Source organism: Maritalea mediterranea, assembly GCF_021568695.1.
GTDB lineage: Bacteria > Pseudomonadota > Alphaproteobacteria > Rhizobiales > Devosiaceae > Maritalea > Maritalea mediterranea.
In genome coordinates this window covers 319392-377062 of sequence record NZ_JAKGTI010000003.1, presented here as the reverse complement: position 1 = coordinate 377062, position 57671 = coordinate 319392, and the positions used below count along the sequence as shown (strand labels likewise).

The window sequence follows — 57671 nt, the reverse complement described above, 5'->3', positions numbered from 1 at the left end:
ACAAGCCGAAAGCCACGCACTCGACCATTCCTTCAAAAAAGATAATGGTATCAAAATGAAAAAAAGGAAATGGAACGCCAAGAATGATGTGCGCCAATGCCCAGAAGCAAATCAAAGAAGCGGCTAGCAACAGAACAAACAAAAAATAATGTCGAAACTTCATGCTAAATCTCACTCAAAATAGAGTTTCAGCCTGCCGCAATTGCCAATCCACTTCAAGTAAATTTGCCTTTCCCCATCAGGTTTGACGCTCAGGCTTAAACCCGAGCAGTCGCAGCGCATTAAGCGTGACCAACACGGTCGCGCCGGTATCGGCGAGAATGGCGATCCACAGCCCGGTGATGCCCAAAATGGTGGTGACCAGAAACACCGCCTTCAGCCCCAACGCGATGGTGACATTTTGCTTGATATTGGCCATCGCCGCGCGGGCAAGACGGATTTGGCCCGGCACATCCTCCACCTGATCGCGCAGAATGGCACCATCGGCGGTTTCCAGCGCCACATCAGTGCCCGACCCCATGGCCACCCCCACATGCGCCTGCTTGAGTGCCGGGGCATCATTGATGCCATCGCCCACCATCAGCACCCGATCACCCTGGGTAAGGCGTTGGATCGCCTCAAGCTTGTCCTGCGGCAGCATTTCGGCGCGATACTCAATACCGAACTGATCGGCAATAGCGGCAGCCGTGCGCGGGTTGTCGCCGGTGAGCATCACTGCGGAAATGCCCATTTGTTTGAGCTGTGCAATCGCCGCCTGAGCGTCCGTACGCGGCGTATCGCGTAAGGCGATCAAGCCCAGCGGCTGTTTCTCGCGATAAACAGCCACCACGGTTTTGCCCTCGGCTTCAAGCTTCTTCGCCGCGTCCAAATGATCTGGCGCAAGCACCCCCTGTTCGGCGGCATATTTGGGGCTGGTGACAAAGGCGGCAGCACCATCAATGTGCGCCTGCACCCCTTTGCCCGCCAAGGCTTGCTCCTGACTGGACCGCGCAATGACCACGTCCTGCTGTTGCGCACGGGTCACAATCGCCTGCGCCAACGGATGGCTGGAGCTTTGCTCCACCGCCGCGGCCAGGGCCAGCACGTCATTCTCAGCTTGGTCAAACCCGACAATATCCGTTACTTCGGGGCGTCCATGGGTGAGCGTGCCTGTTTTATCAAACCCCACCTTTGTCACCTTGGCAGCGGATTCGATCACCGCGCCGCCTTTCATCAAAAGACCGTGCTTGGCACCAGCCGCCAATGCCGACGCGATGGACGCGGGCACGGAGATCACCAGCGCGCACGGACAACCGATCAACAACAGGGCGAGGCCGCGATAGATCCAGGTGCCCCAATCCTCAGCGAAGGCCAATGGCGGCACCAGCACCACCAGCAGCGCCACGCCGATAATGGCGGGCATATAGAACCGGGAAAACCGATCAATAAACCGCTCAGTCGGCGCACGGGCGCTTTCCGCCTCCTGCACCAGCTGCACAATGCGTGCAATGGTGTTGTCTTCCGGGCCCTTGGTCACTTTCACCCGCAGGCTGGCATCGGTGTTGATGGCCCCGGCAAAAACCTCATCCCCTGGCCCCTTGGCCCGCGGCACGCTTTCACCCGTGACCGGATTTTCATCCATGCCGCTATGGCCCTCCACAATCTGGCCATCGGCTGGCAATCGATCGCCGGGACGCACAATCACCACCTGCCCGATCCGCAAATCAGCGGCGGGCACTTGCTGGGTGCCTTCGTCCGTTTCCAAGAGCGCGGTTTTGGGCACCAGATTGGCGAGAGCCTTGATACCCTCGCGGGCCCGGTTGGCGGCAACGCCTTCCAGCAGCTCGCCCACGGCAAACAGGAAAATCACCAACGCCGCTTCTTCCGCCGCATTGATAAACAGCGCTCCGGTGGCGGCGATACTCATCAGCATTTCAATGGTGAAGAACTGGCCGGTGCGCACCATGGCCAGCGCCCGCCGCGCCACCGGATAAAGCCCCACCAGACAGGCGAGGATGAAGGCCCAATGGCCAATATCACCACCCACACTCAATTCGATCAGCCAGGCCGCCGCGAGCAGCAGACCTGTGCCGATCACTAATTGTCCCTTAGGCGTATAAAACCAACCAGACTTTAGCGATGTCTCGGACGCCCGCGCATCGGGCACCTTGGCTTCGCTGGACCGCTGCACCCCATAGCCGAGCTGCTTGATGGTCTTTTCAATCTCCTGATGGTGCGTTTGGGCGCCATCCAGCGTGAACCGCACCCGCTCATTCATCGGCGCGACGTCTAACACGTCGACGCCCGGCATCCGGTCCAGCGCGGTCCTGACCTTGTTGGCACAAGACCCACAATCCATGCCGATGACTGACCATTCACACACTTCATTTTCAACGCGGTCCATCTGATCTTCCGTCCTTATTCGATGAGTCGGGAGCAAGATAGGACCTCAAGTCACTAGAGCTTCAAGCCCCATTTTTAGATTTTTGCGCCATTTCTGCTTGCGGCAAATCAAAGTGAACTAAAATTATCATATTTAATCTGGACTCCTGTTTTAATATGAGTTATCCGCTCCACTTAAAGGTCGCACCACCCTCTTATCCGTTCTGGAGAAATCAAATGCTACGCTCTTTCCTTGTTGCCGCCACCCTGTTGGCAACGCCCGCATTCGCTGAAACTGTGACCGTTGAAACCTATAAAGGTGAAGCCGAAGTCCCCGCCAACCCTGCCAAAATCGCTGTTTATGATGTGTCGGCCCTCGACACGTTGGATGCCTTGGGCATAAAGCCCACTGGCGTGTTGACCCCGCATTATGTGTCCTACCTGGACGACACTGTCGAAGGCGCGGAGCAAGTCGGGTCTTTCTTCGAGCCAGACTTTGAAGCGCTGGCGGCGCTTGATGTGGATCTGGTGGTGGCCGGTGGCCGCTCCTCCACCCATGTGGACGCGTTCAACAAAATTGCGCCCACCATCGATATGACCATCTGGGAAGACACTGTCGGCCAGGGGCTGGATCGTTTGGCTGCCTATGGCAAGATTTTTGATAAAGAAGCAAGGGCCATCGAACTGGCCGACGCTTTCAATGCCAAATTGGATCAAACCAAAGCCCTGCTCGACGGCAAAGGCAAAGCCCTGATCCTGATGACCAATGGCCCGAAAGTCTCCGCTTATGGCGCGAGCGGCCGTTTTGGTTGGTTGCACACAAATCTCGATCTGGACGAAGCCGCCAAGGATGTGGAGCAATCTACCCATGGCGAAGCGGCCAGCTTTGAATTTATCAAAGACACCAACCCAGACATTTTGATTGTGATCGACCGTTTGGCCGCCATTGGGCAGGATGGGGAAAGCGCCAAAAAGACATTGGACAACCCGCTGGTGCATGAAACCAATGCCTGGAAAAACGGCCAAGTGGTCTATCTCTCCTCCGCCCCGCTTTACATTGCGGGCGGCGGCATCCAGTCCATGAACATCATTCTGGACGATATCCAAGCCACCTTTAAAGGCGAGTAAGCCGATATGAGCCGGGGGGCGACCATAGGGATGGCACTTGTTGTGCTGCTGGTGGTCGCCACCCTTTCGCTTTTTGTTGGGGTGATCGACCTTGACCCGAAAAAGCTGCTGAACCCCGACGAGCTGGAACTGCTGATTGTCAGCCGCCTGCCCCGCACCCTTGCGGTGTTGATCACCGGCAGCGCTTTGGCCGTGTGCGGCACCATCATGCAACTTCTGGTCCGCAACCGCTTTGTGGAGCCCATGACCGCGGGCACGGGCCAAGGGGCCATGCTGGGCATTCTGATCGCCATTCTTTATTTCCCCACCACACCGCTGATCGTCCAAATCTCGATCGCCGCGGCCACGGCGCTGATCTCCAGCATCGGGCTGATGCTGATCGTAACCCGACTGCCCTCCAGCAAACCGCTCTATATTGCACTGGTGGGCCTGATCTATGGCGGCATTATTGGCGCGGGCGTCACCTTTGTCGCCTATCAGGCCGACCTGTTACAATATATTGAGATCTGGACCACAGGCGAATTTTCCGGCGTGTTGCAGGGGCGCTATGAAACCTTGTGGATCGCCGCCATCGTTGCCCTGCTCGCCTATCTGATTGCCGACCAATTTGCCATTGTCGGCATGGGCCGCACCACGGCCATCAGCCTCGGTCTGAACTATAATCAAGTGGTGGTGCTGGGTCTGATCACCATCTCCATCGTCACGGCGCTGACCGTGGTCACCGTCGGCATGATCCCCTTTGTCGGGCTGGTGATCCCCAATATTGTCTCGCGTCTTTATGGCGACAATGCAAGGCGAACCCTGCCGATCACTGCCTTTTTCGGCGCCAGCCTGGTGCTGGTCTGCGATATTATCGGGCGGCTGGTGCGCTATCCGTTTGAAATCCCTGTGGGTACCATTATGGGTGTGGTCGGGGCGCTGATCTTTTTGTGGATTCTTTATGGGCGGGGGCGCCATGCCCGTTAAACGTCTTTCAATTTTGACCCTGTTGCTCGCTCTCGCCATGATCGCCTACATGACCATCGGGTCGCGCGGCAATTGGGACTTTGTGCTCGCCTTCCGTGGGGCAAAATTGCTGGCGATCATCGCCGTGGGCGTGGCCGTTTCCACCTCCACCCTGCTGTTTCAAACCATCGCGCAAAACCGCATCCTAACCCCCTCCATCATGGGCTTTGATGCACTTTATGTGCTGATCATCACCATGATGGTGTTTTTTGTCGGCGGTCAGGGCATGTTATCGCTCGGCCCGTACGGCCTATTTACGCTGAACACTGTGCTGTTATTGCTCGCCTCATTCCTGCTGTTCGGCACGCTGATCTTTGAACATGGGCGCGACCTGACGCGGATGATTTTGACCGGGGTGATTTTGGGCACCCTGTTCCGCTCGCTCACCAGCTTTGCCACCCGCATGATCGACCCGAATGAATATGCCCATATCCAGATCGCCTCCTATGCCAGCTTCAACAGTTTTGACATGGAGCTGCTCTATATTGGCGTCGCGATTATCATCGCCTGCCTGGCCTTTGTCTGGACCATCCGCCACCGGCTGGATGTGATTTCCCTCGGTTACGATGTGGCGATCAATCTGGGCGAGAATGTCCGGGCCGTGCAATTGCTGGCGCTAGGGGTGATCGCCATTCTCGTGTCCGTCTCCACCGCCATTGTTGGCCCGGTGGCCTTTTTGGGACTGCTGGTGGTCTCCATCGCCCATCTGGTCACCCCAAGCCCTTATCATTCGACGCTGTTGCTCAGCTCCGGTCTGATCTCCTGCCTTATTCTGGTGGGCGGGCAAACCCTTATGGAACGGGTGCTGCAGATGAGCACCCCGCTTGCCGTCATCATCGATTTTGTCGGCGGCCTCGTCTTTTTGCTGCTTTTATTGCAAAGGTTGAAAAAATGATTTCAGTGCAGAACCTCACCCATCAATTGGGCCAGCAAACCATTCTGAACGAGTTGAGCCTGTCCATACCCAAGGGAAAAGTAACCGCGCTGGTGGGGGCCAACGGGGCGGGCAAATCCACCCTCTTGTCGCTGATCGCCCGGCTGATGAAACTGCAAAAAGGCCAGATCCTGATCGACAATATGAGCGTGGGCGATACGCCCAATGATGCGCTGGCCAAAAAGCTGTCCATTCTGCCGCAATCCATCCATATGGAACCGCGCCTTACGGTGCGCGAACTGGTGAGCTTTGGCCGCTATCCCCATGCCAAGGGCCGCATGCAGCCAGGGGATCGGGAAAAGGTGGCGGAAGCCATTAAGGTGCTGGACCTTGTAGACCTCGCCGATCGTCAGCTGGACACGCTTTCCGGCGGCCAGCGCCAGCGCGCCTATGTCGCCATGACCTATGCGCAGGACACCGATTATATGCTGCTGGATGAGCCGCTGAACAATATGGATATAGCCGCCTCCCGCGCGCTGATGCGGGTGCTGCGCGATCTGTGCGCTCATCATGGCCGCACCATTGTGATTGTGCTGCACGACATCAATTATGCCAGCGCCTATGCCGACAATGTGGTGGCCCTGGCTGAGGGAAAGATCGACCAACAAGGCACGCCGCTGGATGTGGTCGACAGCGCCTTTCTGCAGCGCATTTATGGCACCGCGGCTAAGGTGCATATTCTGGATGATCGGCCCTTTGTGCAGGTGTGAAAAAGCCGCGCTGTGACGCAACACAGCGCGGCTCACTGCCTGACGATCGTGGGTAAATGCGCGTGGGCTAGGAACCTAAACGCCGGTGATCATCGAGACAATTTCGTTTTTGTCAGTCTTTGCGGTTTCGCGCACCCCGATCTGTTGGCCGCGGCGCAATACGCAAATCCGGTCTGACAACCGAAACACTTGATCGAGGCTATGGCTGATGATCAAGACCGCCAGATTACGTTCCTTCAACGCGGCGACATTCTCTTCCACTTTGGCCGTTTCCGCCACGCCAAGCGCGGCGGTTGGTTCATCCAGCAACACAAGCTTGGTTGCCCAATGGGTGGCACGGGCAATCGCCACCCCTTGTCGCTGACCGCCGGATAGGTTGCGGATCGTGGTTTTGGCTGACGGGATTCGCACATCCAGCTCTTTCACCAGTTGCTCGGTTTCCTGCACCATGCCTTTGCGGTCCAATTGACCAAACGGCCCTTTGGTTTTTTCCCGCCCCAAAAACATGTTCATATAAACCGCCTGCTCGTCGGCCAGCGCCAAATCCTGATAGACCACTTCGATACCGGACGCGCGCGCCTCGGTGGCGTCTTTGAAGCTGGTTTGCTGGCCATCAATGGCAATGGTGCCGGAGGTTGGTGCATGGACCCCTGAGACGATTTTGATCAGCGTCGATTTTCCCGCGCCATTGTCACCGACTAAAGCAACAATTTCACCGGCTTTGAGATTGAGGGAAAAATCCTCAATCGCCACCACGCCGCCAAAAGCCTTGTGAATATTTTTCAGCTGCAACACATCGGCAGCCTGATTGTTTGAAAGATCCATCATGCTACCTCAGATTTGGCCAGTTTTCGGCCTGGCCAAAGATGTTCTCAATGGTCTCGACCTTGGGATTGCCGGTTGAAATGCCGGAGACGCCAACGGTGAAGGCGCGCGTGACAAAAGCTTGTCCGCGGAAGCCGAACACCACGCTATCACCTGACTTGGGTTGAACACTGCCCGTGCAATCGATCATGCCATAATAGTCAATGGCTGTCGCTGGCGGGATGTCGACACTGGCCAGCGCCGCATTATCCGTTGTCGGTGTGCTGCCAACCAGGGCTTTCACATCATAATCCGGAAATACCGGATCAATATAAAGCCCGCCGCCAAAGCAATAGGCCTTGTCTTCATGCAAGTGCGAGACCTCGCTGAGATAAAGCACTGCAGGCAATTCTGGCAAATCCTTGATCGCATGCAGTGGCGTGGTGCCATGCAAGCCATTGCCTGGCTCACATTGGGTTGCGCCCGCTTTGGCCAGAGCCTCTAAAACCACAGATGAGGTTGTGCCCGGTGCGTTGATCTCAATGTCGGTAAATCCTGCATCAATCAACGCCGCCGCTGCGTTTTCCAAGGTGGTCAGGTTCGGGGTGGGCTTCACCTCGTGCGTGTCTTGATCGAACAGGAGCGCCGGGAATGTGGTGATCCCTGCAAAGCGCGCACCTACCATCGCATCTACCTTGCGGGCAAATTCGACAATGTCGCTGGCTTTGATCCCGCCCTCATGTCCCTTATAAAACACATCGCCATCGGACTTGATCCGCACCAGAATGTCCTGCTGACGCCCGGCCTTATGGGCGGCGGCCGCTGCTTCTTGTGCTTTTTCAAGGCTGAACACAGTCCAATATTGCGGCTGCAAATAGCTGGCCACCATGTCGGCTTCAAAATTAGGCACCTGCACCAAATGGCCGATATGGCCGATATCCATGCCTGCCCGCTTGCAGGCCACCGCACAGGCCACATCCACAGCCACGGCTTGATTGACACCACCGCGCATAGACGCTTGGCAAAAGGCCGAATTGCGCCCGACCTGCTTGGTCATCGCAAACACTTTCATGTCCAGCTTGTCACCTTCGGCGCGCAAGATTCTGGCATTGTGCTCAACCGCATCCAAATCCAACACATAAGCGTTGGCGGGGATGTTCCCCTCTTGATGCAACGCCATGGCCGCTTCGATAAATTTGGGGTTACGTCGCCGCAAAAGATCTAAAAACATGGCTTACCTCAATTGTTCACGTCGCGCAGCGAAATCGCCACCGCGATCAAAATAATCACGCCTCTGACAATCATTTGGTCAGATACGGAAAGGCCCATCAAAATCAGGCCATTGTTCAACATGCCCATCATCAAAGAGCCAACCAGCGCCCCAATAATGGTGCCTTTGCCGCCCTTAAGGGCAGTACCGCCAATGATCACCGCCGCAATCACGGTCATCAAATCGCTTTCGCCCAGCGTATAGCGCGCCGCTTGCAACCGTCCGGCATAAAGCAGCCCGGCAAGGCCTGCCAAACCGCCGCATATGGTCAGCACCCACACGCGGATATGGGGCACTTTAATGCCGGTTACCTGCGCCGCGCGGGCATTGTCACCCGTGGCCAAAACATGGGCACCAAATTTTGTTTCGCGGAACACAAAATGCCCCAGCGCCACCGCGCCAATGGTCCAAAGCACCAAAGAGGGCACCCCAAACAAGGCGCCGGAACCAAACATATTGACGAAGCTCTCATTCAGCACGGGAACGGAGCGCAAATTGGTCATGGACCGCGCCACACCGGCGAAAAGCCCCATGGTCGCCAGGGTCACCAGAAAAGATGGCAGGCGCAAATAGGCCACCAAAATGCCATTGAAAAAGCCGATCGCCAGCCCAACGCCAAGACCTGCCAACACACCAACAAACAAGGGATACTCGCCCAAGACAACCGCGCTGCTGAGGGCGGCCACCGCCACGATAGAGCCAAAGGACAGGTCGATTTCCCCCGCGGCCAACACAAACACCAGACCAATCGCCATGATGGTGATGGGGGCGGTTTGCAGAATTATATTGGTCAGATTGCGCTGGGTCAGAAATCCATCATTCCCCAACGTGACCGCAAAGAACAAGAAGATCAGCAAAAAGCCGATATAAACGACATATTGAGACAGGTTCAGCTGTCGTAATTTTTGCATGGTCGATTGCATGATTAAATCCATTTCGCTGGATGCGCGGTCCCTCCCCGCATCGACAAGCTAGAAGCGTGCCGCGCCTTGAAGGCGCGGCACAAGGCGGGTTATTTGGTCAGGCTTTCAGGCGCTTCACGATGCAAAGACTGCATCCAACCTTCAGCCACATTGTCGGCCGTTACTGTCACCGCGGGAGCCACGACAAAAGCGGGACTTTCTTGACCCAAAAGACCACGAGCAGCAGACGCCGCCATGGCACGGCCCAGCTCATAAGCTTCATCCGCAACAATGGCTGTGACATTGCCACCGCGCACCATATCCAGCGCAATCGGTTCAGACAGATCAAGCGTCACCACCTTGGTGGTTTTGTTGCCATTGGCGCGCAAGGCAGACAAAACACCTTCCGCTGGACCAGCCCAGGTCACATAAACACCAGCTAAATCTGGATGTTTGAGCAACATCGCATTGGCGATATCTTCTGCCCGTGCCGGATCGGAAATGCCCGCTTGGGCCACGATTTCCATATTTGGATAATCATTTTCAATCGTGGTTTTGAACGCATTGTCGCGCTGGTTGGTCACATAATAGGTCGCATCGTGATAGATCCAGCCCACTTTGCCGGTTTCACCAAGGTCAGCTGCCAAAGCGTCCGCCGCTTGCTTGCCCATGGCAAACAAATCATCCGTGACGATCGAGGCATATTGCTCACCATGCTTGTAGCCATCTGGCACATTGGACAGAAAAACAAGCTGAACATTATTGTCGACGGCCTCTCTAAAGGCAGCTGCCGAGGCCACCGGATCAAGCGGCAAAGCCAGCACAATATCTGGCTCTTTGGTCAGCACCGTTTCGATGTCAGAACGCTGTTTTGCTGTATCAAAGCTGGCATTGGTGGTGGCGACCACTTCAATGCCCAAACGGGTGAACTCGTCCGTTGCGCCTTCAGTGACCGCGTTCACAAAGTCAGACTGGTCATGCCAGACCAGCGCGGCTGTGTACCCGCCGTTTTTCAGCGCGTCGACGTCGCTGTCCGCCACAACCACTTCGGTTGAAGGGGTCGCTGTTTCTCCATTTGGGCCAATGGTTTGTGCAAACGCACCACTGGTCATGAGCAAAGCGGTCAAGCCGCCTGCCATCATTTTTGTTAGATTTTTCATGGGTTTCCTTCCTCCATAAATTATTCACCCACGCCGCAATAGCGCATGATGAATTCCGCAAAGGCCGTTATGCCGGCCAAATATTCTTTGATTGAAACGCGCTCTTCCAAGGTATGGCAGTTGGCAATATTGCCTGGCGCGCAGTAAACCGTTGGACATCCCAACCGATCGATCAAAAAAGGTGCTTCTGACCAATAGGGCGCACCATTGATGACGCCTCTATCTGGCATGGCGCGGCTTAACGCCTGCGCCAATTGATCAATGGCCGGGTTTGAACGGTCAATATCAGTGGGAGAACCACCGAACTCATGATCCCGCCCGGCGGGATATGAAATCTCATACTGACAGCCCGTGCCTGCGATACCGCCTTGAATTGCAGTCTCCAGCGCCGCAACAGCGTCATCAAGGCTTTGCCCGGGCAGCACCTTGCAGATGAGCGACATCTCGCACTCACCCGGTACCGCGATATAACCGCCGCCTTCGATTTTGGTGATCAGGATAAAGGCCTCGCCCACCAGATCATGACGGGCGGATTTGCCCATTTGATCCGATAGCGCCCAAATTTCCTGCATCACCTGATGGCTGGCCTTGAGCGCATCAATGCCTTGCTCCGGCACACCGAAATAGGCCGTTTTGCCCTTGATGGTGATGTCGGCAATGAAAAAGCCCATTTGTGCCGGAAACACCTGCAATTGAGTCGGCTCAACATAAACAGCGAAATCGGGCTGATGTGCGTTCAAAAATTTTTGAGACTGGGTGAGATGATGGATCCCGGCGCTGATGCCGGTGCCCTCTTCGCCGCTTTCCTCGTCGCCGATAAAGGCGTAACTGACATCGCCTTTAAGCTTAATGCCAGCTTTGTCGAGTAAATCCAGTGCCGCCAAGCTGGTGCAAATGCCGGCCTTCAAATCGCCAGTCCCCCGGCCCCAAATTTCACCATCGACAATGGCACCGCCAAACGGATCTTCGCGATCATCACCTTGCCAATGCGCGCGCCAACCGTCCACATGCACTGTATCTGTGTGCCCGATAAACAAGAGGTTCTGCCCGCCACCACTGCCGTGGCGTTTGCCAAATATATTGGGGCGTCCAGGCAAAAACTCTTCTTGAACCGGCGACAGCTTGCGCGCAGCCATCTGCTCATCCAGATAGCCAACAAAATTCGCTTCATTACCGGTGATGCTCTCGCGTGCTACAGCGCCGCGCAACAGCTCAACCGCTGTGATTTCATCGAGCAAAGCGCCGATATCTGTTCGATGTTCAGCCATTGGTCACCACTCCCAGTTTTGCAAGTTTGGCCGGCGGCAGCGTGATCTCGGCACCCGGCACGCCACCCGCCAGAAGGGTGGCGTGCACATGGCTAAGCCCTAGGGAGGCTGCGCCGATGAGGGCGGCCTTACCGCCCAGTTCACTGATGCGAAGCGATACGGGAGATCGCGTGATCCGGTTAAACTGAGTTTGGATGCGCGAGAATAATTCTTCCCGCCGCCCGATCGACCCGCCAAACACAATCTGTTCAGGATCAATCAACGCGCTGATGGCCGCGACCGCCCGCGCGGTTTCCTGCGCGGTGCGGTCGAGCACTTTTTGGGCCTGCTCATCGTGCGCCAGCCGTTCAAAAATCTCGGGCACTTCCACCCGCTCGCCCGTCAATTCGAAATAATAGTCGCGCATGGCGTCTGTGGCGGTCACCCGTTCCAGTGCCCCTTGGCGCAGGCTTTCGGGAGCAAAAGGGTCCGCGCCAAACGGCAAATAGCCCAGCTCACCCGCGCCACCATGCTTGCCGCGCACCAATTCACCATTCACGATTAAGCCGGCCCCAATACCAGTACCCAGCGCCACATAGGCCAGATCATCAACATGTTGCGCAACGCCGCCCCAATGCTCGCCGAGCACGGCCAGGTTCACATCATTTTCAATCACCACCTCAAACCCGAGGGCCTTGGAGAGTTCGCCGGTGAAATTGATCTGATCCAGTTGCGGGATATTGGGTGCCATCTGCACGGCACCACTGTCGGTATCTGGCACACCGGGCACACCGACCACGCCAAGGCGAAGCCGTTCTTGTTGCAAACCATGCTGATCCATAACGTCGCGACAAAGGCGCGCAATCTGTTTGACCACATCCATCCCACCATTTGGGTGGGTCGGCTCTGTCGCCTCACCAAATATCTGGCAAGCGAGATTAGCTATGGCGACCTTCACCTTGGTGCCGCCCAAATCCACGGCCGCCACAAAGGCCGCATCGGGCACCACCTCAAAATTCATCGCCGCGCGGCCAACATTGCCGCGTTCCAGCCCCACCTGCTGCACCCAGCCTTCGGCTTCGAGCTCTTTGGCCACTTCAGACAAGGTTTGTTTCGACAGGCCCAACCGCTTGGCAATCGCTGCCCGAGAGATTGGCCCTTCATGAGCAATCACTTCAAAAACATTACATTTATTCAGTCTGCGAATATTGTTTGCCGTTTCGGTCATTTAATCACTTCTATTAATTCGTCAACTTTACGAACTAATAGACCCGAATCTTAAATGCGTCAATTGGAATTTGTTTGCCGGGCCACCAAATTACGGATAGGAAACGGAGAATTTATAATGATTACAATGCATTAAGTCTTATATAAGTTTCTACGACGATGTTCAAATCTCATATGACCAAACATCTTAATGTCTACATGCTGATCCTGTTGGCCCAGAGCAACACAATGGGCACTATGGTCAACAGCGCTTGGTTTGGACCCGTTTTCACGCCAGCGCTATTGATGCTGAACATGTTTGGCTTGTGCCTTTTTTATTATCTGACGACGCGACGCGAACCAAAATAACTAATCTTCCACCTTGCCGCGCATTTTCTTCACCTCACCGCGGGCCTTTTTGGCGTCAATGCGGCGCCGGATGGATGCACGTGTTGGCCGCGTAGGCACGCGACGTTTTGGTTTTTCCGTTGCTTTCTGGATCAGAGCGACCAACCGCTCGCGGGCGATTTCGCGGTTGCGGGCTTGCGAGCGTGTGTCTTGCACAAAGATCACCACCGCCCCCTCCTGCGTCCAGCGTCGCCCGGCCACCCGCTTCAACCGCCGTTTCACCGCGTCCGGCAAATGCGGCGAGCGTTCCGCTTCAAACCGCAGTTCAACGGCCGTGCTGACCTTATTCACATTCTGCCCGCCCGGGCCGCTGGCCCGGGTGAATTGTTCGGACAATTCCCATTCTTCAATGCTGATCTGGTCGTTAATGCGCAATGGGTCGCCTTTAATGTTGCTCTATACCCTTAAGAACAAACATAAATGGGCAACAAAAGAAAGGGCGCGACCAGCGCGCCCTTCCCTAAAGGTCTTTAAGGTAAATCATAAAGCCCCATCCCGTTGCCAAAGGGATCGGTGAACTCACTATAGATAACGATACCGGGCACTTCGATGGCCTCGCCCACATCAATGCCCTTTTCCGCGAATTTGGCCTGGGCCGCGTCCATATCCTCAACAAGGAATCGGATCACCGCGCCGGTTTCGGGCATTTGCTCAGTTTCATAGAGCTGCAACCACATATGTGGCGTCGCCCGCAATTCAACCACACCCGGCGCCGGTTCGATCATTTCGGCATCCGGCCCAAGAAAATCGCCATACCAAGCCTTGGCTTCGTCCAGCGAGGTGACCGGAAGGGCCACTGTAGCTTCACCAAAACCTTGCGCCGATCCCGAGGCGGTCAACGCCAAGCCGAAAAGGATAGAGAATGCAAATTTGCGCATGTGTCCCACCCTAGCTCAAATCTTCGGCCAGCATCAGTGCGTTGCCGTCCGGATCGTAAAAGGTGGCGGTTTTGACCATGCCTTCGACCACATCGGTCTCGCCATCAAATTTAACCCCGGCATTCTCCATCTTGGCGCGGGCCGCATCCAGATCGTCAATGCCAAACACCGGCACGCAGTTGCCCGGCGCTGTCTCCATATGCTCACCCAATCCGATCACAACACCTTTGGTATTGGTTTTCACTTCCGACCAGCCCGCTTCATCCGCATGATACATGGTTTCAAAACCAAGCATGTTTTGATACCAGTCAGCGCTGGCATGGCGGTCTTTAACCGAAAAGGCGATGGTGATGGTGTCGTTTAACGAGATAAGAGACATGAGCTTTTCCTTTGAGCTTTATTGTTGTCTAAAAGTATGGTAACTATAAATAATGGACATTAAGCTGCTTGTCAATATCACTTCGCGGGCTTGGGCCGTGCCAATCTTGGCGGCGCTGCATGCCGGCGTGGCGGGCAGGCAGGCACCGCTCATCACCGCGACGGGCGCTGGGCGCACCGCGTTTGCACAAAGCATGACGCATCTAATTGAGATCGGGCTGGTGGAACGCAATCCCGGCCATGGCCACCCGCTGCGTCCGGAATTTAGACTGACCATCCCCGGCAAGATCGGCGCGGAGATTTCTCATCAGATATGGACCTTGGCGGGAGAGGAAAATCGCGATCTGTTGCGCAAATCCTGGACCCTGCCCGTTCTGGCCATTGTCCATACGCCACACCATTTTAACGACATCCAGCGCGCCCTTGACCCAATCACCGATCGTGCGCTTTCCCAAGCCTTAAAGGCACTCGAAGAGCGCAATTGGGTCCACCGGGAGGTCGACCTTGATGCTCGCCCACCCCGGCCAATTTACAGCGCTGCGAGCACGGGTGCCGAAATCAGCGCCATCATGGCGCCGCATCTCAAACAGAATTAAAACCGCGCCAACTCCGGATGGTGATAGGCGTCGGGGTAAGCCATCGGCTTGAACGGGCCCAGCGGCACCACATTGTTCCACGAGCGGCCAAAATAGCCTTGCCGACAATGGATCAGCGATCCGCTTTCGGCCACCCCATCCAGCGCATAGACCCGACACAGCCATTGCCAGACATAGGGATAATCGAGAATTTTCGCGCCGTTCAATTTCATGCGCACATAATAGACCGGGTCGTGCCGATATAGCGTGGGGAACAGCCGCAAATCGGCTTCGGTGAATTTATCGCCCGTGAGAAAGGGCCGTCCATCCGACAGCAGATCATTAAGCGCGGCCAACGTCTCGAAATAAGCGTCATACGCCTTTTGATAAACCGCCTGATCGGACGAAAACCCGGCCTTATAAGCGCCATTATTGATGTTGGTGTAAATCAGATCATTGAGATCATCAATCTCAGCGCGCAGCGCCTCATCTGCCGGATAAAGTGACGGGCGCTGATCCCCCGCCAACGCACTGCCGAGCGCCTCGGCGTGACGATCCAACATGCGGATAATCTCGGCGCTCTCATTGTTCACAATGCGTTTGGTCTTTTTGTCATAAAGAATGGGCACCGATTGCTCGCTCGCCCCTTCAGCGCGGTAAATATCTTTGGCGATGCGGAAATTTTCGCCGGTCGCGGTCTCGCGCGTGCATTCGGGCAAGGTTTCGCCCGTCAAACTGGCCACGCGGTCAGGGCTGAATTCCCAAAGCCCTGCCCCGGCCGGATCATCCTCGCCCGTGCGATTGGGGAAGGCCACATCCATGGAAATGCTCTCCTGCAACCCCAACAGATTGCGCGCCAAAATCACCCGATGGCACCAAGGACAATTGAGCGCCACAAACAAATGATAGCGCCCCGGCTCCGCCGGAAATTCCGCCTCGCCAATCTGATTGCGAAACCCGCTGCCCCCGCGCACAAACTCACCGCTTTTACGCCGCGCGGCCGCGTTCGTTTGGTCTTCTTCGGTGGAGGTGTTGGTCATGATTTGCCTTTCGGGCTTCGTCTTATTGCACCCAGTTAACATAGAATCCACAATGGGTGGTGAGAAACTATTTTTTACAATTGCTTATCAACTCACAAAGATTCCAAATTGTTACTCACAAACATTGTAAACAACTGACCCAATCAGAGAGGCCCAAATTGTACTTACAAAGGATTGAACTAACTAATGCTGGCCCGATAAAAAAGCTAAACCTAACTTGTAGGTTTTCCGACGATGGCGACCCTCTCCCCATCGCAATTGTTGGTACGAATGGTTCAGGCAAAAGCAACTTATTAGCACATGTCGTAAACGGTCTAATTGGCGCTCAAGCGAGTATTTTCGATGACGCTGATGTTGAACAAGGAAAGGTGTATAAGCTAAGAAGCTCCACCTTTATACAGCATGGCAAACCATACTCAATGGCCGGAGTTGAGTTTACAAATGGAACCAAAATAGCTGAAATTCAACTTACCTCTGTCAAAAAAGACTTCAAGGGCAAGGTCGAAGAATATGAAAAATGGGAACAGATCTCGCCCGACGAATCGTCGCATTACTCTTCAAATCTTCAGCAGATAAAGGAGGAAACCCGGGCAGACCTAAACACAACCTCCAACCTATATTTTCCGCCGAATCGATTTGAGGAGCCTGCATGGCTAAACGAACTCAACTTAAAGAATAGACCGCTATACAATACGGATAAAAAATTCCAGGGAATTTCCAATCGGCCAGTCGTGCAGTATTCCCCGCTGAAGCAAATTCAAGACTGGCTGTTAGATCTGATATACGATAGTCATGCAATCGAAGGACACAAGATCATTATACCTGACCTATCGAACAATGGAGCACTTGTAGAGCAGCAAGTTCGCAATGGTCCAGCGTCAGATATACTGGAACAAATTGAGCGATTTATTAGAGTTTTATTTGAAAAGCCCGATGGTAAGTTCGAATGGAATGTTGGTAGCCGTAACCGGCGCAGCATTGGGGTAATAATCGATGATGATGTGATTATCGGCAATCTTTTTTCGCTTTCGACCGGACAAACAGCCATCTTGGATTTATTCCTGAGTTTAATGCGAGATTTTGATATATCAAATGCAGAGTTTAGGAGCTTATCGGATGTCAAAGGCATGGTGGTGGTGGACGAAATCGACCTCCACCTACATTCAGACTATCAGCATGACTTATTGCCGCAATTAATGAAATTGTTCCCTCGCGTACAATTTATAATAACTACACACTCACCCTTATTCCTTTTGGGAATGAAGGAAACTTATGGGTCAGATGGTTTTCAACTCCTAAATCTCCCCGAAGGCGAGGAGATCGACGTTGAGAGATTTTCTGAATTTGAGAGTGCGTATAAATACCTGAAAGATAGCGCCACATTTCAAGATGAAATTCGTAAAAATTTGGATGAAGCGGTCAAATTCACGCTCTACGTTGAGGGTGATACCGACATAGATTATTTGAATACTGCGGCAAATCTACTAGGAAAAACAGAAGTTTTAGATAGATTTGAACTGATCAATGCCGGAGGACAGTCAAATCTGGACAAGGTTTGGAAGGCTTATAACTCCAAGCTAGCAGAGGCAATACGCACAAAATGGGTATTACTATATGATTGCGACACCCAAAAATCTCATGCTAGCAATAAAAACATTCTATTTCGTAGAGTAGTTCCACAACAAAATCACAAAATTAACAAGGGCATCGAAAACCTGTTCTCTGACAATACAATTATGAAGGCGCGTAAATCCAAACCTGAATTTATAGATATAGTAGGTAAGCACACGATTGTTGATCGAGGAAACGAAACTACTGTGCCCGAGAAGTGGTCAATCAATGTAAATGAGAAACGAAATTTGTGTGATTGGTTTTGCGAGAACGGTGACGTGGATGATTTCAAAAACTTCCTAGCCGTCTTTGATATGCTCGAAGAAATCGTCCAAGCTTGATGGCTATCCGACAAAGAAACAAACGGAGTGTTGGCGCCATTTAATTCCCCTAACGCCAAAAAGGTCGCACAGCTCATGCCGTGCAACCTTGCCCAATCTGGGTAAGATAATTGGTCTTTGGGGCGATCAGGGCCTAGCGGCGCTGTTGCCGCATGATGGCGATTTCGTCCATTTCGGCTTGATCGCGTTTGGTTTCGGCTGCCGCTTCGCGCGCATGTTCGCGCTGGTCGAGCAGTTCCACCTTTTTCAAATCTTCCACCGCTTCGGCCAGCTCGTCCTGCGCGGCTTCAAGCTTTTCGCGCATTTCGTCTGCCGAGGCCATCAGATTGTCGCGGCGGGTTTTGGCCGCCTTGGCAAAGGTGGAATAGGCAAAATGATCCGTATCGGTGATGCCGGTTTTTTGATGTTCGATTTCAATCTGCTGGTCCAATTCCGAGGCCATGCGCTCAAAATCAGCCACCATCATTTCAATCTGCATCACGGTGCGACGCTTTTCGTCCACCTGAAACTTCTTCAACCGAATGAGACTCTCATTCCGTGATTTCATGACTTGTACTCCTTACCCAACCAAGCCGTCATTGTTCACTGCCCCCTACGCGGGCAACAATTTCTTCAAGCGTCTGATACCCTTCCATGAGGCTCACACGCTCGTCCTGACGCTGCGATAAAAACGCATCGAGCGCCGGGGCGATGGAAATGGCGTCATCCACTTTCGGATCTGACCCCGAGCGATATGCCCCCAAGCGGATCAATTCCTCCATATCGGCGTAAACCGACATATATTCCCGCGCCTTGATCAATACCGGTCGATATGACTCCGGCACAGACCCAGGCATGGTCCGTGAAATAGACCTCAAAACGTTCACCGCCGGGTATCGTCCCCGTTCGGCAATCGCCCGTTCCATCACAATGTGCCCATCAAGAATCCCGCGTACGGCATCCGCAATTGGCTCATTGTGATCATCACCTTCCACCAAAACGGTAAAAAGTCCGGTAACAGAACCAGAATTTTTTAACCCTGGTCCCGCCCGTTCCAATAATTTTGGTAATTCTGTGAAAACGGTGGGCGGATAGCCCTTGGCGGTGGGCGGCTCACCGGTGGCCAAACCGATTTCGCGCTGGGCCATGGCAAAACGGGTCAAACTGTCCATCATGCACAAGACCCGCTTGCCCTGATCACGGAAATATTCCGACAAAGTGAGCGTCATAAAGGCGGCCTGTCGCCGCATCAGCGCCGGTTCGTCCGAGGTGGCCACCACAATCACAGCGCGCTTCAGCCCTTCCGGCCCCAAATTGTCCTCAATAAATTCCTGCACCTCGCGGCCCCGCTCGCCAATCAGGCCAATCACCGCCACATCCACATCTGTGTTGCGCGCCAGCATCGACATTAGCACGGACTTACCCACGCCGGACCCGGCAAAAATGCCCATACGCTGCCCGTCGCAACAGGTGGTAAAAGTGTTGAGCACTTTGACGCCCAGATCAATCGGCTCGCCCACCCGCGCGCGATCATGGGCAGCAGGGGGCGAGGCGCGCAGATTATAGGAGGTGGCGCCGCGCATAATCGGCCCATTGCCATCAATCGGCTCACCCTTGGCATTGACCACCCGGCCCAGCCAGCTATCGTCCGGCTGCACTGTGCCGCCGTGAGAATAAAAGATCGCCTTGCACCCCAGCCGCACCCCTTCGAGCGCGCCAAAAGGCAGACAAAGCGCATGATCATCCTGAAACCCCACAATTTCGCACATCACGCGGTCACCGCCGCGCGTTTCAATCGCCACACGCCCGCCCACGCGCAATTCGCGCACCGGGCCGATGATCTCCACCAACAACCCCTGCACGGTTTTCACCCGGCCATAGACCTCTTCGGCATCCATGGCCTCTATGTCGGCAATGAGTGACTTCACGCTGCCCCAATCCTTTTGATTCGGTTAATGCTAACGTTTCCTTAACTCGAATTCACTATTTTACGGCAAAATCGCCAATAAATTGGCATTTTTTTCCGCGCGGAAACTCCTTGGATTCAATGCCAATTCAGCGAGTCGCAAGAGTCGGTTACAACACTTTCTTAAACTAAATTATTAAGTTGATAACCATCAATTTATTTATATTTTTCAATCGCTTAGCCTAAATTTGTGATAAGTGTAAATGCATATTGCAGAACTGAATTAAACTTTGTTAACTATTTCATATTAGGGTTGAATCAATATCCAGTAGGATTTGTTAACGATCAGGGGCACCGGCGGGTGTCGTTGATAAAGGTTCCAAGATGGAACAGGAATAAGGGGAACGACATGCGGGTACTCCTAATTGAGGATGACAGCGCCACGGCGCAGAGTATTGAGCTGATGCTCAAATCAGAAAGTTTCAACGTGTACACCACCGACCTTGGTGAAGAAGGCGTGGATCTGGGTAAGCTTTATGATTATGACATCATTCTGCTTGATCTGAACTTGCCCGACATGAGTGGCTATGAAGTGTTGCGCACCCTGCGGGTGGCAAAGGTTCAAACGCCGATCCTGATCCTGTCTGGTCTTGCCGGCATTGAAGACAAGGTACGTGGCCTTGGTTTTGGCGCCGATGATTATATGACCAAGCCTTTCCACAAGGACGAACTGGTGGCGCGGATTCATGCCGTTGTGCGCCGGTCTAAAGGCCATGCCCAATCTGTTATTCGCACCGGCGATCTGACCGTGAATTTGGACACCAAAACCGTTGAAGTTGGCGGCCAGCGTGTTCACCTCACTGGTAAAGAATATCAAATGCTCGAATTGCTCTCCTTGCGCAAGGGCACGACCCTCACCAAAGAAATGTTCTTGAACCATCTTTATGGTGGCATGGACGAGCCAGAGCTTAAAATTATTGACGTGTTCATCTGTAAGCTGCGCAAAAAGCTTTCAGTGGCCACCGGCGGCAAGAACTATATCGAAACCGTTTGGGGCCGCGGCTATGTGTTGCGCGAACCAGATGAGAACGAACTCTCAGAAAGCGCCTGATCTTAGCATCTGCTTTCAACCCAATAGTTTTAACCCCGCTTCGGCGGGGTTTATTTTTGGGCAAATGTCACTTCCCGCTTCGTTAAGCCTGTGCGATATAGGGCCATATCGTCCCCGCCATTGAGCTTTGCCCCAAATGAACACGCCGCAACCCGTTCGACTGCCTCCAACCAGCCCTCTACTGCCCAGCGTCCTGACTTTAATTCAAGACGCCTTCGCCTATATGGCGCCACGCATCAATCCGCCCTCCTCCATGCGGCACCTGACGGTTCAAAGCATTAGAGATCACTGCGAGATCGGCGAAATCTGGGTGATTGGAGATCGGCCGGATGCGTGCATCTTTTTGCGCCCCAAAAGCGATTGCCTTTATATGGGCAGGCTGGCGGTGCACGAAGATATGCGCGGCAAAGGCCTGGCCAAGGCGCTAATTCAGCTGGCTGAACAACGCGCAATCGCGCTTGGCTTCTCAGCGCTAGAGCTGGAAACCCGCATTGAGCTTACGGAAAATCACCGTGCCTTTGAGCGGATGGGTTTCGTCAAAATCGCAGACGGCACCCACAAAGGGTTTGATCGGCCCACCTACATCATCATGCGCAAACCGATCACACCGCCTATGCCATCAACCGCTTCACCGCACCCTGATCAAAGCCTTTGATCACCAGCAAAAGCCCCATCGCTCAGACCCGCCGGAACACCATCGGCAAATCGGGGTCTGGCCTGAACTGATCCGTCACCCCCACCAATGTTTCTGACGCGCCCAGTACCAGAGCGCCGTCGGGCGGCAATTGCCGGGCCAGATGGGTCAGGATTTGCTGCTTGGTCTCCACATCAAAATAGATCAGCACGTTACGGCAAAGGATCATGTCGAATTGGCCGAGCCGCGCCGGATTGTGCAGCAGATTATGGTGATTAAACTGCACCATCTTGCGCACGTCGTGCGCGATCTGCCATTGGCTGCCCTGTTGCGTGAAAAACTGCACCAGCCGTTGCGCCGAAAGCCCGCGCTGCACCTCAAACTGGGTAAAGAGGCCAGATTCTGCCCGTGCCAGGGCGGTTTGGCTCAGATCGGTGGCGACAATTTCGGCCCCCACATACAGCCATTGGTGCTTTTTCTCGGCCAGCAGCATCGCCAGACTATAAGGTTCCTGCCCGGTGGCGGCGGCGGCGCACCAAATACGCACGGGCCTTTGGTCCAATCGTGCCTGCTCGATGGCTGCGGGCAGCAAAGCCTGTTCAAATGCGTCGAACGGCTTTTGGTCGCGAAAGAAATAACTCTCATTGGTGGCGAGCGCGTCTACCACCGCCTGTTGCACCTCGCCCATGGCGCGCGGCAGGCTGGCGGCCAGCGCGTCAATATGGGCAAAACCAAACCGCTGCACCACCGCTTCCAGCCGTGCCTCGATCATATAAATCTTGTTTGAGGTGAGCTTAATGCCCGCCCGCTGCTGCATGAATGTTGAAATTTGTGAGACGGAATGATCAAGCATGGGGCCGCGCCCTTTCGGCAGGGGCTTGCTGCAACAGGCTGTGCAGGGCCGCGCCCATATCCGCCAACTTGACCTCATGCTGGGCGCTGCCAACGGCCACCGCCGCGCCGGGCATGCCCCAAACGGCAGACGAGGATTGATCCTGCGCCACCACCACGCCGCCCGCCTGCCGCACAGCCAACGCGCCTTCAGCCCCATCCTGCCCCATGCCGGTGAGCACAAACACCGCGCCTTGCGCCCCATAGTGAGCGGCAAAGCTTTTTAAAAACGGGTCGGCGGCTGGGCGGCAAAAATGCTCCGGCGGGCCCTGATCAAGACTGATGCACAACCCGGGCGCCCGCTTGCGCAGCCGCATATGATAGTCCCCTGGCGCCACATAAAGATGTCCGGCCTTTACGGGTTGATCCTGCTGCGCTTCGCCGCCCTCAAACTGGCTGAGGGCGCATAAATCTTTGCCCAGCAACGGCGTGAAATGCGCTGGCATATGCTGCACCACAAACAAGGACAGATGCCGGGCAAAGGGCCGGACATGCAGCATCAGCTCAGACAGGACCGCCGGTCCGCCTGTGGAGGCCACCAGAGCCAAGCCGGTAATGCCTTGGGGGTGCTGAGTCAGATTATTCGGCGTTGCGGGTTTCGCTAGTGGTGTGCTCGATACAGGCACCGGCGCCAATGCCACCAGCTTCGCCAACAGATCCTGCTCAAACTCCGACCGCGTGATCGACCCGCTGCCGGGCTTGGCGACATAATCTGTGGCGCCCAAACTCATGGCTTTCAACGAAATTTTGGCGTTGCAGGTGGATAGGGTGGAGGCAATCAACACTTTGGCTTTAGGGGCGGCTTGGATCAGCTGTGGCAGGGCGGTCAGCCCGTCCATCACTGGCATTTCCACATCCAGCACAATCAGATCAGGCTGCACTCGACGCGCCTGCTCAATGGCTTCTGCCCCGTTGGCCGAGGTGGCCGCAACGCTCAAGGTCGGATGCCCGTCAATCCAACGGCGCATCAAACCGCGCACCACCGCGGAATCGTCAACAAGCATCACCCGTGCTGCCCCCGCACCTTGTGCGGTCAGCTCAAGCTCCATCATCCATGTGCTCCAATAAGGCTTAAGCGCCCTTATTTCTGGTAGAGGCCCAGAAACTTGCCTTCCAATATCTCGCGATCAAAAGGCTTCATCATATATTCATCTGCCCCGGCTTTCAGCGCCATGGCGATGTGGCCAATATCGTTTTCGGTGGTGCAAAACACAATTTTTGGCATCTCACCGCCGACATAGGACCGCAATTTTTTTAAAAATTCCAAGCCCGACATAACCGGCATGTTCCAGTCGAGCAAAATAGTATCCGGCATATTTTGGGTGCATTTTTCAAAGGCTTCTTTGCCGTCTTCTGCCTCATCCACCTCAAAGCCGATTTCTTCCAGAATGCGGCGCGCAACTTTGCGGATAACGGTGCTGTCATCAACAATCAGGCAGGTTTTCATTTCTTCCCCCAACTTACGCGCAATGCATCAAATCATGTGACAACATGCTTTGTAACATGCCATCCACGTTCAATATACTCATCATCCGCCCCTCATGCCGCACCGTGCCCCGGGCAAAACTGGCCAGTTTCGGGTCCACATTGTGCGGGCACGCCTGCACCTGATCCGGCGCGAGCGAAACGACGTCGCTGACACTATCCACCAAAAATCCATACGATTCGTTTAAAAATTGAACATTTATCATCAATTGTGCCGATTTTTCCTTTGGTGCGCCGCCAAGATAACGCGCCAGATTAAGCGCCAGCACAATACGGCCCCGCAAGTTGAGCACCCCCGCCACAATCTCGGGTGCCCTGGGCACGGGCGTCAGCGCATCCAGCTTGTGCACATCGCTCACCCAACCGACCTCCATGCCGAAATGCTGGCCGCACACGTCAAAACATACAATTTGCATTGGCTGTTCTCCCATCAGGCCACATCCCGGTCCATGCGGTTGCGCATCTGGCTCAGTGTATCGTCGAGCCGCGCCCGATCATTCTTGGCAATATAGGCGGACATGCCCAGCGCCTTGGCCTGATCCCGCGCCGCCGGCTCATCATAAGAAGTGAGCGCAATAATCGGTGTTTGCGCCGCATGGGGCGCGTCGGCGATGGACTTGGCCAGCCCGAACCCGTCCAGCCTTGGCATTTCGATGTCGGTGACGATCAAATCATAGGCTTCGCCGCCCTGCACCCGCTCCACGGCTTCCTGCCCATCATGGCACACAGTCACTTCATAACCGGCGCTTTGAAAAATCGGCACCAGCATATTGCGGAAAAAGGCGCTGTCTTCAGCATAGAGCAGCTTTTGCCGCTGCGGCGTGGCGGTTTGCCCCTGCCGCTCAAACAATTTTGGATGCTCTTGCGCCATAAAATGTGCCAGATCGAGAATTTCCGTGGCCTTGCCATCAAGGATGGCTGATCCCAGATAACCCGGCCCGGCGCCGTCCAGATCATAATGCGGTGGCGCTTTGCAGATATCAAGCACCTGATCCACCGCAATGCCCAGCATAAAGCCGTGATCTTCAAACACCAGCAGCGGCTTTTGTCGTGAACGCTGAAGGTCGCTCATTTGCTGATCGCGCAAGAATACGATCGGCATTAACCGCTCGGTATATTGCAGCGTATAGCGGCCACCCACCTGTTCGATCTGGCTCAAATCCACCAGTTCCAGCCGATGGATCAGCGACAGCGGCACCGCCTTTCGGCCCGCCCCCTCGAGTATGAAGCAAAGCAGCTCAACCCGATCCTCGCCCTGTTGGTCCTGCCCCATGTCCTGCTGCGCACCATGATCATTGAGCTCGCTTTGCGTCACCTGCGCCGCCAAGCCCGGCGCATCCAAAATCATGATCACGCTGCCATCCCCCAAAATGGTGGTGCCGGAGAAATGCTTGAGTTCTTTGAGCGCCCCTACCATCGGTTTCACGACAATTTCTTCGGTGTGGAACACCGCATCCACCAACAGGCCGAAGCGGAACGCGCCGATTTCCAGCACCACGACAAAACCGCCATCCACGTTATCGGTTGCGGTTTGCACGCCGAGCGCTTCGTCCAACCGCAATACCGGCAATAATTGATCGCGCAATTGCAAAACCTGCGCGCCATTCACCCATTCCAGCTGCATGTCCTCCTCATTCTGGACAGCGACTTTGCGATTTTGCTTCGGGGCAATGCGCACCAGCTCCCGCACCGCCCGCTGCGGCACGGCAAAGCGTTCCTGATGGCTGGCGACAATCAGGGCGGGCACGATGGCCAGGGTCAGCGGAATATTGAGGCTGACCAAGGTGCCTTCGCCGGGGCTGGACTGCAATTCAATGGTGCCGCCGATCATTTCGACATTGGTGCGCACCACATCCATGCCCACGCCGCGGCCCGACACGCTGGTCACCGCTTCCGCCGTGGAAAAGCCGGGATGAAAAATCAATTGATGCGCCTGACTGTCGGACATGGCGTCCAGCTCCGCCGGATTGGCGAGCCCGCGCTCCTGCGCCTTTTGCTTGAGCTTTTTCGCGTCCAGCCCGCGGCCATCATCGCGGATTTCAATCACGATCTGCCCGCCCTTGTGAAAAGCGTTCATTTCAATTTTGCCCATCTCCGGCTTGCCCGCGGCCACGCGCGCACCCGGCTCCTCCAATCCATGATCCGCCGCATTGCGGATCATATGCGTGAGCGGGTCTTTGATCTGCTCCAATACTTGCCGGTCCAGTTCGGTCTCTTCGCCGCTCATCTCCAAACTGATCTGCTTGCCCAATTCTTTGCCCAAATCGCGCACAATGCGCGGCATTTTCTGCCATAGGGCCGAAATCGGCTGCATCCGGGTTTTCATCACCCCGTCCTGCAACTCTGCCGTGACGGAGCAGAGGCGCTGCAACGGCGTATGATAACGCGCATCTTCAAATTCGCGATTGACCGCCATCAGCTGATTGCGGGTCAGCACCAGTTCCGACACCATGGTCATCAACTGTTCGAGCACCCCCAGCTGCACCCGGATTGCCCCTTGCGGGGGCGTCCCGGCTGTAGGGTCTTTTGCCGGTTTCGCAACGGGAGCGGATGCTGCAGCATCAGGCTCGGCGGGCATTGGCAGGGGATCATCCGGCCCTGGCGCATTGCGGAAGGCTTCTTCCAACGGATCAAGCGGCTGCGGTGCTGCTGTTGTTTCAGTCGCGCCCTCAAAGGGCGCCTGATCACCAAATTGATCTTCTTCCGCAGTGCCTTCTTCAGCCAGCCGGTTCAGCGCATCAATCAAGGCCTGATCATTGCCGTCCGACTCCGCGCCATCATGGGCGCGCATATGATCTAGATGCGCCTTGATCTGATCAATCACCGTGAGAATGGTGTTCACCCCCTCATCGGTGGGGGGCAGTCCATCGCGATAGCGGCCCATCAGATTTTCGGCGGCATGGGTCAGCGCTTCCAGCCGGGTCAGCTCCAAAAACCCGCAGGTGCCCTTGATCGTGTGCACCAGCCGAAACACTTGCCGCAAAATATCCTGATCTTTGGGGTGCTGCTCAAACGCCACCAGTGCGGCGTCGATCTGCTCAAGGCTCTCGCCGGATTCAATAATAAAGTCACTAATCAACTCGTCCATAGGCCTACACACCGGGCAAAATCACACTAAATATGCGATCAGCCTGCGCCAGAACGGTTAAGGAGACATTGAAAAAACGGCCCCTAAGTAGTCGTACTTAGGGGCCGTATCTAATGTTCTATCGGGTGGAATTACTTCGCCGCGTAGGCGTCAAACTCCACCGCTTCATCCACCAGCTCGAGCCTGATTTTCAGGCCGCTTTCACGGGCCAGCAGCCCGGTATAAAAAGGTTGGATCACCTGCGCATCCACGCGTCCATCTTCCGGCACACCATTCAACAAGGCGACATTGCCGCGCGGAATAAAGGTTTTCGGCCCGGTGGCACGGATTTTAAAGCCCTGATCTTCCGGTGCCGCGTCATCCAATGACACCACAATATTGCCGCCCCGGGGCACTGCACCTGCAGCCAACAACACCATATTGAGCAGCAACTTCACCTTGTTTTTCGGCAGCAGAACCGGATCAATATTCCACTCAATATCTGCCTTCTCGCCATCCATATAACCCAGCGCCACTTTTTCAGCGTCGCGTGTATCGATCTCGGTGCCTTGCGTGGATGACGCGCCAAATGCCAAACGGGCAAATTCAAGCTTGGCCCGCGCTTGCTTGGCGGAATTATTGATCAGCTCCTGAGCAAAGTCCGCCATTTCCGCTTGATCCGGGTCGCTCAGCACTTCCAACCCATTGCCAATTGCCCCCACCGGACTAATCAAATCATGGCACACCCGCGAGCACAGCATGGCCGCAAGATCTGGTCCGCTCAATTGCACAATATCCGCCATTTTCATTCCTTAAAGCTGGTTGACCGCGCCACAGACCGTCTGATGCGCGATTCGGTTGCCCCAAGTTTTACCCGCACATGGGTGTGGAGCAACACTCAATGCTGAAAATCCTGTGATTTTTCGCGGAATATAACCCTTAGCGCCGGGCCAAACGCACCTTGAGCCCAGCCCAATTCTGCACTGCGTAATTGAGCATAGCCGCTTTTTCCAACAAGAAAGCTTCCCGATTGCCGGGAGAGTAGAAAAGATAGAGGCGCTGATTATGGATCACATAGATGCGCGGGTTGCCCTTAGACAAATATCCGCGGGCCACGCCAGCCAACCCATAACCGCCAAACTGCGGGGCATAGCTTTCTGGTGAGGCCATAAACACCCTCTTGTTGGCCTCGCTGGCGAAAAACCAGGACACGCCCTGCCACTCATATTCAAATTTTGGGGTGCCGACCAATGGCTCATCTTCGGTGAAGTAACTCACCGGATCCATGCCCTCAATAGCAGAGCCCGAAAGCGGATTTGTCACATAGATATCCAGGATATATCGCTCGGTGTTGGCGGCGGCGGGGGCCACAAGTAAACAGGCACCAAGAACCAAAGAAAAAATGGCCCAAAGCCCTCTAATCGTTAATGTTTGTTTACCAAATTGCCGCATCATTGCCTTGATTTGCATCTATTCTGGTTGCAATCGGTAACACTCTAACCAAAAGGAGTGTCGCCAAGGTTAATGCAATACCACTCTTTTGCTTTAAACCTTCTGCGGGGGAGGCTAAAGCAGCAAAAAAGCCAAAGGACCACGAGTGTAATGGTGAAACGCTTCGCTTTATTGATCTCAATACTTTTAACCCTGACATTGGCCCCCTTAGGTGCTCAGGCCCAGTCTGGAGCGCTCTCTGACAATTATTCCACCGACGAATTGGTGAATGCAGGCGGTCAATTCTTCGGCAAAGTCTCGCAAGGTCTCGCCTCCGTGGTAGAACGTGCTGTTTCTCAATATGGCCTGCCCAACGGTTACATTCTGGGCCAGGAAGGCTCTGCCGCTCTGTTTGGCGGGGTCCGCTATGGCGAGGGTCAGCTCTATACCAAAAACGCAGGCAATCATTCCCTGTTCTGGCAAGGCCCAACCCTAGGCTTCGATATTGGTGCAGATGGCTCCAAAACCATGATGTTGGTTTATAATCTCCCCTCAACAGATGCCATTTACGGCCGTTATCCCGGCGTGGAAGGCTCCGCCTATATGGTGGGCGGCATCGGCATGACGGTGATGAAGTATAAAGACGTCTATATCGTCCCGATCCGCTCCGGCGTAGGGGCCCGGCTGGGCGTGAATGTAGGCTATCTGAAATTCACCCAACAACCCACATGGAACCCGCTCTAAGACCAGCGCAAGATCGGGCCAAAAGCTCGACTTTTCTTAGCATTGTTGCAGGTCACCGCAGTTAACTATTTAGTGATGAAGTGGTGACCTGACCTGTTATTTCTTGTAAACTGCACCATATAGAAATAAGTCAATGACGCCTGCGCAGCCCTATGCGCAGCTTCAAGGAGTGAGTGCATGTTGATCGAGAATTTGATGTTTGCCGCATTGGGCTTTCTTTGCGCATCAATTCTTGCTTTGCTGATCATGCCATCCGTGTGGCGTCGCGCCGTGCGCTTGACCAAGCGGCGGATCGCTGCCGCCACCCCGGTCACCCTTACCGAATTCAAAGCCGAAAAAGACCAGTTGCGCGCCAAATATGCGCTGAACATGCGCAAGCTGGAGCTTCAACTCGACGATTTGCGCAACAAGCGCGCTGCACATTTGAATGAACTCACCGAAATGCGCGAAACGCTGGAGCTTCAAACCCGCGAATATGATGAAGCCATCGCGATTGCCGATGAGTTGGAGGAGCGGAACGAGAGCCTGCGCGATCAGGTGCGCGCCTACGAGGTGGAAACCACCAACCTGTCGCAGCGCCTGCGGGCCCGCGAACGCGATCTCGCCGACAAGATCCAGGAGCTGGACGAAGCCCGCGCCGTGGCCAATATCGCCAACTCCGCCACCATCTCTGCCTTTAACGAGGCCAAGTTGACCGGCGACTATGATCGCGACACCGGCAATCTGCTCAACGCGGTGCAGGTGCAAAAGCAGCGCGCTGACAATTTGGAAAAACGCTTTCAGGCCAGCATTGAACAGATCAAACAGATCAAGGCAAAATATAAGCTTTCAGCTGAGGATTTGCTGGATAAGGGCATTCCCGACCTGATCGACGAGGCCGAAGCGCAAATCCGCATCACTGCCGAGCGCTTCAAACGCCTCAGTGAGGAGGGGCTGAAAGATGATGCCGCTTCAACGTCTGAATCGATGCCGTTTACCGAGCTGGCAGAAGCAGCGCCCCAAAGCTTGGCGCACGAATTGTCGCTGGAAGATGAGCTGGAAGACATTGGGGGTCGCCTCAAAGATATTGAGGAAGACATTCTGGCCAATTTTGATCGCAAAAACGCCGACCATGAGGCCATGCGCCGACGGCTTGAAGACCTCGCTGTAGACGTCAGCCACATTGTTTATGCAAATGATGCCCACGAAACCATCGAACAGGAAGAGAGCCTGTTTGACCGGGTGCGCAAATATGCCGATGGCGGGTTAGAGGAACTGGACACACCTGAGACGGAAACCGAAAGCACCGGACGCGTTTCAGACCGCATGGACGCACTTAAGCGCGTCGCAGGCCACCAATAATCGGCTTAGTCTGCCAATTCCGGCGTAAAGCTAATATCTTGCAACACCGTGCCGGTTTTGGCATCCACAATGCGCACGATGGTTTCGCCATCAACATCCAGCGTCAAGGTGATGGTGCCAGATTGCGCGACCGCATTGCGCACTTCAGCGCCCTGGGGCAAGGCAATGGTTTGCGCCTGATATTGATCGGCACCAGAATTTTGCATCACCCGATAGACAAGCGCGCCCGCAACAGCGATAAAGCCCACCAACATCACCATGATCGACACACCGAAAGACCGACGGGCCCGGTTGATCACCGCCTCGGCTTCGGGTGTAAGCTCTTCTTTGGGCTGATCTTGATTAGGACCAGTATTTGACATGACCGCAAGCTCCTCGGACGCACAAAATATGCTTAACTTTACCGTGCCGCCGGAATGGTCTGGCAAACGGCTGGATGTGGTGGTGGCTCATTTCGCCGAAGAGATCAGCCGCTCACGCTGCCAAGACCTGATCCGGCAAAAGACCCTCACCATTGATGGCGCGACCATAAGCGAGCCGAAATACCGCGTCAAACAAGATCAGCAGATTTGCCTGACTTTACCCCAGCCCATTGATGCTGTCCCTGCGGCACAGCAGATGGAACTGGACGTTTTATTTGAAGATGATGCGCTGATTGTGGTCAATAAGGCAGCGAACATGGTCGTGCACCCGGCCCCGGGCAGCGAAGAAGGCACGCTGGTCAATGCCCTGCTCCATCATTGCGGCGACAGCCTGTCCGGCATCGGCGGCGTCAAGCGCCCCGGCATTGTCCACCGTTTGGATAAGGACACCACCGGCGTGATGGTAGTGGCCAAAACCGAGCAGGCCCACAACCATCTCGCCGCACAATTTGCTGATCATGGCCGCACCGGCCCGCTGGAGCGCGAATATCTGGCGCTGGTGTGGGGCGAGCCGCGCCCGGACAAAGGCAAGATCGAAACACTGATTGGCCGCGATCCGAAAAACCGCATCAAACAGGCCGTGCTGAAATCCGGTGGACGCAACGCCATCACTCATTTCAAGCTCGACCAAGTGTTTGGGGGGCACAAATGGACCGTCTCGCGTGTTAAATGTCGGCTGGAAACCGGGCGCACTCACCAGATCCGCGTGCATATGGCGCATCTGGGGCACCCCTTGTTGGGCGATGCCGCCTATGGCGCCGGGGTAGACAGCAAAAAGCGCAACCTGCCCATGCCAGCCCAAATGGCTCTCAAGGGGTTGAACCGACAAGCGTTGCACGCCGCACTATTGGGCTTTGAACACCCCACCTCTGGCGAGAAAATGCGCTTCACTGCCCCGCTGCCTGAAGATATGCAGGAACTGGAAAATGCACTTTCAGCAGAAAATGAGGGCGATTTTTCACAATAATTACACTCTTGGATGATATTTTTTCAACAATAGGGGATGAAATACCCTATATCGAACCTATATACTGCTCAGAGGAATGATTTGAGCGTGTCCGATCGTCGGAGCGCTACATCGCTATTTGATGCGCAAAGCGTAAATGGTGATTATCATAGGAGTGAGGGTGCTTTATGGCCCAGTCAAATTTGCCGACCTTAACGTCCGATAGCGGACTATCGCGCTATTTGCAGGAAATTCGCAAATTTCCCATGCTCGAAGCGGACGAAGAATTTATGCTCGCCAAACGCTATAAAGAGCACGAAGATCCTGAAGCGGCACAAAAACTGATTACATCCCATTTGCGGCTGGTGGCGAAAATCGCCATGGGCTATCGCGGCTATGGCCTGCCGATCTCGGAAGTGATTTCCGAAGGCAATGTGGGCCTGATGCAGGCTGTGAAACGGTTCGAGCCCGATAAGGGGTTCCGCTTGGCCACTTATGCAATGTGGTGGATTCGCGCCTCTATTCAAGAATATGTGCTGCGCTCCTGGTCGCTGGTGAAAATCGGCACCACGGCGGCACAAAAACGGCTGTTTTTCAATCTGCGCAAGGTAAAAGGCCAGTTGGCTGCGCTGGAAGATGGCGCCCTGCACCCGGATCAGGTCAAACAGATCGCCACGACTTTGGACGTGTCCGAAGACGACGTGGTGTCCATGAATGAACGTTTGACCGGCGACGCCTCGCTGAACGCACCGATGCGGTCCGACGAAGGGGCATCGCAATGGCAGGACTGGCTGGTGGATGAAACCCCCAACCAGGAAAAGATGCTGGGCGACAGCCAGGAATATGACGAACGCATCCAATTGCTGCGCGACGCCATGAATGTGCTCAATGAGCGCGAGCAGAAAATTTTTGAGGCCCGCCGCCTGAAAGAGCCGCCTTTGACCCTTGAAGAGCTGGCGCAGGAATTTGAGGTCTCACGTGAACGCATTCGACAAATTGAGGTGCGCGCTTTTGAAAAAGTGCAGGCCGAGGTAAAACGCGCCATGCTGGAAAACGCCTGAGACCCCAGCTTTATAGCTTTGACGCGATGAGGTCGGCCATTTGCCGCGCCTCATCATCCCCCTCTTGCCGCAAGCCCTGAACCACGCCCTGTCGATCGACGGGGGCCCGATTCTGGCTGACCTTCCATTTGCCCACCATTTCGGTGACCCGCAGTTCAACCCCATAGATGCCTTTAAGCTGGCGGGCCGTGAACGCTTCGGGCGCATCCCCAACGGACCAGGGCGCCGCCCGCCCGGATTCCATCTGATCGGTCAATTGATTGAGCTGGGCCAACAGCCAATCCGCATCTTCATAAAAATGCAGCGTGCCGCGCAAATGCGCCACCATATAATTATAGGTGGGCACCTCTTTGCCATGTTCCTTTTTGCCCGGATACCAGTTGGGCGTGATGTAATGGGTCGGTCCCTGGAAAATTGCCAGCGCCTCTTGGCCCTCAGTCGCGTCTTTGATCAAGCCATTGCCTTTGGCCAAGTGCGCCAACAAGCGCGGTGATCTATCGGCTTCATCCCAAATCATGGGCAGATGATTGACGATCGGCACCGGTGCCCCATTGCAGGCCAACATAGCGAGCGGGTGCTGCTTCACCAATTTCTTGAGCACGTCGGGGCGATCTTCTTTAAAGGCTGGTGGCTGATACATCATTCATCTCAATTTCTATTAGGGAATCCAAATAACGATTTGGCAGGATCACAAGATAGGGACTATATTCGCCGTTGTCTGGTACAATTTTGACCTGTTCATGGGTGGCGCAATTTGACGTGCCGATCAAAGTGCCCTGAGCCAAAGTGAGTCCATCCAGCGGATAATGCAGACCAGCTGACTGTCGCATCTGAATCGGCGACAACGGATAGATCGACACGCGGGTCCCCACCGGCAGCCTGAACGACACCTCGCCACGGACCACGCCGATCACGTCGGTCTCATCCATCAGGATCAAATGTTTCTCCGATCCATATTTTTGCGCTGCATGCAACGCGGCCAGACTATGGTCAAACCGTTTGCCGATCATGCCCAGGCAGATATAAAGCGGTGCGTCGGTCTTATAGAGGCATTTTTCAAAATCAGTGGTCGCTTGCTCGGTGACTTCTACCAGCAAAGTCTCTTCCGACAGGGCCGCGTCCGCCACATATGAATCCATATCACCAATAATCGCCGCCAGCGGCACCTTGGCTGCGATGGCCGTATGCGCCGCCCCATCAGCCGCCACCACCGGATAGCCACGGGCAACCAGTTGGAGCAGCACAGCTTCGTCCACAAAGCCACCGCCCAAAACCACAAGCGGCGTGTTGAATGTGAGGTCGGGTAAAACTTCGTTTCCTGATGCCATTTTGGCCCTTGCAACTTCTTCCATATCCGTTAGGTTGGCCCTGTCTCACTGGGGTGCTCAACAATTGAGCTGAGAATAACCCATTGAACCTGAACCAGGTCATGCTGGCGGAGGGAGTTTGAGCGATGGAACCAAGGTTCCTTTAGTCGACTTTCCCCCTTCAAGCACGATCGCAATATGTCCTGTTTCCTAGGAGAAATAAATGTCTTTTCAAAAAATCGGACTTGCGGCGCTTGTAGGTTTTTCAACCCTTGTAACAGCGGCCGTTGCGCAAGATAAACCCACCCTCACCATTTACACCTATGACAGTTTCGCCGCCGATTGGGGCCCTGGGCCGCAACTCAAAGCCGGCTTTGAACAAAACTGTAACTGTGAGGTTGACTTTGTCGCCGCGGATTCTTCCATAAGCGCCCTGCGCAAAGCACAATTGGAAGGCCCGACCACCGAAGCCGACATTATTTTGGGTTTGGACACCAGCGTGGCCGCCGAAGCGCGCAACACCCAATTGTTCACCGACCATAATGTTGACCTTTCAGCACTTGAGCTGCCGGTTGACTATGCGTCTGACAAATTTGTACCGTTCGACTATGGCTATTTCGCCTTTGTTTATGACAGCAGCAAAATCGACAATCCACCTAGCTCATTTGAAGACCTGGCGGCCATGGATGAAGAGTTCAAAATCGCCATTCAGGACCCTCGCTCTTCCACCCCGGGCCTTGGGCTGGTGCTTTGGATGAAAGCCGCTAAAGGCGATCAGGCTGAAGAACTGTGGCGGGATATTGCACCCAACATTCTCACCGTGACCAAGGGCTGGTCAGAAGCTTATGGTCTTTTCCTCGAAGGCGAAGTGGATATGGTGCTGTCCTATTCCAGCTCACCGTCCTATCACCGCATTGCCGAGGAAGAAGACAAATACCTGGCGGCCCAGTTTGAAGAAGGCCATTATGTTCAAATCGAGCTGGCCGGGATTTTGGAAAGCTCTGACCAAAAAGAGCTGGCCAACCAGTTCCTTGACTATCTGGTGAGCCAGGATGGCCAGGCGATCATTCCCACCACCAACTGGATGTTCCCGGTGGTGCCGCTGGATGACGGCTTGCCTGAGGGCTTTGACACCCCATTGCCGGAAGAAAACAGCCTGATTTTGAATGACGAGACCGTCGGGCAGAACACAAAGCAATATATTGATGACTTCTTTGCCGCCATCGGCCAATAAGTCTGCATCTATAAACGCGTCGCTGCACACAGTGGCGGCGCGTTCGCCGTTCAACTGGCGATTTTTGGGCGGCCTCACGGTCACCTTTTTGGTGTTCGCCACCATCTTTTTGGTGCTGTTTGTTATTGTGAACGCCGCACAAAGCCTGCCCTCCAATCAAAGTGCTATGAGCGCCAATATCTGGCACCTGCTACGCATGAGTTCGATACAGGCGGGCTTGTCTGTGTTTTTTGCGCTGACCGTCGGGGCGATTGCGGCCGTAGCGCTTTATCGGCTTCACTTTAAAGGCAAGTGCATTGCTTTGGCGCTGATGTCCGCCGGGCTGGTGCTGCCCACCATCATTGTCGCCTTTGGGCTGTTGGCGGTGTGGGGCCGCGCCGGATGGATCCGCACCACCGCCAGCACCCTGTTTGACCAAAACCTGAACTTCTCGATCTACGGTCTTGTGGGCATTCTGATGGCGCATACATTGTTGAACGGCTCATTCGCCGCCCGTCTGTTTTATGACCGTCTCTCCAGCACCCCGGTGACCAAATTGAAATTGGGTCGATCGCTCAATCTCACCCCCATGGCCCGTTTCCTCTATCTGGAATGGCCCGCGCTCAAGCCCGCCATACCCGGCCTTGCCGCCACCATCTTTTTGATGTGCTTCACCTCATTTGCGTTGGTACTGCTGCTCGGTGGTGGCCCGGCCAACGCCACCTTTGAGGTGGCGATTTTTGAAGCTGTGCGCCTCGATTTTGACCTCAACCGCGCCGCCCTGCTGGCCGCGAGCCAACTTGTGTTTTGCCTGATCATTATTGTGCCCGCTGCGAACTGGAACACCAAAAGTATGTTGATCAGCGAAGCCAGCCTGCAAAATATATGGCCCGCCACCGACCGCGAAAAATATGTGCTCGCCTTTTTGCTGGTGCTGCTCACCCTCTATTATCTAACCCCGTTATTTGCCATTATTCAAAGGGCCATCTCCCCCGCTCTAATTCGGTTTCTGGCCGAAGAAAAGTTTCTGAGCGCCTTACGGGCCAGCCTGACCATTGCCAGCGTCAGCGCCAGCCTTACGCTGATTTTGGCCATATTGCTGGCCACCGCCCGCGCCGAACTTAAACAGGCTGAAAAGCTGGGCACCGCCCGCTTCCCCCGCCTGTTCCGGCTGATTTTGGGCACACCGATTTTCGCCTATATGGCCATGCCCGCCATGGTGCTGGGGTTGGGATTCTTTTTGATCACCCGCCATCTGGGCTTACCCACACAAACGGTGGGCCTTTGGGTGCTCATCCTCGCCAATGCGCTGCTGGCCCTGCCACTGGCCAATGCGGCGCTCACCCCCGCTTACGAAAAGTCGGCCAACCGCTATGGCAAGCTCTCGCAATCACTAAATATGAGCGGCTGGCAGCGCTTTCGCTTTATTGAATGGCCTCTGTCGCGCCGGGAGGCAGGCTATGTGTTTGCCCTAGGGTTCACCTTTTCGCTCGGCGATGTGGGTGTGATTGCCCTGTTCGGCACTGACGAATTTTCCACCCTGCCCTGGCTGATGTATCGTGCCCTGGGCAGCTACCGCACCAATGATGCGGCGCTGGTGGCCGGCATTTTGCTAGCACTGGTGATTTTCAGCTTCTGGGCCCTGCCCTATCTCTTCAGGATCAAACGCCGTGCTTGAAATTAACAAACTTCGCTTCGCCTATGGTGCGGATGCACCAAGTTACGATTTTTCGCTGCGCGTCGAGGCCGGCGAAATCCTGGGCATTTCCGGCCGTAGCGGCTCCGGAAAATCCACTTTGCTGGATTTGATCGCGGGGTTCTTGCGCCCGCAGCACGGCACCATTCTGCTGGACGATCGCGATCTGACACCACTCAAAACAGAGGATCGGCCAATCTCGATCCTGTTTCAAAAAGACAATGTGTTTGAGCATCTCACCGCCCAAAAGAATGTAGAGTTGGGACTAGATGAACCCAAAGATGCCACAGCCCTTTTGGCGAAAGTGGATTTGACGGGTTTTGAAAAGAGCCGCTGTGCTGAGCTGTCGGGCGGCCAGCAGCAACGGGTGGCGCTGGCGCGCACCTTGGGACGCAATCGCCCTATACTGCTGCTCGATGAGCCATTTTCGGCGCTTGATGACCAGACGGCAGACGAAATGCGGCAGTTGGTGCGACAACTGGTGACCGAAAAGGGCTGGCATGCGATTCTGGTCAGCCACCATCAAAAGGATTTAACCGAGTTGGCCACGCGACAATTGTCACTGCGTGAGGGACAACTGCACGCGGTTTAACCAACAGACCTTAATTCTCGGCCCATTCGGCCAGCACATTTTCGAAAATTTCAGTGCCTGCGGCACCTTTTTCCAGCGTCAAAATTGCCTTGCGTCCGGTGCCATATATCAGCGGCAAATCAAGCCAGCCATTCTGGCCCAGCAATTCAAGATTTCGAGCGACATCATTTTCAGCCCCGCTCATGGCAAAAAGGAATGAGTTGTCCACGACCCGAACCGATGCCCCAACAAGGGTAGTGCCCTGTGCCAATTCCTGATCCTTCATCAACACACCCGGCAAGCTGGCAATAGAGCCGCCCAAAAAGCTCTCCGTCACGCTGAAATTCACTTCAATCAGATGGCTGGCCGGCAGGGCCTCGTCGCTGTTTTTGCGGATCAGCAAATCCACCGACAGATTGCGCGCTGGAATAGACGCCGTCGCACGAATAATGGGCAAGCCCAGCTCGTCCACATCGCGCGACCATTCTGTCTGGCCAGAGAACGGCACCGCGCCGCCTGAACCGCTGGACTGTTCCTCGATCAGCAAAGACTGGGCACCAACTGATGCTTGCGGATTCGGATCCTGTACGTTCAATGCGTTCTCAGCATTGTCACCTGTTGTCGCGCTGTCACCTTCACTGGGCAGTCGCGAGTCGTCGGTTGCCGCCTCATTTGCCTCTGCATTTTCAGAGGATTGAGCCTCTGACGTTTCCCCAGAGCCGGGCTCTGTTGTCGCGGCGCTATCGCCGGTTGATGCCTCAGCCGCCGGTGTCGTTTCGCGATTTGATGGCGCGGTTTGACTATCCGCAGCCGGGCCGTCTGTTGCAGGCGTACTATCTTCGGGGGTCAACCGGATTTCTTCCGATGCCGCCGGACTTTCCGCCACGTTGGCATTGACGTTATTGTCTTGGGTCACATCGCGCACATTGGTCTCTGGCGCGATGGTCTCTTCCGTCGCACTCGACGCGCCATTGCCATTGGCTGGCGCACTTTCAGCAACTGGTGGAATAAATTCACTCAGCCCGATCTGTTTCAGCATCGGGTCCAAATTGACGTAGCCCTCGCGCCAAGCCCAATAGGTGCCCCCACCCAAAAGACCGAGAAGCAAAACAAAAACACCTAGAAAGACCAAAAGACCGCCGCCACCGCCAGTTTGTTCGTCTTCAACAAATTCCGGTGGATCTTCCACCAGTTCCGGTTCACCCTTCTTGGTCGCCGCGGCGATCGCGCCTTTAGAGCTTTCCCCCATCAGGGCATCATCAGCTCCGGCTTCGTTCTTGCCTTCCGCCTCACGATCCAATGCCATCAGCGCCCGATCAATTGCGGCTTGAGCATCGTCATCGTCAGCATCCGTTCCGGCCAAATCCGCCGGATCCACATCCACTTCCCGCACACTGGAAAGCGCTGCTTCCACATTGGTGTTGGACGGCGTGCCTCTTGCGCCAGAAACATCTGGTGTCGGGGCATCCATGCCGGATGCCGCGCGCGCCTGCGCAATCACATCATCTATGCTCGACGCTGTGTAATCGCCTGAGTTCGTTTCAATTTCTTCCAGCTGCTCGGCCAGCTCATCTTCATCCGCTGGGGAAAAATCATCATCCTGGGTTGCTCCCTCGTCGCGCTCAGCGTCATCCGAACGATCTGGTTCGCCTACCGCTTCTGCTTCCAGTTCGGCATCTTCCATATCGGGCGCCGATTCGGCAATTTGGCTCCCCTTCGAAGCCTCTAAGGGGTGGGCAGCATTTTCCGAAACGATCGGCGCCTCGTCGGGCAGCTCTTCAGTCTCGTCGCCAGCTTCGTCAGAAACGGGCTCATCTTCTGCCGGTTCATCCGCTTCAGCATTGCGCGCAGCCTCCGCGACCTGCTCCTCCGCTCCATGATCGCTTGGGTCAGCATCTGTGTCGAAATCATCTTCAATGGGCGCGTGCTCAAAACTGTCGTCTGTCGCGTCATCGTCAGAATCAGGTTCGGAGTCTTCACAGTTTGGCTCTTCGCGATCCGAGGTCAGTGCTTTGTCGTCCGCCGGTGCAGCTTCATCCGTGGTGGCATGCTCTGCCACCCCGTCATCGGCATCAGGCATTTCGTCTGGCGCAGTTTCTCTCTCGGCCTCTGACAGTTCATCATCCGTTTCCGCCGTGTCGGGCATGGACGGAGTGGGCACAGCCTCTTCAACCGCAGCTTCCTTTTCCCGACTGGAAAGCCCTTGCAGCAGTTTTTCAGTTGCTTCCTGCTCCACCTGGCGAATGCAATCTTCAAGCGTCAGGCGATGCTGCGTGATTTCGCGGGGGGGAATGGGCGGTTCGATCGCATGCAATTGCGTCACCAGCGCTGAACGCGCTTTTTCGTAAACAGCCCGGCGGGCTGTGCCGTTATTCTCCGGCAAGGCGTTGATCGCCCGGCGCAAAAGCTCTTTATAATCTGCCATCAGCTACTTAAACTCATTCCCCTGGGAATTAACCCCTTATTAGTTGTAGCGAAAAAAACTTAGTCTTGAAAAGGGTCATGGACCAAAATGCTGTCCAAACGCTCCGGAGATGTGGATAGAACCGCCACTGGCGTACCGATCAGCTCTTCAATCCGCCGCACATATTTCACGGCTTCCGCGGGCAAATCAGCCCAAGAACGTGCGCCTGCGGTGGTGCCCTGCCAGCCTTCCAACGTCTCGTAGACCGGCTGCACATCAGCCTGCCCCTTCATGGTGGCGGGCAAATAATCAATGCGCTGGCCATCCAACTCATAGCCGACACACACTTTAATCTCTTTCATACCGTCCAGCACGTCGAGCTTGGTCAGCGCAATGCCATTAATGCCAGATACCTGCACCGTCTGCTTGACCAGCACCGCATCAAACCAGCCACAACGCCGCTTGCGGCCGGTATTTACGCCCCACTCATGGCCTTTTTCGCCCAGATATTCGCCGATCTCATTCAATTGTTCGGTGGGGAACGGCCCTTCACCCACGCGGGTGGTGTAAGCTTTGGTGATGCCCAAAACATAATCCAGCGCGCCCGGCCCCAAGCCAGAGCCATTGGCGGCCTGACCGCCGATGGTGTTGGAAGAGGTCACAAACGGATAGGTGCCGTGCTCAATATCCAGCAATGCCCCTTGCGCCCCCTCAAACAGGATGCGTTTGCCATCACGGCGCATCTGGTTCAATCGTTCCCAAACCCGCCCGGCGAAAGGCAGGATTTCATCAGCCACTTCCATCAACTCGTCATAGATGGTCTCGGCCTTCATTTCGTCGATGCCCAGACCACGACGCAGCGCATTGTGGTGGCGCAGCAAACGTTCAATCTTGGACTTCAACGCCTCAGGGTCCGCCAAATCCGCCACGCGGATGGCGCGACGGCCAACCTTATCTTCATAAGCAGGGCCCATGCCACGTTTGGTGGTGCCGATTTTCAGCCCCGCATTTGAGTTTTCGCGGAAGCTATCCAGCTCGCGGTGCAGCGACAAGATCAGGCAGGCATTGTCCGCCACCATCAAATTCTCAGGGGAAATTTCTACCCCTTGGCCGCGCAGCAGCGCCAGCTCTTTGACGAAATGGTGTGGATCCACCACCACGCCATTCCCGATTACGGAGAATTTGCCCGGGCGCACAACGCCAGAGGGCAGCAAAGCTGTTTTATAGGTGACCCCATCGATCACCAAAGTATGGCCGGCATTGTGACCGCCCTGGAAGCGCACCACCACGTCGGCGCGCTCGCTCAACCAGTCCACAATTTTGCCCTTGCCTTCATCGCCCCATTGGGAGCCGATCACAACAACATTTGCCATTTAACTTAATTCTCCTTCACGACCGCTTTTCCTGGCACAGGATTGGGACAGAATAATGCCCAACACGGCATCGAGTGCCCACAAAAGCTGATCTTTCGGTTCAATTGGGTATTTAGAACCAGTTCAAAACCTGATAAGCGATGCTGATATAGCAAAAGTGAACCTATGACAAAACCACAATCCGTCGCAAAGCCGAGAAAAAATCTCTTCCATCAACTGTTTAATCAGCCCTATTTGCTTTTGGTGCTCACCTCCCTGTTCTGGGGTGGCAATATGGTGGCGGGTAAGCTGGCCGTGGACGATATCGAACCCACCAGCCTGATTGCTGGCCGCTTTGCATTGGGATTTCTGATTATTCTGCCTTTTGCCTGGCCACATTTGAAAAAAGACCTGCCAAAATTGATCAAGAATTTCTGGCTTTTGGGTTTTTACGGTGCGGTCGGTTTTTCCGGGTTTAACTTGTTTCTCTATTTGGGAGCCAAGCACACCACCGCCGTCAATGGCGCAATTGAGCAGGCCTCAATCCCGATGATGGTGATGCTGGCCAATTTTGTCCTGTTCAAACAACGGGCCTATCCGTTGCAGCTTTTGGGCGTGGTCCTCACCCTGATTGGGGTGATCTATGTGGCCACGGCGGGCAATCCCATGCGGCTGGCGCGCATGGACATCAATATTGGCGACGGGCTGATCCTGATCGCCTGTCTGATCTATGCGTCCTATTCTGTGTGTCTGCGCTATCGCCCCACCGTGCACTGGATGACTTTTTTGGCGGTGACCTTCTTTTTCGCCACCCTGGGTGCCCTGTTCTACCAACTTTTTTTGGGCGGCTGGCCCGCCTTCGTCGCGGGCATACCAAAGATCACACCGCTCGGCTGGCTGTTGGTCATCTATACCGGGCTGTTCCCCTCAATCCTGTCGCAGCTCTTTTATGCGCGCGGCGTGGAGCTGATCGGCGCCAACCGCGCCAGCCTGTTTATCAACGCGCTACCGCTTTTCGGGGCCGTTCTGTCGGTGATCATTATTGGTGAGGCGTTGCAATCCTACCATTTTATTGCCGCTATCTTTATTATTTCTGGCATCACCATGGCCGAATATGCCGTGCGCACGGCCAAGAAGAAAGAGGCGCTGGCCGCCGCGGCGATGGCAGCTAAGGAGCAAGATGATGAGCGCAAATGAGCAGTTGGAAGCGCGCATGGAAGCTTTGGAAATGCGCATTGCCTATCAAGATCAAACCATAGAAGATTTGAACACGACGATCACCAAACAATGGGCGGAAATAGACAAGTTGCAGCGCGAAATTGCCAAGCTCTATGCCCAGATGGAAGAAATGGATAATGGCGGCGGCGGCGAGATTGTAGAACGCCCGCCGCATTATTAATCACGCGGCAGTCTGCGGTCGCTAAAATAGGCCATTGTCATTTTCGGAATGGCCCGTAATGACCTGCAGCACATCCCAATGTTCAACAATCTTGCCATGGGCATCAAACCTGAAGATGTCCATCCCCGCATAATCATCACTGCCGGGCCAGATTTGATGGCAATGGAGCACCACCAGATCGCCTTCAGCAATCGCCCGCTTAAACTCCACCTTTTTGCCCGGATATTCCGTCGCCATGCGTTCAAAATAGGCAATGAAAGCCTGTTTGCCATCCGCCACATGCGGATTATGCTGAATATAGCGGTCGCCCACATAGAGCTCGATCGCCTCACGCGGCTTGCATTGATTGAACATCAAATCATAAAAGGCCTGAGCGTTCTTCTTGTTGGCCGCCAATTGCGCATCCATCACCAAATCTCCCTCTTATAATCGAGCGCTTCGCCTGTGCCCGACCCGGACAAAGCAAAACGGGGAAAGCCTGCTCAACCACGCCTTCCCCGCTCTCAAAAGATGCGCGCTGCAGCGCGCACCGGCTGATGATTTGGCGAACCCTAGAAATGCAGCGGCTTGGCCTGTTTGACGCCTTCAAGCGCAGCAATCGTCTTCACCTGCGCATCACTCAGCTCACCATCAATATTGATCAGAGCAATCGCATCGCCCCCGCTTTCAACACGGCCCAAATTGAAGTTGGCAATGTTTATATTTTCATTGCCCAACAAAGTGCCGAGGCGACCGATAAAGCCGGGCTTGTCTTCATTGGTGATGTAGAGCATGGACGGGGTAATTTCCGCTTCCATATTCACACCCTTCACCTGAATGAGGCGTGGCTTGCCATCGGCAAAGACGGTGCCGGCGACAGAACGTTCCTGCCGCTCGGTGATGACGGTCAGGCGGATATAGTTTTCATAAGCGCCCTGCTGCTCGCGATTGACCGTTTCCACATGCATGCCGCGATCTTTCGCCAGTACCGGCGCTGACACCATATTCACATCACCCAGCAACGGCTTGAGCACGCCGGTGAGCAAGGCGGAGACCATCGGTTTGGTGTTGAGGTCAGCCACATGGCCCTCAAACTCGATCCGCACGCCTTTAATGCCGCTCTCGGTCAATTGCCCGGCAAAGCTGCCCAGCATTTCAGCCAATTTCACAAACGGCATAATGCGTGGCGCTTCTTCGGCGGAAATTGAAGGGAAGTTCAACGCGTTTGAAATGGCCCCATGCATCAGATAAGCGCTCATCTGCTCGGCCACCTGCAGCGCCACATTTTCCTGCGCTTCCGTGGTTGAGGCGCCAAGGTGCGGGGTGCAGATCAGGTTGGGGGCGTCGAACAAAGGATTGTCGGTGGCCGGTTCCACCTCAAACACATCCATGGCCGCACCGGCCAGCTTGCCGTTTTCAAGTGCTTCCTTGAGTGCCACTTCGTCAACCAAGCCGCCACGAGCACAGTTGATCAGGCGCGCGCCCTTTTTCATCTTGGCGATATTTTCAGCGCTGATAATGCCGCGCGTCGCGTCGGTGAGCGGGGTGTGCAGGGAGATAAAGTCGGCGCGGGCCAGCAATTCGTCCAGCTCCACCTTTTCCACGCCCAGATCAAGTGCACGTTCCGGCGTCAGGAACGGGTCAAAGGCGATCACCTTCATTTTAAGGCCCTGGGCCCGGTCGGCCACAATCGCCCCGATATTGCCGCAGCCAATAATGCCCAGTGTTTTGGACGTAACTTCCACACCCATAAATTTGGACTTTTCCCACTTGCCCGCGCGGGTAGATGCATCCGCTGCAGGGATTTGCCGTGCCAAGGCCAGCATCATGGAAATCGCATGTTCCGCGGTGGTGATGGAGTTACCGAAAGGCGTGTTCATCACAATGATGCCTTTGGCGGTGGCTTGCGGAATATCCACATTATCGACGCCGATCCCGGCGCGGCCCACCACTTTCAAATTGTCCGCCGCTGCAATCACCTTTTCAGTGACTTTGGTGGCCGAACGGATGGCCAAGCCATCATATTGGCCGATGATTTCGAGCAGTTTTTCTTTGTCTTTGCCCACATCAGGCAGAAAATCCACATCCACGCCATTGTCGCGGAAAATTTGCACAGCGGTTTCGCTCAGCTTGTCAGATACAAGAACCTTAGGCATTTAAAGCCTCCATAAATCTATAAATTTGGGAAAAAGGCTGGCGGTATGCCGTCAGCCGGTCTCACTTTGGAGGCGCCTAAAGCGCCGCTTTCTCCGCCGCAAAGGCGTAGTCCAGCCAATGGGTGAGGATTTCCAGATCGGCCACTTCAACCGTTGACCCGGCCCAAATCCGCAAGCCCGCCGGGGCATCGCGGTAAGCGCCAATATCATAGGCCACGCCCTCTTGGTCCAACCGCGTGGCAATCGCCTTGGCGAACTTTGCCTGCGCATCGGCATCCAGTGCAGTGATCTCGGGATCAACGATTTTCATGCACACAGAGGTGTTGGAGCGGGTTTCTGGCACTTCAGCCAGATTGGCGACCCAATCGGTCGCTTCGATCCAGGCATTGAGCAGGTTGAAATTGGCATCGGCCCGCGCTTGCAGTCCGTTTGCGCCCAATGTTTTGCCCCATTCCATCGCATCGATCGCATCTTCAATCACCATCAGGGATGGGGTGTTGATGGTCGCGGCTTCAAAAATGCCTTCGATCAGCTTACCGCCTTTGGTCAGGCGGAAGATTTTCGGCAAAGGCCGGTCTGGTGCGTAGGTTTCCAAGCGTTCAACCGCGCGTGGGGACAGGATAATCACCCCGTGGGCACCTTCACCGCCCAAAACTTTCTGCCAGGAGAAGGTGGTGACATCCAGCTTGGCAAAATCCAGCTCTTGCGCAAACGCAGCAGAGGTGGCATCGCAGATGGCCAGGCCCTCGCGATCCGCATCGATCCAGTCGGCATTTGGCACGCGCACACCAGAGGTGGTGCCGTTCCAGGTAAAGACCACATCGCGCGTCCAGTCGACTTCATTAAGGTCTGGGAGCTGGCCATAGTCGGCGTCAAGCACACGGACATTATCCAGCTTAAGCTGCTTGACCACATCAGTCACCCAGCCGGCGCCAAAGCTTTCCCAGGCGAGCATATCCACGCCGCGTTGACCGAGCATGGACCACATGGCCATCTCAACCGCGCCGGTATCAGACGCGGGCACAATACCAATGCGGTAATCATCGGGTACGTTGAGCAGTTCGCGCGTCAAATCAATCGCATATTGAATGCGTGCCTTTGCAGGCTTGGCGCGGTGGGACCGACCCAATATATCATTATTGAGGAATTCAGGCGTCCAGCCAGGACGTTTTGTGCACGGCCCAGATGAGAATCTGGGATTCGCCGGGCGCACTTCCGGCTTCAAAAGATCTGTCATGTCATCTACCCTTTCAGATAGGCGCCCCTCGTTGGGGAGGGGTGGCCCACTGACGGGCATAGAGACAATCGAAGGCCGCGTCAACGGTTTTTATTGTCTGACATTGTTACGCCAAACACAAAAACCCCGGCGCGACGGCCGGGGCTTTTAAAACTTGAATGAGGCTTGGGCTTAATAGAAGCGATAGCGAATGCTGGCACGAATTTCGTGTGCAATTGCATCCTGCACCCACATGGCCGAACCATTTGTGGAGAAGCCCTTGTGCCACAAGGCGCGGTAGCCCACATCAGCCACAGCGGCGCCCATATCATAGGCCACACCAGCCATCACAGCGCCCGCCCATGAGCGGTTGCCGGCACCGGCACCCAGATCGGTTGTGCCATTGGTGGCGGTTGTATAGTGCCAGGCTTTACCCAAGCCAGCACCAACATAACCCTGCCAACCACCGTCAGCGCTCAGGCCCATGCCATTCAGGTCAAAATCATAATAGACGTTGGCCAAGGCCACGGTTGAGCGCAAGTCAGCTGAATATCCATTTGCGGTCAAACCTGTGTTCCGCAGATAATCCACGGTCAAATCAGTACGAAACCCTGTGCCAAACTCATAACCGGCACCCACACCAAGGCTATAGCCCCAGCCCATTTCTGTTGGGGTGTAAGAATCCGGACATGGACAAAACTCCACATTGCGCGCCCACATTGCGTTGCCCGCAACAGAACCCCGCAAATAAAACGCACCGGAAAGGCCGTAATCTACTTCTGGCAATTCAGGATATTCTGGCTCTGGCTGTGGCCAGTCAGCGGCCAAAGCACTTGTTCCAAACATTGAGGCAACTGCAAACAGTGCAGCTCCAATCCACTTAAGCATCATTCTAATCCTTCTACGCAAGCCACTTTTCTTGACTTTCCAAGAAGGATTATGCTGGCTTTTTCTTAAAACCCACTTAACCTAAATATTTAACCCTAATAAACCGCGAAAAACTCTGATATATTAAGATTCTACTCACCGCGATACACACACCTTTCCAGGACAGAATATGAGCACGCAATCGCGCACACTTGGCGACTGGATTTTCCTTTTATTACTGGTACTTATTTGGGGCAGCTCCTTTGCCACCATCAAATATTCGATCGAATTCTTCACCCCATTCTGGATTGCCGCCATCCGATTGAGCTTGGCTGCAATTTTAATGATTTTATTTGCAATCTGGCGTGGGATTCAGCTGCCACAAGGGAAAAAACAGTGGCTGGCGTGCGCAATTATGGGCAGTTTTGGCACCGCCGTTCCCTTCATGCTGATCAATTATGCCAGCCAATATGTGCCGTCTTCCATCGCTGGCCTGATGATGGCCACTGTGCCCATTCAAGTGATGTTGATGTCACTTATATTTCTCCCGGCCGAAAAGGCCACGCCGATTCGAGTTTTGGGTCTGATTTGCGGCTTTCTGGGCGTATCAGGGGTAATACTAGGCAATGGTGCGGAGGAAACCGCCGCGGCCGCATTTTCACTGCTGCCCTTTTTGCTGCTGGTGTTGGCCACTGCTGGTTATGCCACCAATGGCATGGTCTCACGCAATGTGCTGGAAATGCCGGCCATGACTAAATCGCTGGGCGTGCTGATCTTCGGGTCGCTCACCGCCTTGGGATGCGCTCTGATGTTTGACCCACTGCCGACCGGTGTGCCGTTAAATGGCTGGGCCGCCATCACCTATTTGGCAATTTTGCCCACATGGGCAACCACGCTGATCCTTTATAAGCTTTTGGACGATACAAGTGCGGCCTTTGTCGCCCAATCAAACTATTTGATTCCTGCAGCCTCGATCATTTTCGGCGCCGTGCTGTTCGGCGAACAATTGGCAGCGTTGCAATTTGTCGGCTTCGCGTTGATTCTATTTGGCGTGGCGGTATCTGAAGGTGTGATCAGACGTCGGCGCAAAAAAAAGCGGCAGTATCCACCGCCGCCTTCTGCCTAGTCTACAGCATGGGTTGTTTTAGGCGACAGCCTCAATCACATGGGCAATATCCCCCACAACCTGCTTGATCAGCATTTCGTCATCGCCCTCGCCCATCACCCGGATAAGGGGTTCAGTGCCCGATGGGCGGATCACCAAACGGCCCGACGTGCCCAACAATTGTTCGGCACTGGCAATGGCCTTGATCACGCGGTCGTCAGATAGCGGTGTCCCGCCGGAAATGCGCACATTGGTCAAAAGCTGCGGCACCTGCTCAAACATCTTGCACACCTCAGAGACGGGCTTGTCGCGTTTTTGCACCAGGCTCATCACCTGCAATGCCGACACCAGACCATCGCCCGTGGTTGAGAAATCCGACAGGATAATATGGCCGGATTGTTCGCCGCCCAGATTAAAGCCGCCCGAACGCATGCGCTCAAGCACATATCGGTCGCCAACTTTGGTACGTTCCAGCCGCAATTGATTTTCACTCAGGCAACGCTCCAACCCGAGATTGGACATGATGGTGGCCACAATGCCGCCGCCCCGCAGCCAATCCAGCTCGTGCCAATAAAGTGCCAGCGCCGCCATCAGCTGGTCGCCATCAATGATCTGGCCCTTTTCATCCACAATCACCACACGGTCAGCATCGCCATCTAGTGCAATGCCGATATCGGCACCCTCATCCACCACACGCTGGCAAAGCGCTTGCGGCGCGGTCGAGCCGCACTCTTTGTTGATATTGAAGCCATCGGGTTCTACGCCCATCGCAATCACGTCGGCGCCCAACTCCCAAAGCGCTTCCGGTGCGGTTTTATAGGCAGCGCCATTGGCGCAATCCACAACCACTTTCAGGCCGGTAAAATCCGCGTGCCGCGGCAAGGTGCGCTTGGCAAATTCGGTATAGCGCGTGGTGACCTCATTGATCCGCTTGGCGCGGCCAATGTCACGGCCCTGGGTCAGACCAGCGGAAACCCCTTTCGCGACCAGCGCTTCGATTTTCTCTTCAATCTCGTCGGAAAGCTTGAAACCATCCGGTTGGAAAAACTTTATCCCATTGTCTTCGAACGGATTATGGGAGGCGGAAATCATCACACCCAAGTCAGCACGCAGGGAACGGGTGAGCATAGCAACCGCGGGCGTGGGCACGGGGCCGAGCAAATACACATCCATCCCAACCGACGTGAACCCGCCGGTGAGCGCATATTCGAGCATATAGCCAGACCGGCGCGTATCTTTGCCAATCACAACACGGTGCCGATGGTCGCCGCGCTGAAACACCATACCAGCTGCCTGCCCTACGCGCATCGCTAGGTCCGGCGTCAGTTTCTCACCATTTGCCAATCCTCGAATACCATCTGTGCCAAAATATTTGCGTGCCATAAACCCACCCAGCTGTGACGAAAAACCGTCGATGCGAAAAACTCTAAGTTGTATTTGTCAGTTTAATCAAAACCAAATCTAAAATATGGCAATAATACCTTTGGCCGTCAGGTCAAGACCTTTCCAGCGCAAGTTTGGCCCCTAAGCCAATGAGCAACGCGCCCCCAAGTCGTGAAATCCAGCGTGAGCGGGCGTTTCCCGTTGTTAACCGTTTGAGCACCCAACCGGCAAATAGCACACACACCAAATCGGCACTGGAGAACATCACATTCACGATCGTGCCCAGAATCAGCATTTGCGCCCAAAGCGGCAAGCTAGCCTCAAGCGACACAAATTGCGGCAGGAACGAAATGAAAAACAGCGCTGTTTTCGGGTTCAGCACCTCTACGCTAATGCTTTCTACAAAAGCCTGTTTGGCACTTTTGGTGCGCGGTGTATCCGATAACTCCTCTCTGCTTCGGCCAAAGATCATTCTCCAGCCCAGAAAGATCAGATAAAGCGCGCCAGCGATTTTAACAGCCATATAGAGCGCCGGCACCGCCAACAACAGGGCGGCAAGCCCGAACGCGGCCAGCAGAACATGGGCATATCCCCCCAAATGCACACCCAATGCGGCCATCACACCAGCCCATTGGCCCCGAGCAATGGTTTGCGCCGACACATAAATCATCGCCGGTCCCGGCATATAGGCGAACAAAGCGGTGGTGATCAAAAAGGCAAGTGACAGTTCGATCGACGGCATGGCAGGCCCCTTCCAAAAAAGAAGAATAGCACCGGCTGCGCCAACAAAAAAGAGGCCCGAAGGCCTCTTTTAAAGTCTAGTTTTCAGGTTGCGGCTCCGCATCCCCTTCGGCGCCCTTGCCGTCATCATTCGGCTTTTTCTTCGGCACCGCTTTGCCCGCGCGCGGCACGCCGGTCGCTTTGGCTGTCGGAGTATTGTCGTCGTCTGAGCGATGAGGTTTTTTGCCATCTTTCAAGGCCCGCAACTCGTCCCCGGTCAAGGTTTCAAACTCCAGCAAGGCTTGAGCAATATCCTCAAAAAGCTGCTCATTTTCTTTAATGAGATTGCGCGCCTTGGTTTCAGCCTCTTCCACCAATGTCCGCACTTCCTCATCAATCAAACGCGCAGTCTCGTCAGACATATGATCCACGCTGGCCGGGCCATAAATGCCCTGCGGATCAGATTTATAGAGTACACGACCCAACTTTTCGGACATGCCCCATTCAGTGACCATGGAATTGGCCAGCTTGGTGGCGCCCTGAATGTCGCCAGCAGCGCCGGACGTGACTTTTTCGGGGCCGAACTTATGAATTTCGGCTTCACGCCCACCAAAGGCCAGCACCAATTGCGCCAAGGCTTTTTCCTTAGAGAAGGAATATTGGTCGCTCTCCGGCAAACTCATCACCATACCCAGCGCACGACCGCGTGGGATGATGGTGGCCTTGTGAATCGGATCAAGCACGTTGGACAACAACAGCGACACCAGCGCGTGGCCGGCCTCGTGATAGGCAGTGTTGCGTTTTTCGTCTTCCTTCATGGCCAAGGTGCGGCGCTCCGCCCCCATCATGATTTTATCTTTCGCGTCCTCAAATTCAGCCATCGTGACGAACCGCTTGTTCCGACGCGCCGCCAAAAGTGCTGATTCGTTCACCAGGTTCATAATCTCCGCGCCAGAAAAACCGGGCGTTCCGCGGGCCAGAATTTTCAAATCCACGTCCGGCGCCAAAGGCACCTTGCGCACATGCACTTTCAAAATCTGTTCCCGACCGGTCACATCCGGGTTCGGCACCACAACTTGACGGTCGAAACGGCCCGGACGCAGCAATGCCGGGTCCAAAACGTCTGGCCGGTTGGTGGCTGCGATCAAAATGATGCTCTCATTTTCCTCAAAGCCGTCCATCTCAACCAGCAACTGGTTCAAGGTCTGCTCGCGTTCATCATTGCCGCCGCCAAAACCGGCGCCACGTGAACGGCCCACCGCATCAATCTCGTCAATAAAGATGATACAGGGTGAGTTTTTCTTGGCCTGCTCAAACATGTCGCGCACGCGGCTCGCGCCAACGCCCACAAACATTTCCACAAAGTCAGAACCGGAAATGGTGAAAAATGGCACATTCGCTTCGCCAGCAACAGAACGCGCCAGCAAGGTTTTACCGGTACCCGGAGGGCCCACCAGCAACACGCCGCGCGGGATTTTGCCGCCCAAACGTTGGAATTTGCCCGGATCGCGCAGATAATCGACGATCTCTTCAAGATCCTGCTTTGCCTCGTCCACGCCGGCCACATCTTCAAACGTGACCTTGCCCTGGCTTTCGGTGAGCAATTTTGCCCGCGACTTGCCAAAGCCCATGGCACCGCCACGGCCACCGCCCTGCATTTGGCGAATAAAGAAAAACCAAATGGCGATCAACACGATGAAAGGAAGCCATGATGACAACAGAATGGTCCAGAACGGGCTGGACTCCGGTGGCTTGGCTTCAATGGTCACGCCGCGACTTTCAAGGCGGGACACCACATCCACACCTTCGGGCAGATAGGTTTCAAACCGCTGACCATTACTCAATGTTCCGCGCAGCCGGTTTTCAGTAATGGTCACGCTTTGAACAGACCCAGCATCCACATCAGAAACGAATTGGGAATATGTCTTTTGCGTCAGCCCCGCCGTCTGGGAGGATGTTTGGAAAATCTGGAAGAGGCCAAGCAACATGACCAGAATGATCATCCAGATTGCAAGGTTGCGAAAATTGCCGTTCATTTAACCTGCCTTGAATAGATGTACGTTCTTCATACGCACACAATGAGAATTTGGATCGAATGTAAGGTCCTACGCCCGCTGTTACAAGGGCACACACCGCAATTTGATCACTGTTCTTAACACAATGTGATTAATAAACGCCCGACCAATTGCCGCATGTTCACGCCGCTCAGCTCAGCGCGTTGGGACCAAATATGCGAAATACGTCAATATTGGGACCAAGCACATGCTCTCCCAATGCGAGTATTTGATCCCCGGAGGACACCAAAGGGGCTGCGCGCACCGCATCCATCGGCACAAAATTCATATCCGGCATGAGTTGATCAAACTGTGCCCGCGTGATCGACGCTGCGGGCTGCACCTGCACGGGGCCCGGCGCGTCACTGGCGACCAGAATGCGAAAACGGCAATCCCAGTCCAAACTGTCGCCAGGGGCCACCACATGCGCCTGGTCATCCAACCGTCCCACCTCGCGAAAAACCTGAACCAAATCACCATGCCCGCGCACGCCGCACCCGCCAAGGGTTTGGCCGCGCATTTGCAATTTTCCCATGCACAAAAGGTCATAGAGCGCTTCGATTTTGGCCAATTCAGGTGATGCCGCGTCCCCGCCTGCATCATCCAGTGCCCGCGCCAAAAGCCGAATGCCGATTTCCGCCGGTTCTTTGGTCAATAATGCGTGATCCAACACCACACATCCGAACGGATCAATAAAGACACGCTCGCTATAAACCGCTTCTGAAATCGTATCGAGCGCTGCATCTGCCCGCCGCAAGCGCCGGGCGGAAAGGCCAATATTTTTTGCCTGCAATCCCATACGCTGCAACCCCTTGAGCGCTTGCCGCCATCGCACCCGCTCAAATCGATCATCCTGATTGGACGGGTCTTGCACATGGACAATATTTTCTGCCTGCACATACGCCGTCAAATCGGCCTTGGGCACATCAATCAGCGGGCGCACAATGTCTAAATCAAAGCCCACACTGGTGCGGCCCATGCCCCCTAATCCAGAAAGGCCACTGCCCCGCGCCAAGCGCATAAAGAAGGTCTCGGCCTGATCATCGAGATGATGTGCGGTGAGCAACTGGGTGATCTCCAGCGCCTGCATCTTCTGCCGCATCAAATGATAACGCACATTGCGCGCGCTTTCCTGTATCCGAGTCTCCGGGTGAAAATTTTCTGGTTTGAGCACATAACACGTCAGGCCCAGCGCTTTGGCTGCTGCCTTCACCATCGCCGCCTCGTCTGCTGCTTCACGGCGCAAGCCATGATCCACACTCAGCACGGTCAACGCGATGGGATCGGTTTGCATCTGGGCGAAGCGGGCCGCCAAATGCATCAGCGCCATGCTGTCCGGTCCGCCAGAAACAGCAAGCGCCGCCTTTTGGGTTTCAAAAAGCGGCGCAAAAATATAATTCAGAAATTCTGGCTCAATCAAATCGTGATGTGAACGTTCATTATCTAACATTGTGCCTTTCGCTGTTCCTCTGCCACCCTTTGTTTGAAGGCATTGGGTTGGTCAGGGTAACGACGCAACACCTCAACAAAGGTACGACAGGCCGTCTCTCTTTCGCCAGCATTGTTTAGGGAAATCCCCAATTTCATAACCATGTCCGGCGAACGCGCGGCATTTGGAAAGGCTTCAAAGCCTCTCAAAAGCACCTCAGCGGCTTCTTCGTACTCGCCACGATTGAGCAAGCTGTCGCCCAGCCAATGATAGGCGTCAGGCGCCAACCGATTTTCGGGAAACAGGCCAATAAACTGACGGAATTGGTCTTCAGCAAATACATAATCGCCCCGCAGCAAGGCCTCGTACCCCGCCTCATATTGCGCCTTGGCATCCGCATCCGATAGGGCCGCCCCAGGGTCAAATCCAAGATCCATGGGCTGACCCGTGCCAATATCGCTCAGCACATCATCAGACAAGGTGCCCAGCGTGCCCTCTGGCGTTCCTAATGTGAGCGGCCCATTGTCATCGCCGCTGGTGGCAAAATCTTCATTTTGTGGCTGCGGCACACCCTCAGATGGCGTCTCGCGATCTGATTGGGGTGCCGCACTAGTTTTTCCCGGCCCACCGCCTTCCAGCTCCTGGAACCGGAATTCATAGTCTTCCTGCATCCGCTCAAGCAAGGTTTGCAATTGGGTCATTTGAAATTGCAGTCCTTCAACCTGACCGGTCAGGGTCCGCATACGCTCTTCAATGGCATCAATACGCACATTGACCTGGGCCACGTCCCGCGATTGTGCAACCCGCACTTTCAGCGGCTTGCTGTCTGAGACACGCTCAATGCCCAGCCCCTCAAAGCCCCGTTCCAACATCAACACATGATCGCTCAACACATCAGCCTGCTGTTCCAACTGAATCAACCGGCCAAACACCGCATCATTGGGCTGACTGCCGGCCTGGGCAATGCCGGTGGTCCCGGCCAAGAGCAGGCCCATGCCCATGGCAGCAAATTGCTGTGCCCAATTCTTATTACTCGCTGACATAAAGTCACTCCTTCGTTCCTGACGAACCGCCACGCATAAAACCATTTCTTAGCTTGGGGGTAAAACAAAATTGCGACAAAAAAACGCCGGGTCCGCATTACACGAAGCCCGGCGCCCGCCTCCAGCAGAGGATTTTTAAACAGTGCTTATGGCAGCAATACCGTCACAGCACGGCGGTTTTGCGACCAGCACGAAATATCGTCACAAACTGCCACCGGCCGCTCTTTACCAAAGCTCTTTGTGGTGATGCGCGTCGAGCTGACGCCGCGACTGACCAGATAGTTCACCACCGCCGTGCCCCGGCGTGCGCCCAAAGCAATGTTATATTCACGGGTGCCGCGTTCATCGGCATGACCCTCGATCAACACTTTATATTGCGAATGTTTTTGCAGCCAAACAGCCTGCTTGTCCAATGTGGCCCGGGCTTCAGCAGTCAAAACCGAACTGTCGGTCTCAAAAAACACGCGGTCGCCAACGGCAACCAGAAATTCCTGTGGCGTGCCAGGCTGGGCCTGCCCCGGCCCCAGATTGCCCACACCTGCGTCCGGTGTGCGCGCACAAGCGGCAACAAATGCCACAAGTGCCACCATCGTAATGCCTTTGAGAAGGCGCATAAATTGATTTGCCATGGACATGGTCCTTGATAGCTCCAGAAAAGGTCGAAATTGATTGACCCGGTTATACCCTTATTTATCTTAATTTGGGGTGTTTGAACGCGGTTAATGCGGGCTTAATCCGGCCATTTTAAGGCAAGTTTGGCCACAATATGTGGCCAAAATGACACCCACGGCAAATTCCGATATCTGTGCTAGTAATAAATGAAGGATCGCATGGATAAGGAACCCATATCAAACTGCGTGTTGAAGAACGCTAGCTGATCCTTTTCATCCACCAATCCAGCACAATAAAAGGCCGGGGCCAAATGCTCCACACTGGGATGCGCCTGGTTCAGCAAGCTGCCATATTGTTCCCGATTGGCCATTTCGGCAAAATTGCGGTCGGTGAGCAGATCTGCAACCTTCTGATCAAATTCGCGCGCCCAGTCAAACGCCTCAACTTCAGGCGAGATGGCACGCAGATTATGCACCAAATTGCCACTGCCCAAGATTAGCACCCCACGATCGCGCAGCGCTTTCAAATCACGGCCCAAGGCCAGTTGACCGGCAAAATCGAGATCGCGATTGATCGAGACCTGAAACACCGGAATATCCGCCTCTGGATATAGATGCCGCAGCACGGCCCAAGCGCCATGGTCCAGCCCCCACTCTTCAGTAGGGATGGCCTCATGGTTTTTCAGCATCAGTGCAACATCATGCGCCAGCTCGGGTGCGCCGGGAGCCGGATATTGGACATCAAACAAATCCTGCGGAAACCCGTAAAAATCGTGAATGGTTTTGGGCATCGCACCCACATGCACAAGGGTGGAGCGACGGGTTTCCCAATGGGCGGAAATGCACAGAATGGCCTGCGGCCGCGCCAGCTTTTCACCCAAACGCCGCCAGCTTTTGGCAAAATCATTGTCGGTGATGGCATAAAGCGGATTGCCATGCCCCAAAAACACAATCGGTGCCCGTTCAGCCGGCGCCAACTGATCCAACATTTGATCAAATCGCAATGAACTGAGCATATTGGCCTTCCTAACCTGCAACCCTTTTGTCGCGCCCGGTTGAGCTAAGCATTCTGGCTCAACCGGTCAAGAAGGCACAAATATGTGCCCTTATGCCAGCAGCGGCGACCAGGTCGGGTCAGACGCATAGGTTGGCGTTGGAATCCGTTGCTCGTTCCGGCCCCACACATCGATGGTGTAAAGCTGCGGCCCGCTGTCCCCGCCGGGATCTTTGAAATACATCAGAACCCGGCCATTGGGGGCCCAGGTCGGCCCTTCCATCAGATAGCTGGAGGCCAGAACCCGTTCGCCAGAACCATCTGGCCGCATGGTGCCGATATGGAACTGTCCGTCCTTTTGTTTGGTAAAGGCAATCAAGTCACCCTTGGGCGACCAGACCGGTGTGGAATAGCGGCCATCGCCGAAGCTGATCCGCTGGGCGCCGCCGCCTTGGGTGCCCATCACATAAATTTGCTGACTGCCACCACGATCGCTTTCAAAGGCGATCCGCTGACCATCCGGCGAAAAGCTTGGGCTGGTGTCAATCGACGCCCCGCGGGTCAGTTGCATGGGATTGCGCTGCTGCAAATTCATCAAATAAAGGTTCGTGTCGGCCCCGGTGGTCACACTAAACGCCAGATGGTTGCCATCAGGCGAAAAGCGCGGCGACAGGGTCATTTTACCAAAATCAGCCACACGCTGCTGCTGCCCGGTAGACAGATCGAGCAAATAAATCTGCGGCACATCGCCCGAAAAATTCATATAAGACAGCAAATTGCCATTCGGGGAAAACCGCGGGGTCAACACGATGGAATTGCCATCGGTCAGATAGCGATTATTGGCACCGTCCTGATCCATAATCGCCAGACGCTTGGTGCGGTTGGCCTTTGGCCCGCTCTCCGCCACATAGACGATCCGGGTGTCGAAATAACCATCTTCCCCTGTCAGGGTTTTATAGATCGCGTCCGACACAATATGTGCCACCCGGCGCTTGTTGGCTTCGCTGGAGCCAAAGGAGCGGCCAAAACCTTCCTCACCGGCCACCACATCCCACAAGCGCACATCCGCGCGCATTTGCCCCCCAGTTTGCTGCACCGTACCCATCACCAATGCGTCGGCACCCAATTGCCGCCAGGCGCCAAATTCCGGCGATGCATTCACTTCGCCCATTTTAAGCGGCATCTGTTCAACCGGA

The 57671-nt window shown here is 54.8% G+C and carries 56 protein-coding genes and 1 riboswitch (2 of these 57 cut by a window edge); of the genes, 18 read left to right on the top strand and 38 right to left on the bottom strand.

Annotated features, from left to right (window positions below; all coding sequences use genetic code 11):
- On the bottom strand, positions 1–163 hold the 5' portion of the coding sequence (locus L1I42_RS14725; RefSeq protein ID WP_236115438.1) for a hypothetical protein. Its footprint begins 107 nt before the window's first position; 163 of the gene's 270 nt are visible here — the first part of the coding sequence; the start codon lies at positions 161–163; its stop codon lies beyond the left edge, outside the window.
- A 75-nt stretch (positions 164–238) separates the two neighbouring features.
- Positions 239–2383 carry a heavy metal translocating P-type ATPase gene (locus tag L1I42_RS14720; RefSeq protein ID WP_236115436.1) on the bottom strand — a complete coding sequence of 715 codons (2145 nt, stop codon included), beginning with the start codon at positions 2381–2383 and terminating at the stop codon, positions 239–241.
- Positions 2384–2598: 215 nt separating this feature from the next.
- Here L1I42_RS14720 and L1I42_RS14715 point away from each other — a divergent pair, with 215 nt between their 5' ends.
- Genes L1I42_RS14715 through L1I42_RS14700 form a run of 4 tightly spaced genes read left to right on the top strand, consistent with a single transcriptional unit; the run spans position 2599 to position 6138 of the window.
- Positions 2599–3489, top strand: a complete 891-nt coding sequence (locus L1I42_RS14715) for a siderophore ABC transporter substrate-binding protein (protein ID WP_236115434.1) — start codon at positions 2599–2601, stop codon at positions 3487–3489.
- 30 nt (positions 3490–3519) lie between these two features.
- A complete protein-coding gene (locus L1I42_RS14710) occupies positions 3520–4455 on the top strand; it encodes an ABC transporter permease (protein WP_236115432.1) in 936 nt (311 codons plus the stop codon).
- Positions 4445–5389: an iron chelate uptake ABC transporter family permease subunit gene (locus L1I42_RS14705; RefSeq protein ID WP_236115431.1), complete on the top strand. Its 945-nt coding sequence runs from the start codon at positions 4445–4447 to the stop codon at positions 5387–5389. Before L1I42_RS14710 ends, L1I42_RS14705 begins: the two co-directional genes overlap by 11 nt.
- A complete protein-coding gene (locus L1I42_RS14700; RefSeq protein WP_236115430.1) occupies positions 5386–6138 on the top strand; it encodes an iron ABC transporter ATP-binding protein in 753 nt (250 codons plus the stop codon). The genes L1I42_RS14705 and L1I42_RS14700 overlap by 4 nt, the downstream gene beginning before the upstream one ends.
- A 75-nt stretch (positions 6139–6213) precedes the next feature.
- Here the strand turns inward: L1I42_RS14700 and L1I42_RS14695 are convergent, their stop codons facing one another.
- From L1I42_RS14695 to L1I42_RS14655, 9 genes are all read right to left on the bottom strand, one after another.
- Entirely contained in the window at positions 6214–6966 is a 753-nt protein-coding gene (locus tag L1I42_RS14695) for an ATP-binding cassette domain-containing protein (protein WP_236115428.1), read from the bottom strand.
- A 1-nt stretch (position 6967) separates the two neighbouring features.
- Complete coding sequence (locus L1I42_RS14690; RefSeq protein ID WP_236115427.1) at positions 6968–8173, bottom strand: alanine racemase; 1206 nt, start codon at positions 8171–8173, stop codon at positions 6968–6970.
- Between the two features lie 8 nt (positions 8174–8181).
- Positions 8182–9135, bottom strand: coding sequence for an ABC transporter permease (locus tag L1I42_RS14685; RefSeq protein ID WP_236115426.1), 954 nt, complete (start codon positions 9133–9135; stop codon positions 8182–8184).
- Positions 9136–9224: 89 nt separating this feature from the next.
- Positions 9225–10274, bottom strand: a complete 1050-nt coding sequence (locus L1I42_RS14680; RefSeq protein ID WP_236115424.1) for a substrate-binding domain-containing protein — start codon at positions 10272–10274, stop codon at positions 9225–9227.
- A 20-nt stretch (positions 10275–10294) separates the two neighbouring features.
- Positions 10295–11542, bottom strand: a complete 1248-nt coding sequence (locus L1I42_RS14675; protein ID WP_236115423.1) for a M20 family metallopeptidase — start codon at positions 11540–11542, stop codon at positions 10295–10297.
- Entirely contained in the window at positions 11535–12749 is a 1215-nt protein-coding gene (locus tag L1I42_RS14670; RefSeq protein ID WP_236115422.1) for an ROK family transcriptional regulator, read from the bottom strand. The genes L1I42_RS14675 and L1I42_RS14670 overlap by 8 nt, the downstream gene beginning before the upstream one ends.
- Before the next feature lie 347 nt (positions 12750–13096).
- Positions 13097–13510 (bottom strand): alternative ribosome rescue aminoacyl-tRNA hydrolase ArfB, encoded by a 414-nt coding sequence (arfB, locus tag L1I42_RS14665; RefSeq protein ID WP_236115420.1) that lies wholly within the window; start codon positions 13508–13510, stop codon positions 13097–13099.
- A gap of 95 nt (positions 13511–13605) precedes the next feature.
- The gene (locus tag L1I42_RS14660) at positions 13606–14013 is read right to left on the bottom strand and encodes a VOC family protein (RefSeq protein ID WP_236115418.1); all 408 of its coding nucleotides are present in this window, start codon (positions 14011–14013) and stop codon (positions 13606–13608) included.
- A 10-nt stretch (positions 14014–14023) separates the two neighbouring features.
- The gene (locus L1I42_RS14655) at positions 14024–14392 is read right to left on the bottom strand and encodes a VOC family protein (RefSeq protein WP_236115417.1); all 369 of its coding nucleotides are present in this window, start codon (positions 14390–14392) and stop codon (positions 14024–14026) included.
- 52 nt (positions 14393–14444) lie between these two features.
- Here L1I42_RS14655 and L1I42_RS14650 point away from each other — a divergent pair, with 52 nt between their 5' ends.
- Positions 14445–14987 (top strand): winged helix-turn-helix transcriptional regulator, encoded by a 543-nt coding sequence (locus L1I42_RS14650; RefSeq protein WP_236115416.1) that lies wholly within the window; start codon positions 14445–14447, stop codon positions 14985–14987.
- Here the strand turns inward: L1I42_RS14650 and L1I42_RS14645 are convergent.
- Positions 14984–16006: a glutathione S-transferase C-terminal domain-containing protein gene (locus L1I42_RS14645; protein ID WP_236115414.1), complete on the bottom strand. Its 1023-nt coding sequence runs from the start codon at positions 16004–16006 to the stop codon at positions 14984–14986. The two genes, L1I42_RS14650 and L1I42_RS14645, sit on opposite strands and share 4 nt — an antisense overlap.
- 158 nt (positions 16007–16164) lie before the next feature.
- On the opposite strand from L1I42_RS14645, the gene L1I42_RS14640 reads away from it, so the two are divergent.
- A complete protein-coding gene (locus tag L1I42_RS14640) occupies positions 16165–17958 on the top strand; it encodes an AAA family ATPase (RefSeq protein ID WP_236115412.1) in 1794 nt (597 codons plus the stop codon).
- A 133-nt stretch (positions 17959–18091) separates the two neighbouring features.
- On the opposite strand, the gene fliJ is transcribed toward L1I42_RS14640, so the two are convergent.
- Complete coding sequence (gene fliJ, locus L1I42_RS14635; RefSeq protein WP_236115410.1) at positions 18092–18505, bottom strand: flagellar export protein FliJ; 414 nt, start codon at positions 18503–18505, stop codon at positions 18092–18094.
- A 28-nt stretch (positions 18506–18533) separates the two neighbouring features.
- Positions 18534–19865 carry a flagellar protein export ATPase FliI gene (gene fliI, locus L1I42_RS14630; RefSeq protein ID WP_369413105.1) on the bottom strand — a complete coding sequence of 444 codons (1332 nt, stop codon included), beginning with the start codon at positions 19863–19865 and terminating at the stop codon, positions 18534–18536.
- A gap of 387 nt (positions 19866–20252) precedes the next feature.
- Between fliI and ctrA the strand changes: the two genes are divergently transcribed.
- Positions 20253–20954: a response regulator transcription factor CtrA gene (gene ctrA, locus L1I42_RS14625; RefSeq protein WP_133571938.1), complete on the top strand. Its 702-nt coding sequence runs from the start codon at positions 20253–20255 to the stop codon at positions 20952–20954.
- Between the two features lie 136 nt (positions 20955–21090).
- On the top strand, positions 21091–21609 hold the full coding sequence (locus L1I42_RS14620; RefSeq protein ID WP_236115408.1) for a GNAT family N-acetyltransferase: 519 nt from the start codon (positions 21091–21093) through the stop codon (positions 21607–21609).
- A gap of 22 nt (positions 21610–21631) precedes the next feature.
- Here L1I42_RS14620 and L1I42_RS14615 read toward each other — a convergent pair whose 3' ends face one another.
- From L1I42_RS14615 to L1I42_RS14585, 7 genes are all read right to left on the bottom strand, one after another.
- Complete coding sequence (locus L1I42_RS14615) at positions 21632–22441, bottom strand: CheR family methyltransferase (RefSeq protein WP_236115406.1); 810 nt, start codon at positions 22439–22441, stop codon at positions 21632–21634.
- The gene (gene cheB, locus L1I42_RS14610) at positions 22434–23531 is read right to left on the bottom strand and encodes a chemotaxis-specific protein-glutamate methyltransferase CheB (RefSeq protein WP_236115405.1); all 1098 of its coding nucleotides are present in this window, start codon (positions 23529–23531) and stop codon (positions 22434–22436) included. Before cheB ends, L1I42_RS14615 begins: the two co-directional genes overlap by 8 nt.
- A gap of 29 nt (positions 23532–23560) precedes the next feature.
- A complete protein-coding gene (locus tag L1I42_RS14605) occupies positions 23561–23926 on the bottom strand; it encodes a response regulator (RefSeq protein ID WP_236115403.1) in 366 nt (121 codons plus the stop codon).
- Between the two features lie 13 nt (positions 23927–23939).
- Positions 23940–24395 (bottom strand): chemotaxis protein CheW, encoded by a 456-nt coding sequence (locus L1I42_RS14600; RefSeq protein WP_236115402.1) that lies wholly within the window; start codon positions 24393–24395, stop codon positions 23940–23942.
- Complete coding sequence (locus tag L1I42_RS14595; protein ID WP_236115401.1) at positions 24395–27052, bottom strand: hybrid sensor histidine kinase/response regulator; 2658 nt, start codon at positions 27050–27052, stop codon at positions 24395–24397. Before L1I42_RS14595 ends, L1I42_RS14600 begins: the two co-directional genes overlap by 1 nt.
- A 131-nt stretch (positions 27053–27183) precedes the next feature.
- The gene (gene chpT / locus L1I42_RS14590) at positions 27184–27834 is read right to left on the bottom strand and encodes a histidine phosphotransferase ChpT (protein ID WP_236115400.1); all 651 of its coding nucleotides are present in this window, start codon (positions 27832–27834) and stop codon (positions 27184–27186) included.
- A gap of 136 nt (positions 27835–27970) precedes the next feature.
- Positions 27971–28354 (bottom strand): YHS domain-containing (seleno)protein, encoded by a 384-nt coding sequence (locus L1I42_RS14585; RefSeq protein WP_236115399.1) that lies wholly within the window; start codon positions 28352–28354, stop codon positions 27971–27973.
- 279 nt (positions 28355–28633) lie between these two features.
- Between L1I42_RS14585 and L1I42_RS14580 the strand changes: the two genes are divergently transcribed.
- Both L1I42_RS14580 and L1I42_RS14575 read left to right on the top strand, forming a co-directional pair.
- On the top strand, positions 28634–29206 hold the full coding sequence (locus L1I42_RS14580; RefSeq protein WP_236115398.1) for a DUF1134 domain-containing protein: 573 nt from the start codon (positions 28634–28636) through the stop codon (positions 29204–29206).
- A 177-nt stretch (positions 29207–29383) separates the two neighbouring features.
- The gene (locus L1I42_RS14575) at positions 29384–30547 is read left to right on the top strand and encodes a coiled-coil domain-containing protein (protein WP_236115397.1); all 1164 of its coding nucleotides are present in this window, start codon (positions 29384–29386) and stop codon (positions 30545–30547) included.
- A 5-nt stretch (positions 30548–30552) separates the two neighbouring features.
- Here the strand turns inward: L1I42_RS14575 and L1I42_RS14570 are convergent, their stop codons facing one another.
- Positions 30553–30909 (bottom strand): DUF6476 family protein, encoded by a 357-nt coding sequence (locus tag L1I42_RS14570; protein WP_236115396.1) that lies wholly within the window; start codon positions 30907–30909, stop codon positions 30553–30555.
- Here L1I42_RS14570 and L1I42_RS14565 point away from each other — a divergent pair.
- Together L1I42_RS14565 and rpoH are read left to right on the top strand one after the other, a co-directional pair.
- Positions 30908–31936: an RluA family pseudouridine synthase gene (locus tag L1I42_RS14565; RefSeq protein ID WP_236115395.1), complete on the top strand. Its 1029-nt coding sequence runs from the start codon at positions 30908–30910 to the stop codon at positions 31934–31936. The two genes, L1I42_RS14570 and L1I42_RS14565, sit on opposite strands and share 2 nt — an antisense overlap.
- Positions 31937–32103: 167 nt before the next feature.
- On the top strand, positions 32104–32976 hold the full coding sequence (gene rpoH / locus L1I42_RS14560) for an RNA polymerase sigma factor RpoH (protein ID WP_236115394.1): 873 nt from the start codon (positions 32104–32106) through the stop codon (positions 32974–32976).
- Positions 32977–32986: 10 nt separating this feature from the next.
- Here the strand turns inward: rpoH and L1I42_RS14555 are convergent, their stop codons facing one another.
- Positions 32987–33616, bottom strand: a complete 630-nt coding sequence (locus L1I42_RS14555) for an FMN-binding negative transcriptional regulator (protein WP_236115393.1) — start codon at positions 33614–33616, stop codon at positions 32987–32989.
- A complete protein-coding gene (locus tag L1I42_RS14550; protein ID WP_236115392.1) occupies positions 33594–34304 on the bottom strand; it encodes a thiamine diphosphokinase in 711 nt (236 codons plus the stop codon). The genes L1I42_RS14555 and L1I42_RS14550 overlap by 23 nt, the downstream gene beginning before the upstream one ends.
- A 39-nt stretch (positions 34305–34343) precedes the next feature.
- A riboswitch (TPP riboswitch) is annotated at positions 34344–34437 on the top strand.
- Between the two features lie 69 nt (positions 34438–34506).
- Here L1I42_RS14550 and thiB point away from each other — a divergent pair.
- From thiB to L1I42_RS14535, 3 genes are read left to right on the top strand one after another with little or no spacing between them, the layout of a single operon-like run.
- Entirely contained in the window at positions 34507–35517 is a 1011-nt protein-coding gene (gene thiB / locus L1I42_RS14545; RefSeq protein ID WP_236115391.1) for a thiamine ABC transporter substrate binding subunit, read from the top strand.
- Positions 35489–37174, top strand: a complete 1686-nt coding sequence (locus tag L1I42_RS14540) for an ABC transporter permease family protein (RefSeq protein ID WP_236115390.1) — start codon at positions 35489–35491, stop codon at positions 37172–37174. The genes thiB and L1I42_RS14540 overlap by 29 nt, the downstream gene beginning before the upstream one ends.
- Complete coding sequence (locus L1I42_RS14535) at positions 37167–37784, top strand: ATP-binding cassette domain-containing protein (protein ID WP_236115389.1); 618 nt, start codon at positions 37167–37169, stop codon at positions 37782–37784. Before L1I42_RS14540 ends, L1I42_RS14535 begins: the two co-directional genes overlap by 8 nt.
- Before the next feature lie 10 nt (positions 37785–37794).
- Here the strand turns inward: L1I42_RS14535 and L1I42_RS14530 are convergent, their stop codons facing one another.
- Together L1I42_RS14530 and L1I42_RS14525 are read right to left on the bottom strand one after the other, a co-directional pair.
- Entirely contained in the window at positions 37795–40188 is a 2394-nt protein-coding gene (locus L1I42_RS14530) for a hypothetical protein (protein WP_236115388.1), read from the bottom strand.
- A 59-nt stretch (positions 40189–40247) separates the two neighbouring features.
- Positions 40248–41540 (bottom strand): adenylosuccinate synthase, encoded by a 1293-nt coding sequence (locus tag L1I42_RS14525; RefSeq protein ID WP_236115387.1) that lies wholly within the window; start codon positions 41538–41540, stop codon positions 40248–40250.
- 165 nt (positions 41541–41705) lie between these two features.
- Here L1I42_RS14525 and L1I42_RS14520 point away from each other — a divergent pair, with 165 nt between their 5' ends.
- Positions 41706–42716 (top strand): DMT family transporter, encoded by a 1011-nt coding sequence (locus tag L1I42_RS14520; protein WP_236115386.1) that lies wholly within the window; start codon positions 41706–41708, stop codon positions 42714–42716.
- Positions 42703–42918: a SlyX family protein gene (locus L1I42_RS14515; RefSeq protein WP_236115385.1), complete on the top strand. Its 216-nt coding sequence runs from the start codon at positions 42703–42705 to the stop codon at positions 42916–42918. Before L1I42_RS14520 ends, L1I42_RS14515 begins: the two co-directional genes overlap by 14 nt.
- Positions 42919–42939: 21 nt before the next feature.
- Here the strand turns inward: L1I42_RS14515 and L1I42_RS14510 are convergent, their stop codons facing one another.
- The 4 genes from L1I42_RS14510 to L1I42_RS14495 all read right to left on the bottom strand — a co-directional run bounded on the left by L1I42_RS14510 (position 42940) and on the right by L1I42_RS14495 (position 47157).
- Positions 42940–43326 (bottom strand): nuclear transport factor 2 family protein, encoded by a 387-nt coding sequence (locus L1I42_RS14510; RefSeq protein WP_236115384.1) that lies wholly within the window; start codon positions 43324–43326, stop codon positions 42940–42942.
- 143 nt (positions 43327–43469) lie between these two features.
- Positions 43470–45053, bottom strand: a complete 1584-nt coding sequence (gene serA, locus L1I42_RS14505) for a phosphoglycerate dehydrogenase (protein ID WP_236115383.1) — start codon at positions 45051–45053, stop codon at positions 43470–43472.
- A gap of 76 nt (positions 45054–45129) precedes the next feature.
- Entirely contained in the window at positions 45130–46290 is a 1161-nt protein-coding gene (locus tag L1I42_RS14500) for a phosphoserine transaminase (protein ID WP_236115382.1), read from the bottom strand.
- Between the two features lie 171 nt (positions 46291–46461).
- Positions 46462–47157: an outer membrane protein gene (locus L1I42_RS14495; RefSeq protein ID WP_236115381.1), complete on the bottom strand. Its 696-nt coding sequence runs from the start codon at positions 47155–47157 to the stop codon at positions 46462–46464.
- 169 nt (positions 47158–47326) lie between these two features.
- Between L1I42_RS14495 and L1I42_RS14490 the strand changes: the two genes are divergently transcribed.
- Positions 47327–48262: a DMT family transporter gene (locus L1I42_RS14490; RefSeq protein ID WP_236115380.1), complete on the top strand. Its 936-nt coding sequence runs from the start codon at positions 47327–47329 to the stop codon at positions 48260–48262.
- Positions 48263–48280: 18 nt separating this feature from the next.
- Here the strand turns inward: L1I42_RS14490 and glmM are convergent, their stop codons facing one another.
- From glmM to tolB, 8 genes are all read right to left on the bottom strand, one after another.
- Entirely contained in the window at positions 48281–49624 is a 1344-nt protein-coding gene (gene glmM, locus L1I42_RS14485) for a phosphoglucosamine mutase (RefSeq protein ID WP_236115379.1), read from the bottom strand.
- A 112-nt stretch (positions 49625–49736) separates the two neighbouring features.
- A complete protein-coding gene (locus tag L1I42_RS14480; RefSeq protein ID WP_236115378.1) occupies positions 49737–50366 on the bottom strand; it encodes a LysE family translocator in 630 nt (209 codons plus the stop codon).
- A 76-nt stretch (positions 50367–50442) separates the two neighbouring features.
- Complete coding sequence (gene ftsH / locus L1I42_RS14475) at positions 50443–52380, bottom strand: ATP-dependent zinc metalloprotease FtsH (protein WP_236115377.1); 1938 nt, start codon at positions 52378–52380, stop codon at positions 50443–50445.
- Between the two features lie 169 nt (positions 52381–52549).
- A complete protein-coding gene (gene tilS / locus L1I42_RS14470; protein ID WP_236115376.1) occupies positions 52550–53848 on the bottom strand; it encodes a tRNA lysidine(34) synthetase TilS in 1299 nt (432 codons plus the stop codon).
- A complete protein-coding gene (gene ybgF, locus L1I42_RS14465; RefSeq protein ID WP_236115375.1) occupies positions 53842–54870 on the bottom strand; it encodes a tol-pal system protein YbgF in 1029 nt (342 codons plus the stop codon). The genes tilS and ybgF overlap by 7 nt, the downstream gene beginning before the upstream one ends.
- Before the next feature lie 146 nt (positions 54871–55016).
- Positions 55017–55505 (bottom strand): peptidoglycan-associated lipoprotein Pal, encoded by a 489-nt coding sequence (gene pal, locus L1I42_RS14460; protein ID WP_236115374.1) that lies wholly within the window; start codon positions 55503–55505, stop codon positions 55017–55019.
- A gap of 173 nt (positions 55506–55678) precedes the next feature.
- On the bottom strand, positions 55679–56497 hold the full coding sequence (ygiD, locus tag L1I42_RS14455; protein WP_236115373.1) for a 4,5-DOPA-extradiol-dioxygenase: 819 nt from the start codon (positions 56495–56497) through the stop codon (positions 55679–55681).
- A 90-nt stretch (positions 56498–56587) separates the two neighbouring features.
- A protein-coding gene (gene tolB, locus L1I42_RS14450; protein WP_439651508.1) for a Tol-Pal system beta propeller repeat protein TolB crosses the window boundary here: on the bottom strand, positions 56588–57671 show its 3' portion. Its footprint extends 236 nt past the window's final position; the window shows 1084 of its 1320 coding nt (coding positions 237–1320); its start codon lies off the right edge, out of view; its stop codon occupies positions 56588–56590.

Excerpts from the sequence above, each read along its gene's own strand:
- fliJ (WP_236115410.1), bottom strand. The coding sequence starts at position 18,505 with ATGAAATCACGGAATGAGAGTCTCATTCGGTTGAAGAAGTTTCAGGTG.
- L1I42_RS14565 (WP_236115395.1), top strand. The coding sequence starts at position 30,908 with ATGACCGCAAGCTCCTCGGACGCACAAAATATGCTTAACTTTACCGTG.
- L1I42_RS14480 (WP_236115378.1), bottom strand. The coding sequence starts at position 50,366 with ATGCCGTCGATCGAACTGTCACTTGCCTTTTTGATCACCACCGCTTTG.
- L1I42_RS14720 (WP_236115436.1), bottom strand. The coding sequence starts at position 2,383 with ATGGACCGCGTTGAAAATGAAGTGTGTGAATGGTCAGTCATCGGCATG.
- tilS (WP_236115376.1), bottom strand. The coding sequence starts at position 53,848 with ATGTTAGATAATGAACGTTCACATCACGATTTGATTGAGCCAGAATTT.
- ygiD (WP_236115373.1), bottom strand. The coding sequence starts at position 56,497 with ATGCTCAGTTCATTGCGATTTGATCAAATGTTGGATCAGTTGGCGCCG.
- L1I42_RS14710 (WP_236115432.1), top strand. The coding sequence starts at position 3,520 with ATGGCACTTGTTGTGCTGCTGGTGGTCGCCACCCTTTCGCTTTTTGTT.
- L1I42_RS14550 (WP_236115392.1), bottom strand. The coding sequence starts at position 34,304 with ATGGCATCAGGAAACGAAGTTTTACCCGACCTCACATTCAACACGCCG.
- rpoH (WP_236115394.1), top strand. The coding sequence starts at position 32,104 with ATGGCCCAGTCAAATTTGCCGACCTTAACGTCCGATAGCGGACTATCG.
- L1I42_RS14530 (WP_236115388.1), bottom strand. The coding sequence starts at position 40,188 with ATGGCAGATTATAAAGAGCTTTTGCGCCGGGCGATCAACGCCTTGCCG.
- L1I42_RS14500 (WP_236115382.1), bottom strand. The coding sequence starts at position 46,290 with ATGACAGATCTTTTGAAGCCGGAAGTGCGCCCGGCGAATCCCAGATTC.
- chpT (WP_236115400.1), bottom strand. The coding sequence starts at position 27,834 with ATGGCGGATATTGTGCAATTGAGCGGACCAGATCTTGCGGCCATGCTG.
- L1I42_RS14495 (WP_236115381.1), bottom strand. The coding sequence starts at position 47,157 with ATGCTTAAGTGGATTGGAGCTGCACTGTTTGCAGTTGCCTCAATGTTT.
- L1I42_RS14600 (WP_236115402.1), bottom strand. The coding sequence starts at position 24,395 with ATGGGAGAACAGCCAATGCAAATTGTATGTTTTGACGTGTGCGGCCAG.
- L1I42_RS14675 (WP_236115423.1), bottom strand. The coding sequence starts at position 11,542 with ATGGCTGAACATCGAACAGATATCGGCGCTTTGCTCGATGAAATCACA.
- L1I42_RS14695 (WP_236115428.1), bottom strand. The coding sequence starts at position 6,966 with ATGATGGATCTTTCAAACAATCAGGCTGCCGATGTGTTGCAGCTGAAA.
- L1I42_RS14605 (WP_236115403.1), bottom strand. The coding sequence starts at position 23,926 with ATGAAAACCTGCCTGATTGTTGATGACAGCACCGTTATCCGCAAAGTT.
- ybgF (WP_236115375.1), bottom strand. The coding sequence starts at position 54,870 with ATGTCAGCGAGTAATAAGAATTGGGCACAGCAATTTGCTGCCATGGGC.
- thiB (WP_236115391.1), top strand. The coding sequence starts at position 34,507 with ATGTCTTTTCAAAAAATCGGACTTGCGGCGCTTGTAGGTTTTTCAACC.
- L1I42_RS14595 (WP_236115401.1), bottom strand. The coding sequence starts at position 27,052 with ATGGACGAGTTGATTAGTGACTTTATTATTGAATCCGGCGAGAGCCTT.
- L1I42_RS14700 (WP_236115430.1), top strand. The coding sequence starts at position 5,386 with ATGATTTCAGTGCAGAACCTCACCCATCAATTGGGCCAGCAAACCATT.
- L1I42_RS14655 (WP_236115417.1), bottom strand. The coding sequence starts at position 14,392 with ATGTCTCTTATCTCGTTAAACGACACCATCACCATCGCCTTTTCGGTT.
- L1I42_RS14690 (WP_236115427.1), bottom strand. The coding sequence starts at position 8,173 with ATGTTTTTAGATCTTTTGCGGCGACGTAACCCCAAATTTATCGAAGCG.
- L1I42_RS14490 (WP_236115380.1), top strand. The coding sequence starts at position 47,327 with ATGAGCACGCAATCGCGCACACTTGGCGACTGGATTTTCCTTTTATTA.
- L1I42_RS14515 (WP_236115385.1), top strand. The coding sequence starts at position 42,703 with ATGAGCGCAAATGAGCAGTTGGAAGCGCGCATGGAAGCTTTGGAAATG.
- L1I42_RS14570 (WP_236115396.1), bottom strand. The coding sequence starts at position 30,909 with ATGTCAAATACTGGTCCTAATCAAGATCAGCCCAAAGAAGAGCTTACA.
- serA (WP_236115383.1), bottom strand. The coding sequence starts at position 45,053 with ATGCCTAAGGTTCTTGTATCTGACAAGCTGAGCGAAACCGCTGTGCAA.
- L1I42_RS14620 (WP_236115408.1), top strand. The coding sequence starts at position 21,091 with ATGAACACGCCGCAACCCGTTCGACTGCCTCCAACCAGCCCTCTACTG.
- ftsH (WP_236115377.1), bottom strand. The coding sequence starts at position 52,380 with ATGAACGGCAATTTTCGCAACCTTGCAATCTGGATGATCATTCTGGTC.
- cheB (WP_236115405.1), bottom strand. The coding sequence starts at position 23,531 with ATGATGGAGCTTGAGCTGACCGCACAAGGTGCGGGGGCAGCACGGGTG.
- L1I42_RS14575 (WP_236115397.1), top strand. The coding sequence starts at position 29,384 with ATGTTGATCGAGAATTTGATGTTTGCCGCATTGGGCTTTCTTTGCGCA.
- L1I42_RS14580 (WP_236115398.1), top strand. The coding sequence starts at position 28,634 with ATGGTGAAACGCTTCGCTTTATTGATCTCAATACTTTTAACCCTGACA.
- L1I42_RS14660 (WP_236115418.1), bottom strand. The coding sequence starts at position 14,013 with ATGCGCAAATTTGCATTCTCTATCCTTTTCGGCTTGGCGTTGACCGCC.
- ctrA (WP_133571938.1), top strand. The coding sequence starts at position 20,253 with ATGCGGGTACTCCTAATTGAGGATGACAGCGCCACGGCGCAGAGTATT.
- L1I42_RS14705 (WP_236115431.1), top strand. The coding sequence starts at position 4,445 with ATGCCCGTTAAACGTCTTTCAATTTTGACCCTGTTGCTCGCTCTCGCC.
- L1I42_RS14555 (WP_236115393.1), bottom strand. The coding sequence starts at position 33,616 with ATGTATCAGCCACCAGCCTTTAAAGAAGATCGCCCCGACGTGCTCAAG.
- L1I42_RS14525 (WP_236115387.1), bottom strand. The coding sequence starts at position 41,540 with ATGGCAAATGTTGTTGTGATCGGCTCCCAATGGGGCGATGAAGGCAAG.
- L1I42_RS14615 (WP_236115406.1), bottom strand. The coding sequence starts at position 22,441 with ATGCTTGATCATTCCGTCTCACAAATTTCAACATTCATGCAGCAGCGG.
- L1I42_RS14520 (WP_236115386.1), top strand. The coding sequence starts at position 41,706 with ATGACAAAACCACAATCCGTCGCAAAGCCGAGAAAAAATCTCTTCCAT.
- L1I42_RS14510 (WP_236115384.1), bottom strand. The coding sequence starts at position 43,326 with ATGGATGCGCAATTGGCGGCCAACAAGAAGAACGCTCAGGCCTTTTAT.
- L1I42_RS14540 (WP_236115390.1), top strand. The coding sequence starts at position 35,489 with ATGACTTCTTTGCCGCCATCGGCCAATAAGTCTGCATCTATAAACGCG.
- L1I42_RS14680 (WP_236115424.1), bottom strand. The coding sequence starts at position 10,274 with ATGAAAAATCTAACAAAAATGATGGCAGGCGGCTTGACCGCTTTGCTC.
- L1I42_RS14645 (WP_236115414.1), bottom strand. The coding sequence starts at position 16,006 with ATGACCAACACCTCCACCGAAGAAGACCAAACGAACGCGGCCGCGCGG.
- pal (WP_236115374.1), bottom strand. The coding sequence starts at position 55,505 with ATGTCCATGGCAAATCAATTTATGCGCCTTCTCAAAGGCATTACGATG.
- glmM (WP_236115379.1), bottom strand. The coding sequence starts at position 49,624 with ATGGCACGCAAATATTTTGGCACAGATGGTATTCGAGGATTGGCAAAT.
- L1I42_RS14685 (WP_236115426.1), bottom strand. The coding sequence starts at position 9,135 with ATGCAATCGACCATGCAAAAATTACGACAGCTGAACCTGTCTCAATAT.
- L1I42_RS14715 (WP_236115434.1), top strand. The coding sequence starts at position 2,599 with ATGCTACGCTCTTTCCTTGTTGCCGCCACCCTGTTGGCAACGCCCGCA.
- L1I42_RS14650 (WP_236115416.1), top strand. The coding sequence starts at position 14,445 with ATGGACATTAAGCTGCTTGTCAATATCACTTCGCGGGCTTGGGCCGTG.
- L1I42_RS14670 (WP_236115422.1), bottom strand. The coding sequence starts at position 12,749 with ATGACCGAAACGGCAAACAATATTCGCAGACTGAATAAATGTAATGTT.